The 57,671-nt window shown below is 44.4% G+C and carries 53 protein-coding genes (2 of these 53 running past the window's edge); 15 read left to right on the top strand and 38 right to left on the bottom strand.

The genetic code is table 11. The features are described from left to right. Window positions 1-117 carry the 3' end of a NupC/NupG family nucleoside CNT transporter gene (locus tag J0K78_RS11605; RefSeq protein ID WP_206947139.1) on the top strand. Its footprint begins 1,074 nt before the window's first position, so only the last 117 of its 1,191 coding nucleotides appear in the window; its start codon lies off the left edge, out of view; it ends in the stop codon at window positions 115-117. A 151-nt stretch (window positions 118-268) separates the two neighbouring features. On the opposite strand, the gene J0K78_RS11600 is transcribed toward J0K78_RS11605, so the two are convergent. From J0K78_RS11600 to J0K78_RS11590, 3 genes are all read right to left on the bottom strand, one after another. Then, the gene (locus J0K78_RS11600; protein ID WP_206947259.1) at window positions 269-1,042 is read right to left on the bottom strand and encodes a SurA N-terminal domain-containing protein; all 774 of its coding nucleotides are present in this window, start codon (window positions 1,040-1,042) and stop codon (window positions 269-271) included. A gap of 193 nt (window positions 1,043-1,235) precedes the next feature. Further along, a complete protein-coding gene (locus tag J0K78_RS11595) occupies window positions 1,236-1,706 on the bottom strand; it encodes an NUDIX hydrolase (protein WP_206947137.1) in 471 nt (156 codons plus the stop codon). Beyond that, window positions 1,703-2,749 (bottom strand): MerR family transcriptional regulator, encoded by a 1,047-nt coding sequence (locus tag J0K78_RS11590; protein ID WP_206947135.1) that lies wholly within the window; start codon window positions 2,747-2,749, stop codon window positions 1,703-1,705. Before J0K78_RS11590 ends, J0K78_RS11595 begins: the two co-directional genes overlap by 4 nt. A gap of 257 nt (window positions 2,750-3,006) precedes the next feature. Here J0K78_RS11590 and J0K78_RS11585 point away from each other — a divergent pair, with 257 nt between their 5' ends. Next, entirely contained in the window at window positions 3,007-3,264 is a 258-nt protein-coding gene (locus J0K78_RS11585; RefSeq protein WP_160914068.1) for a hypothetical protein, read from the top strand. Window positions 3,265-3,403: 139 nt separating this feature from the next. Here the strand turns inward: J0K78_RS11585 and J0K78_RS11580 are convergent, their stop codons facing one another. After that, entirely contained in the window at window positions 3,404-5,599 is a 2,196-nt protein-coding gene (locus tag J0K78_RS11580; RefSeq protein ID WP_206947132.1) for a Z1 domain-containing protein, read from the bottom strand. An 88-nt stretch (window positions 5,600-5,687) separates the two neighbouring features. Beyond that, complete coding sequence (locus J0K78_RS11575) at window positions 5,688-6,125, bottom strand: YkvA family protein (RefSeq protein WP_206947131.1); 438 nt, start codon at window positions 6,123-6,125, stop codon at window positions 5,688-5,690. A gap of 269 nt (window positions 6,126-6,394) precedes the next feature. Here J0K78_RS11575 and J0K78_RS11570 point away from each other — a divergent pair, with 269 nt between their 5' ends. Continuing rightward, window positions 6,395-7,654 (top strand): ATP-grasp domain-containing protein, encoded by a 1,260-nt coding sequence (locus tag J0K78_RS11570; RefSeq protein ID WP_160914062.1) that lies wholly within the window; start codon window positions 6,395-6,397, stop codon window positions 7,652-7,654. 30 nt (window positions 7,655-7,684) lie between these two features. Next, window positions 7,685-9,646: a hypothetical protein gene (locus J0K78_RS11565; protein ID WP_206947129.1), complete on the top strand. Its 1,962-nt coding sequence runs from the start codon at window positions 7,685-7,687 to the stop codon at window positions 9,644-9,646. Between the two features lie 315 nt (window positions 9,647-9,961). On the opposite strand, the gene J0K78_RS11560 is transcribed toward J0K78_RS11565, so the two are convergent. From J0K78_RS11560 to J0K78_RS11550, 3 genes are all read right to left on the bottom strand, one after another. Then, on the bottom strand, window positions 9,962-10,159 hold the full coding sequence (locus J0K78_RS11560) for a cold-shock protein (protein ID WP_089651440.1): 198 nt from the start codon (window positions 10,157-10,159) through the stop codon (window positions 9,962-9,964). A gap of 173 nt (window positions 10,160-10,332) precedes the next feature. Continuing rightward, window positions 10,333-10,653: a hypothetical protein gene (locus J0K78_RS11555; protein ID WP_206947127.1), complete on the bottom strand. Its 321-nt coding sequence runs from the start codon at window positions 10,651-10,653 to the stop codon at window positions 10,333-10,335. 51 nt (window positions 10,654-10,704) lie between these two features. Then, window positions 10,705-11,916, bottom strand: a complete 1,212-nt coding sequence (locus tag J0K78_RS11550; protein ID WP_206947125.1) for a GNAT family N-acetyltransferase — start codon at window positions 11,914-11,916, stop codon at window positions 10,705-10,707. A gap of 149 nt (window positions 11,917-12,065) precedes the next feature. Here J0K78_RS11550 and J0K78_RS11545 point away from each other — a divergent pair, with 149 nt between their 5' ends. Beyond that, on the top strand, window positions 12,066-13,013 hold the full coding sequence (locus J0K78_RS11545; protein ID WP_206947123.1) for a GGDEF domain-containing protein: 948 nt from the start codon (window positions 12,066-12,068) through the stop codon (window positions 13,011-13,013). 31 nt (window positions 13,014-13,044) lie between these two features. On the opposite strand, the gene J0K78_RS11540 is transcribed toward J0K78_RS11545, so the two are convergent. The 9 genes from J0K78_RS11540 to J0K78_RS11500 form a co-directional block, all read right to left on the bottom strand. Then, complete coding sequence (locus tag J0K78_RS11540; protein WP_370551113.1) at window positions 13,045-13,908, bottom strand: pirin family protein; 864 nt, start codon at window positions 13,906-13,908, stop codon at window positions 13,045-13,047. A 49-nt stretch (window positions 13,909-13,957) separates the two neighbouring features. Then, window positions 13,958-14,386, bottom strand: a complete 429-nt coding sequence (locus tag J0K78_RS11535) for a MarR family winged helix-turn-helix transcriptional regulator (protein ID WP_089651445.1) — start codon at window positions 14,384-14,386, stop codon at window positions 13,958-13,960. Window positions 14,387-14,604: 218 nt separating this feature from the next. Next, on the bottom strand, window positions 14,605-16,050 hold the full coding sequence (locus tag J0K78_RS11530) for a protein adenylyltransferase SelO (RefSeq protein ID WP_242517838.1): 1,446 nt from the start codon (window positions 16,048-16,050) through the stop codon (window positions 14,605-14,607). Between the two features lie 181 nt (window positions 16,051-16,231). Continuing rightward, the gene (locus J0K78_RS11525; RefSeq protein ID WP_206947119.1) at window positions 16,232-17,080 is read right to left on the bottom strand and encodes an amidohydrolase family protein; all 849 of its coding nucleotides are present in this window, start codon (window positions 17,078-17,080) and stop codon (window positions 16,232-16,234) included. Window position 17,081: 1 nt separating this feature from the next. Continuing rightward, the gene (locus J0K78_RS11520) at window positions 17,082-20,156 is read right to left on the bottom strand and encodes a GNAT family N-acetyltransferase (RefSeq protein ID WP_206947118.1); all 3,075 of its coding nucleotides are present in this window, start codon (window positions 20,154-20,156) and stop codon (window positions 17,082-17,084) included. Window positions 20,157-20,377: 221 nt separating this feature from the next. Then, window positions 20,378-21,115 carry an amino acid ABC transporter ATP-binding protein gene (locus tag J0K78_RS11515; RefSeq protein WP_206947116.1) on the bottom strand — a complete coding sequence of 246 codons (738 nt, stop codon included), beginning with the start codon at window positions 21,113-21,115 and terminating at the stop codon, window positions 20,378-20,380. 12 nt (window positions 21,116-21,127) lie between these two features. After that, window positions 21,128-21,826: an amino acid ABC transporter permease gene (locus J0K78_RS11510; protein WP_206947114.1), complete on the bottom strand. Its 699-nt coding sequence runs from the start codon at window positions 21,824-21,826 to the stop codon at window positions 21,128-21,130. Then, window positions 21,813-22,640: an amino acid ABC transporter substrate-binding protein gene (locus J0K78_RS11505; RefSeq protein WP_206947112.1), complete on the bottom strand. Its 828-nt coding sequence runs from the start codon at window positions 22,638-22,640 to the stop codon at window positions 21,813-21,815. The genes J0K78_RS11510 and J0K78_RS11505 overlap by 14 nt, the downstream gene beginning before the upstream one ends. 138 nt (window positions 22,641-22,778) lie before the next feature. After that, a complete protein-coding gene (locus J0K78_RS11500; protein WP_206947110.1) occupies window positions 22,779-23,765 on the bottom strand; it encodes a DUF3231 family protein in 987 nt (328 codons plus the stop codon). Window positions 23,766-23,934: 169 nt separating this feature from the next. On the opposite strand from J0K78_RS11500, the gene J0K78_RS11495 reads away from it, so the two are divergent. Beyond that, window positions 23,935-24,108 (top strand): hypothetical protein, encoded by a 174-nt coding sequence (locus tag J0K78_RS11495; RefSeq protein WP_206947108.1) that lies wholly within the window; start codon window positions 23,935-23,937, stop codon window positions 24,106-24,108. A gap of 66 nt (window positions 24,109-24,174) precedes the next feature. Here J0K78_RS11495 and J0K78_RS11490 read toward each other — a convergent pair whose 3' ends face one another. The 5 genes from J0K78_RS11490 to J0K78_RS11470 form a co-directional block, all read right to left on the bottom strand. Further along, complete coding sequence (locus J0K78_RS11490) at window positions 24,175-24,318, bottom strand: hypothetical protein (RefSeq protein ID WP_206947106.1); 144 nt, start codon at window positions 24,316-24,318, stop codon at window positions 24,175-24,177. 44 nt (window positions 24,319-24,362) lie between these two features. Beyond that, on the bottom strand, window positions 24,363-24,827 hold the full coding sequence (locus tag J0K78_RS11485; RefSeq protein ID WP_206947104.1) for a divergent PAP2 family protein: 465 nt from the start codon (window positions 24,825-24,827) through the stop codon (window positions 24,363-24,365). A 169-nt stretch (window positions 24,828-24,996) separates the two neighbouring features. Beyond that, window positions 24,997-25,425 carry a cell wall hydrolase gene (locus tag J0K78_RS11480; protein ID WP_206947102.1) on the bottom strand — a complete coding sequence of 143 codons (429 nt, stop codon included), beginning with the start codon at window positions 25,423-25,425 and terminating at the stop codon, window positions 24,997-24,999. Between the two features lie 71 nt (window positions 25,426-25,496). Then, the gene (locus J0K78_RS11475; protein WP_206947100.1) at window positions 25,497-26,192 is read right to left on the bottom strand and encodes a phosphatase PAP2 family protein; all 696 of its coding nucleotides are present in this window, start codon (window positions 26,190-26,192) and stop codon (window positions 25,497-25,499) included. 270 nt (window positions 26,193-26,462) lie between these two features. Further along, window positions 26,463-27,518, bottom strand: coding sequence for a M14 family metallopeptidase (locus J0K78_RS11470; RefSeq protein ID WP_206947098.1), 1,056 nt, complete (start codon window positions 27,516-27,518; stop codon window positions 26,463-26,465). 415 nt (window positions 27,519-27,933) lie between these two features. On the opposite strand from J0K78_RS11470, the gene J0K78_RS11465 reads away from it, so the two are divergent. Both J0K78_RS11465 and J0K78_RS11460 read left to right on the top strand, forming a co-directional pair. Further along, window positions 27,934-28,992, top strand: coding sequence for an SDR family oxidoreductase (locus J0K78_RS11465; RefSeq protein WP_206947096.1), 1,059 nt, complete (start codon window positions 27,934-27,936; stop codon window positions 28,990-28,992). 122 nt (window positions 28,993-29,114) lie between these two features. Beyond that, window positions 29,115-30,899, top strand: a complete 1,785-nt coding sequence (locus tag J0K78_RS11460) for a S9 family peptidase (protein ID WP_206947094.1) — start codon at window positions 29,115-29,117, stop codon at window positions 30,897-30,899. Between the two features lie 155 nt (window positions 30,900-31,054). Here the strand turns inward: J0K78_RS11460 and J0K78_RS11455 are convergent, their stop codons facing one another. The 4 genes from J0K78_RS11455 to J0K78_RS11440 form a co-directional block, all read right to left on the bottom strand. Then, a complete protein-coding gene (locus tag J0K78_RS11455) occupies window positions 31,055-31,567 on the bottom strand; it encodes a DUF2199 domain-containing protein (RefSeq protein WP_206947092.1) in 513 nt (170 codons plus the stop codon). A gap of 119 nt (window positions 31,568-31,686) precedes the next feature. Then, window positions 31,687-32,631: a homocysteine S-methyltransferase gene (mmuM, locus tag J0K78_RS11450; RefSeq protein ID WP_206947091.1), complete on the bottom strand. Its 945-nt coding sequence runs from the start codon at window positions 32,629-32,631 to the stop codon at window positions 31,687-31,689. 329 nt (window positions 32,632-32,960) lie between these two features. Beyond that, complete coding sequence (locus tag J0K78_RS11445) at window positions 32,961-33,533, bottom strand: class D sortase (protein WP_206947089.1); 573 nt, start codon at window positions 33,531-33,533, stop codon at window positions 32,961-32,963. A gap of 188 nt (window positions 33,534-33,721) precedes the next feature. Next, window positions 33,722-35,911, bottom strand: a complete 2,190-nt coding sequence (locus tag J0K78_RS11440) for an ATP-dependent helicase (RefSeq protein ID WP_206947086.1) — start codon at window positions 35,909-35,911, stop codon at window positions 33,722-33,724. Window positions 35,912-36,107: 196 nt separating this feature from the next. Between J0K78_RS11440 and J0K78_RS11435 the strand changes: the two genes are divergently transcribed. Continuing rightward, a complete protein-coding gene (locus J0K78_RS11435; RefSeq protein ID WP_202412464.1) occupies window positions 36,108-36,281 on the top strand; it encodes a hypothetical protein in 174 nt (57 codons plus the stop codon). Between the two features lie 61 nt (window positions 36,282-36,342). Here the strand turns inward: J0K78_RS11435 and J0K78_RS11430 are convergent, their stop codons facing one another. Beyond that, the gene (locus J0K78_RS11430; RefSeq protein ID WP_370551116.1) at window positions 36,343-36,819 is read right to left on the bottom strand and encodes a ferritin; all 477 of its coding nucleotides are present in this window, start codon (window positions 36,817-36,819) and stop codon (window positions 36,343-36,345) included. A 179-nt stretch (window positions 36,820-36,998) separates the two neighbouring features. On the opposite strand from J0K78_RS11430, the gene J0K78_RS11425 reads away from it, so the two are divergent. Beyond that, window positions 36,999-38,165 (top strand): DUF4317 domain-containing protein, encoded by a 1,167-nt coding sequence (locus J0K78_RS11425; protein WP_206947082.1) that lies wholly within the window; start codon window positions 36,999-37,001, stop codon window positions 38,163-38,165. A 210-nt stretch (window positions 38,166-38,375) separates the two neighbouring features. On the opposite strand, the gene J0K78_RS11420 is transcribed toward J0K78_RS11425, so the two are convergent. After that, complete coding sequence (locus tag J0K78_RS11420; protein ID WP_206947080.1) at window positions 38,376-38,975, bottom strand: class I SAM-dependent methyltransferase; 600 nt, start codon at window positions 38,973-38,975, stop codon at window positions 38,376-38,378. Between the two features lie 164 nt (window positions 38,976-39,139). Here J0K78_RS11420 and J0K78_RS11415 point away from each other — a divergent pair, with 164 nt between their 5' ends. Next, window positions 39,140-40,324, top strand: coding sequence for a cation:proton antiporter (locus J0K78_RS11415; protein WP_206947078.1), 1,185 nt, complete (start codon window positions 39,140-39,142; stop codon window positions 40,322-40,324). A gap of 56 nt (window positions 40,325-40,380) precedes the next feature. On the opposite strand, the gene J0K78_RS11410 is transcribed toward J0K78_RS11415, so the two are convergent. The 6 genes from J0K78_RS11410 to J0K78_RS11385 form a co-directional block, all read right to left on the bottom strand. Beyond that, window positions 40,381-40,707 carry a four-helix bundle copper-binding protein gene (locus J0K78_RS11410; protein ID WP_206947076.1) on the bottom strand — a complete coding sequence of 109 codons (327 nt, stop codon included), beginning with the start codon at window positions 40,705-40,707 and terminating at the stop codon, window positions 40,381-40,383. A 72-nt stretch (window positions 40,708-40,779) separates the two neighbouring features. Beyond that, window positions 40,780-41,451, bottom strand: coding sequence for a response regulator transcription factor (locus tag J0K78_RS11405; protein ID WP_206947074.1), 672 nt, complete (start codon window positions 41,449-41,451; stop codon window positions 40,780-40,782). After that, window positions 41,426-42,823 (bottom strand): sensor histidine kinase, encoded by a 1,398-nt coding sequence (locus J0K78_RS11400; RefSeq protein ID WP_206947072.1) that lies wholly within the window; start codon window positions 42,821-42,823, stop codon window positions 41,426-41,428. Before J0K78_RS11400 ends, J0K78_RS11405 begins: the two co-directional genes overlap by 26 nt. 82 nt (window positions 42,824-42,905) lie before the next feature. Further along, entirely contained in the window at window positions 42,906-44,975 is a 2,070-nt protein-coding gene (locus tag J0K78_RS11395; protein WP_206947070.1) for a heavy metal translocating P-type ATPase, read from the bottom strand. A 24-nt stretch (window positions 44,976-44,999) separates the two neighbouring features. Beyond that, the gene (locus J0K78_RS11390) at window positions 45,000-46,493 is read right to left on the bottom strand and encodes a multicopper oxidase family protein (protein ID WP_206947068.1); all 1,494 of its coding nucleotides are present in this window, start codon (window positions 46,491-46,493) and stop codon (window positions 45,000-45,002) included. A gap of 17 nt (window positions 46,494-46,510) precedes the next feature. Beyond that, complete coding sequence (locus tag J0K78_RS11385; protein ID WP_206947066.1) at window positions 46,511-46,771, bottom strand: SHOCT domain-containing protein; 261 nt, start codon at window positions 46,769-46,771, stop codon at window positions 46,511-46,513. 245 nt (window positions 46,772-47,016) lie between these two features. Here J0K78_RS11385 and J0K78_RS11380 point away from each other — a divergent pair, with 245 nt between their 5' ends. After that, the gene (locus J0K78_RS11380; protein ID WP_206947064.1) at window positions 47,017-47,652 is read left to right on the top strand and encodes a YdhK family protein; all 636 of its coding nucleotides are present in this window, start codon (window positions 47,017-47,019) and stop codon (window positions 47,650-47,652) included. Window positions 47,653-47,751: 99 nt separating this feature from the next. Here J0K78_RS11380 and J0K78_RS11375 read toward each other — a convergent pair whose 3' ends face one another. Beyond that, complete coding sequence (locus J0K78_RS11375; RefSeq protein ID WP_206947062.1) at window positions 47,752-49,125, bottom strand: hypothetical protein; 1,374 nt, start codon at window positions 49,123-49,125, stop codon at window positions 47,752-47,754. A gap of 367 nt (window positions 49,126-49,492) precedes the next feature. On the opposite strand from J0K78_RS11375, the gene katG reads away from it, so the two are divergent. Both katG and J0K78_RS11365 read left to right on the top strand, forming a co-directional pair. Continuing rightward, window positions 49,493-51,727 carry a catalase/peroxidase HPI gene (gene katG / locus J0K78_RS11370; RefSeq protein ID WP_206947060.1) on the top strand — a complete coding sequence of 745 codons (2,235 nt, stop codon included), beginning with the start codon at window positions 49,493-49,495 and terminating at the stop codon, window positions 51,725-51,727. A gap of 171 nt (window positions 51,728-51,898) precedes the next feature. Then, the gene (locus J0K78_RS11365) at window positions 51,899-52,198 is read left to right on the top strand and encodes a hypothetical protein (RefSeq protein WP_206947058.1); all 300 of its coding nucleotides are present in this window, start codon (window positions 51,899-51,901) and stop codon (window positions 52,196-52,198) included. A gap of 728 nt (window positions 52,199-52,926) precedes the next feature. Here J0K78_RS11365 and J0K78_RS11360 read toward each other — a convergent pair. After that, a complete protein-coding gene (locus J0K78_RS11360) occupies window positions 52,927-53,355 on the bottom strand; it encodes a hypothetical protein (protein ID WP_206947056.1) in 429 nt (142 codons plus the stop codon). Window positions 53,356-53,660: 305 nt separating this feature from the next. On the opposite strand from J0K78_RS11360, the gene J0K78_RS11355 reads away from it, so the two are divergent. Then, window positions 53,661-54,386: a polyphosphate kinase 2 family protein gene (locus J0K78_RS11355; RefSeq protein ID WP_206947054.1), complete on the top strand. Its 726-nt coding sequence runs from the start codon at window positions 53,661-53,663 to the stop codon at window positions 54,384-54,386. 1,361 nt (window positions 54,387-55,747) lie between these two features. Here J0K78_RS11355 and J0K78_RS11350 read toward each other — a convergent pair. Further along, entirely contained in the window at window positions 55,748-56,035 is a 288-nt protein-coding gene (locus J0K78_RS11350; RefSeq protein WP_206947052.1) for a YkvS family protein, read from the bottom strand. Between the two features lie 407 nt (window positions 56,036-56,442). Beyond that, window positions 56,443-57,671: the 3' portion of a 23S rRNA (uracil(1939)-C(5))-methyltransferase RlmD gene (gene rlmD, locus J0K78_RS11345; protein ID WP_206947050.1), read on the bottom strand. It continues 154 nt past the right edge of the window; the window shows 1,229 of its 1,383 coding nt (coding positions 155-1,383); the start codon falls outside the window, past its right edge; it ends in the stop codon at window positions 56,443-56,445.

The raw sequence follows: 57,671 nt of genomic DNA, 5'->3' as shown, positions 1-57,671 counted from the left end.
CTAGGTTCTCTGGCACCTAATAAACAATCCCAAGTAGCTAAACTCGGCCTAAAAGCCATTATCGGAGGAACACTCGCAAGCTTCATCACCGCCATCTTTGTATCCATGTTTATTTAGAGAGCACAAGTGAGAATATGTAATAATATGTAAGACCTGGTCACCCATGAAATGGATGACCAGGTCTTACAATTTCATCCAATATCACCATTACACTATTGAATACATCAAAAAAACCAGACCTCGCGAGGTCTGGTTTTTTTGCTTATTATTAAAGGTTAACTGTAACTTCTGCTTCTTCGCGAAGGTTATCGACAAGTTTTTGAGTGGCTTGTCCTTCTTTTTGACGAGTCAACTGCTGCTCGATTGTTGGTTTTGCTTCTTCAAAAGATGGTACTTCTTGTTCTGTATCCATGCTCTCTTGTTGTTCTTTCATTTTGTCATAAGCTTCTTTGATTTCTTCCTCTGAAGGTTTTACATCTCCAACTTCCTCAGCAATCAGCTTATCGATTTTAACTTGGGTCTGAACTTGTGACCTTACTTCTTTCTCGCTCATTCCCCGCTCTTCTAGCGCAGCAAGAAATTCATCAGCGGAACCCACTTGCTGTTGCTTAGCCAATTCCTCAAGTGTCTGGTTTACTTCTTTTTCAGACGCTGAAAATTCACGGTTGTCCGCTTCCTGCATCAACAGTTCTTGTCCTACAAGGCTTTCGGCTACCTGCTTCTTCAATTGATCTTGATCAAGTTCCTGCCCTGTCATTTGAGACTGCATCGCTGCTTGTTGGAACTGTCCTTTATAAGTCGTTTCAAATTCTTCTTTTTTAATTTCTGTACCATTTACACTAGCGACTACTTCCGGAACACCTTCAAGATCCGGCTCAGGTGCTTCAGGTTGTTCACCAGATTCTGCTTGTTCGGTTTTCTCTTCTTTTTCTTTCTCTTTTTCCTTATCATCAGAAGCGCCTTCATCGTTACCGCAGGCGGCAAGTAAAGAAACGAACGCTACAAATAGTAAACTCAATAACCACTTTTTATTCAATGTCATTACTCCTTTATTCATCGTTGTGATAGCCATTGTAACACGGAACTACTTTCTGTAAACACACCCATATCGCCGTTCCCCACTACCCGGCTGCACTCAACCACTTCAAAACCCTGTCATGCCAAGGCTTTTTCAAGGAATATTTTGTCTTTCTTACAAATGTGGAAAATTTGTGGAAAGAATGAAAGGGAATTCATCAGCGGATTACCGGGACACTTCCCCCTTCCATCCAATCCCGTATAAAGGGGGCCTGATGAGGGTTTAAAAGATTTTCCTGGATTTCTTCAGCATAGAAAAATTCTTGCCTCTTACTTTCGGAGTTGTGCGATAGCGTTCCATTATAGCATGTACTTCTAAAAACAATTTGCACACTAAATACTTTGTCACCATTCTCATAAGTAGCAAAACCATTTTCACCGGAATAGATGCCGTACAATTCCAACTCTCTTAGATCGAAGCCCGTTTCTTCCTTCACTTCCCTTTTGACTGTCGCCTCGAAAGTCTCCCCGATCTCAAGCAGTCCACCTGGAATCCCCCACAATCCATGATCCGAACGTTTTTGCAGCAGAATACGACCATGGACATCTTCAATGATTGCCCCACAGCCAACAGTCAGCAATGTTTCTTGACCGATCATTTGGCGCATCGTCTGAATATAGTCATTCATTCATTTACTCCCCTTTCCATCTTTTGAGCATAGAGCAAGTGGAGAATGGGATTGAACTGATGGACCTTCACATCATATCCATGCTCTTCCCACCACCTCATCAAACGTGAACGATCAGCATAGTACTCATCTTCAATCGCCTCTATCGCTTCCTCGTTCCCTTCTTCCTGATAACTTTCCAGGATGCTTTTTCTGTCTGATTCATCTTTGAACATTAAATCGGCAATCACTACCCGCCCGTAGTCACTCAGGACCCGGTCAATCTCTTCAAGCGCAAGCTCCTTGTCCTCATCCGGTAAATGATGAAGTGCATAGCTCGAAACGACGAAGTCCACCTCTTGATCTTTCAATGGAAGTGAAAGGAAGTGACCGAGACGTGTCTCCACCCCGGGATGTTTCTCTCCACAAACCTTCAGCATCTCTTTTGACTGATCCACGGCAGCCATAGAAATCCCCTGTTTCAGAAACCGCCGCGTCAAGTTACCAGTTCCTGCCCCAATATCTGCCCCTCTTTCTTCGTGTGATGCATCCATCCATGTATGTACCTTTTCCAGAGCCTCTTCATAATCCTGGTGAACATTGAAGCGGTACCCAGTGGTTTTAATGTTGTTATCGTAATCTTTCGCTTGATCATCAAAATCCCAACGATCGCGCCAGTTGGTCCGCTTCTCTTTCAATCCCTTTAACTCACGTGCCCTATCCATCATCTGTTCCTCCTCTCCTGCCTTCCCACTCACCTCAATCATACGATCTATCGTTACCATCATGTCTCTGATTTGGAGCATTTCTTCATTAAGCAGTGAACGCTGGGTATGTAGGTAATCCGTAAAATCATCATTCTGTTCCAAGGCTTTCTTAATTTCCTTCGTATATAAGCCAATCTCCCTCAAAGCAAGGATGGTACGCAAATCCCCGACCTCTTCTTCTGTGTAGATCCGGTATCCATTGGCCGCTTTTTGTGGAAAAATCAATTCTTTTTCTTCGTAAAAACGAATCGTCCTTGGTGTCGTCTCCAATAATTTCGCTACTTCCGTAATCTTCATGTAGGAATCCCCCTTTTCAAACCCCACTATAAAGGGTAACGTTACGTAAAGGTAAAGTGTATTTTCAAAAAACATCCTTAAAAAAATGACACTTACTCAAAAACGACTAATAATCTAGTACCCATGCTCATAAGCTTTTAAGGTTTAGGGAGAGAGTGTCATAATTTTCGGATAGTAGTTGAAAATCACTGTGAGCTTTTATAGTATAATGGTAACAAACAGTTTCATAGCTTTGATTTCCTTAGAGGAGTGAGCAAATGTTAAAAGAATCTGACTTTCCAACAGAAGAATTAAGAGACCAATGGATCAAGGTACGGAATAAGAAACTGGAGGAAATGGCCCAGTTCATCCAAAGATACTTCCATCTCACAAAAGTCAGAGAAAACCCGGGCAGTTATGAAGTTCAGGGGTATTTCTATCAACCTGGATTTGGTGAGGTCCGCATGGCGTTCGAATTCAGTTACGAGAACGTCGCCAAGTTCACGGATTTATTTGATGAACCTATTGAAAAATAAGAAATATAAAAAAGACCCTTTCACTGGGTCTTTTTTTCCACACTAAAATCAGAAAGTCAACCAAAACACTATTGTGGAAGACTCCGTTCAATATGTAAAAAAGCCTGTACCTTTTATCTCTCGGGTACAGGCTTTCTTACTAGTCCTGGATGGTCTTATTCGCATACACAGTTGGAGCTGTCTCGGCCTGGGCAATGAGGACAGGCCACCAGAATGGTGTCCCGCGCCAACCATGTTCTTTTTTTCCTTCCTGACGAAGCATGAGGAAAGCCGGGTGTTGTTGAGCGACCTTCCTTGCCACTGTGAGTTCCCCTGTCCCTTTCCCCGGTGTATCAGGGGAGTTTTCGAACTTCCCATCCTGTTTGAAACGGCGAATGTGCCTATTCTTTCTTGTAAGCAGCCAGACGAAAGCCTCATCCTGCGCCTCAGAACCCAAGTAATCGAGGATTCCTTCATATTCTTCTAGATGAAAATCATGACCGTTTTCCATTTCCAGAGTCTCATGAACCAGACGAAGGATCTCCTTCGCCCTCGTTACCGGTATAAGATACGCCTCATCTTTAGTGGCACGAGCATTCTTTTTAGCGTTTTCAACCAGCTGATCGATCTTGCGTACCGTTTTTTCGATATGCGTTTTATATCCCGTTTGGAAACCGACAGGCAGTATACGCTTGTGTGGTTTAATCATCGTAAGGCTGGATAATAAAATTTTATTAGGATTGCATGGCATGATCGTGTCTTTGAGATCTCTTTGAATGAAAACAACACCTTTATGATGGCCGCCGCGTTCGAAAGCGTTCCTCAGTTCCCTGTCGAACTCGTGGATTCGTTTCATGACTGTGTAGATCTTTTGTGTTGTGTAAAAACGGGTAACAGCAAGGTCTGCGGCTGGTCTTGCTCCATACATTCGAGAGTGCTGCAAGACCGTATCCTGTTGAAAAGATTTCGGGTTTCTTCCATAGAAAAAGCCGATGAGGTTGTGAATCGTCACTCCACGGTCAAGGATTTGCCCGCCGATGAAAATATTCATGGGAGCTCTAAGCTTCAACTCTCCTTTATGATCGAGCAGTTCGGTCACATCTTTTTCCGAGTTGACCACACTGCTTACGAGATATTCTTCATCCAAAGAATGACGGACTTCTTCGTACACATCGTCAAAAGTAGGAGCCGGAGTCTTTTTCAATGTATTCACTGAACGGATAAGGTCGTCATAAGACTCACGAACAAGCCTTTGAAACTCTTCCGATTCCGACCGGGCACCCTCGATAAGCAACGTTTCAAAACCCTGGATCAGTTCGGCCTGCCAGGCATGTGCATTTTTCCCACGCTCAGTGTGGATGATAAAAGAATACTTTTGTTGTCTTCGGCCTTTCATCCGTTGCTGAAAACGACGGATGCTCGTGCCCACAATGAAGTTCACAACCGCCCTCCGAATGTTTGCAATATTTTTCTGACTCAGCAAACGATCCATCTTCACACGACGGCCATCCATCTTTTTCATGACCTCCAACTCTTTTTCCTCGACTTCATGGTAAAGGAAGGAAGCAAGGTGACCGTCCTTCTCACTTTTGTCAAAATAAACATTCCCACCGATATAGCGGTCATGTACAGGCACAAGTTCTGTGAACGCCGGGCGGATCGGTTCGAACACCTTCCCTTCATGGACTTTCATTTCTTCCGGCTGCAAATAAAGGGAATAAGGAGTCGCAGTGACTTGTAAAAACGCTGGGCGGTTCAGCGCTTTTCTAAGCTTATTGATTTTTAATGCAATCACGCGCATTTGTTTGATATTCTGCTCCCGCTTGTATTCGTAAGCGACACTTGCGAAGTCAGCTTCGTCATCGATGAAAAGCACGCGCTTATTCTGCAGGGATGGATATTTTTCCATCACCGCCTGCTGCAGCCGATCCAGATTATGAGTTTCCTTTTTGACGATAAGAGCCAGCTTTTGTGATAATTCATATTTTCGTAGATTATCAGGCATGTTCATAATATCAAAAACCTGCAGGGCATCGTGTTCGATTGCCCCTTCGAACTCTTCGTGCAGACGGGCATACGTCTGTTTGACAAGCGCATTCGTCCCTTTCGTCAAAAGGATAACGAGATCAAAACCATGATCATACGCGAGTCCCATCAAACCGATGAACGTACGTGTTTTCCCGGATTGGATTTTCCCAAGAAGCATGCCGGGTCGGTGCTCGGTCGTGTTTGTACCTTGAAGTTTCGCCATCGTCCGCAGCATACACTCCCGGACAGGCTGTTTATATTGATTCTTTTTATTTAAATACTTGAAAAAGTCTCCATTCGTTTTCAAGTGTTGGAATGTCGCTGTCATTGTATCTTCTCCCTTTTACAAAACACGCTTATTATACATGATTGTGGAACATGAAAAAAGCAAGGAAACCTGGAAATGGTCTCCTTGCCTACTCTTTTTTCTGTACGGGGGCTTCCAAATCATCAACGTCCACTTGACCGTTAAAGATTTTCAAGAGTCTTGTTTTCGCCTGTTCCCTCACCTGATCATCTATATGGGAAATTACTTGATAGACAGCATAGATGATGACGGCACTATCATCCGTAAAACCAACGACCGGGATGAAGTCCGGAATGACATCAAGGGGTAAGATCAAATAACCTAATGCGCCTGCGATCGTCAGCTTGGCTTTCTTTGGTGTATCAGGGCTTTTGAAGGCATAATACAGAAGCAGGCTGTAATAGACGATTTTAGTCCCGATTCGACTGCTGTACGTACGAAGCTTTTCACCATATTCTTTCTCAGAGAAATAGGCTCGTCCCCGCTCCACCGCTTTACGTGGATCAAGATTTTTCAAACGATCCTGATAGGTTTTTTGTTTTGTCATAGGCACCTTCCTTTTTTTCAGTACTATACTTTTTACGTAAATCCCTTCATCTAAACTTCTTGATCGATGATTCGCTTTATTTCCTGGGAAATCGACTTCCCCCGTAGAAATTTTTATGACCTCTTTTGTTGTAATCATTGTAGAAGGAACACTAGTTTTGTCGAATGCGCGAATAAAGCTTACAGTTTTTGGCCTATTCTGATACTTTAAGAGTAACAGTGTCAAAGTTTCCTATACTTATATTTTCACTGACAAAGGAGAGGTTCGTAATGGATTTAGATCAACTTGAATTGAATGCGACTGTAGATGAGACGGTTCAAACAAAACCGTATTACACGGCTTTAGTCGGCTGGAGTGTGCAGGCCATCGAGGCTGCAGCTCGCATGAATCGTCCATTCGTCGTTGTCGGACCTGCAGAATTTGAGACGTATGCAGAAAAGCACGACATTCCGTTTGTAGGATGGGACTTTAACAAGCTCAATGAAAGCTCTGATCATTTGTATAAGCAATTGAAGGACATGGGTGTAGAGCTTGCAGTTCCTTTATATGAAGAATGTGTGGAATGGGCGGGCGCACTCAATGCTCGTTTCCGTGAAGACCCTCGTGTATTCAACCGTTCCCTATTGCTTCGTGACAAAGGAATGATGAAGCGGAAAGCACAAATTTCCGGCATCAAGGTCGGCGTCTTTGAAGAGGCCCGCGACAAAGATGACGTCCAGCGTTTCTTGAAGCGTGTCAACGAAGCTTTGTTGAAACTGGAAGGAGATCACCTCGATCCGATCCACGTCAAACCATTGGACAAAGCGGGTTCTGTCGGTCACCTGGCAATCTATAATAATGAGGATATTGAACGAATTCAGGATGTTGACTTCCCACTATTGATGGAAAGTCACCTGGATGGACAGGAATTCTCCTGCGAAGCCTTCATTCATAAAGGCAAGGTTCGTTTTCTCAATATTACGGAGTATGTGAAGCTTGGCTATTCCAACTTCGTTCCGGCTTCCCCGAGCTTAGAGGAAAAGCGCCCACTCATTGAACGAGCTGTCCAACAGCTGGTGGACGCTTTTGAAATCGAATACGGTGTCATTCATCCCGAGTACTTTATTACCCAGGACGGAACGCTTCACTTTGGAGAAGTAGCGGCCCGTGTACCAGGAGGTCATATTTTCGAGTTGATTGAGCGCGCTTATGGATTCAGTGCCTATGAAGCTCAAATCCTTTGCAGTGATCCGAATACAACAGAAGAGGAAATCCGTGAATTTTTCCCAGATCCTTACGATTACCAAAATTACGCCGGTTGCCTAATGGTTCACCCGAATGTGGATTATGTTGAAGACTTGAAGATTCCTGAAGAACTTGAAGACCATCCGTACTTTGAGAAGCACGATATGTTCACCCCTCCTCAAGGAAAAGTAGCTGAACGTGTCGGTTTCGGAAACCACTATGGAACGATCTTTTTCTATGGCCGTGACAGTGAAGAAATGACCGATTTGCTGAAGTCATACGAGCAATACAACTTTTACGTATAATCGCATGCGATAGAGAAAGGAGAGGTTTTTATGCCTCAAACGACGAGTGCCCTTGTCGAACGTTTCATCTATGCTTTAGATCAATTAGATAAAGCTCCATCCTTTGCCAAATCCAAGTACCAGACAGATGTCTATCAGGAAGCGAACCGACTGATTGAAGCAGAGGATGGCTTTGATAATTTATATCAGCATGCCGGCCGATTGGAAGAAGCGGGTGTATTTCAGGATGGACCTTGGGAAGCAGCGGAGAAGCTACAGCCCCCTCTTGTCGCAGGTTCCCTGAAAGCGAAAGGCCTGCCTATGATCATTGAAGTTCTAAGTGAAATGCGCATGCTCGCTTTAGCTAAAGGAAAAGCGACCAATTCGAATGTTCCGCCTGAAATGGCTGAAGAATTTTTGAATGAAGTGATGGTCCTGAATCTGAACCTCTTGTTCCCGGATGCCAGTGAAAGTTCCCGGATTGAAAAGCATGAGAATGATGAAAAAGCGGGTAAGTTATTCCAATTTCTATCTACTCACCTTTCGTCAACCGCTCTGATCCAAACCCTTATCAATGAAATTAAACGACTCACAGCGCAACGTCCTATTATGGTGAAGCGCATCGTATCCATGATTAAAATGGCTAAAGAAATGCTCGACCACGATTCAGATGAACATGGGAAGGCTGAACTGAAACAATTCATTGCAGCCATCGAAGGTCCTTCTAAACTGAGTGCACAGTTCAACGACGTCCATGCATACCGTTCTCAGTTAAAAACACTCACGCGTACCGACCTTATTTCCGAAAGCGTCGCACTCGCTCAATCCATGCGTGAAACAGGACTTGTAGCTCCGCATCACGCAACCTTGATCCGCTTTTTGAGCAAAAGAAACCCTGCCCTTCTCGCCTATGCTCTGAACCTAAACAGTAAAGGCAGTGCGAACCTTGAAGAGCACCGGGAACTCGTCATCCAGTTGATCCGGGCTTCCATTTTCCCTGGAACCCGCCAGGCGATTTATGGTCTTTCAATGTTACTTGAGCGTGGGGTATTGTCACACTCCCCTGTTGCACCGGGCCTAAGGCGATTGGTAGAACTTGATATCCGCCCGGATGTCCGAAATGCTCTATATTCAACGACGAATACGGGCGAAGGTGTCACTGCGAACAGTATACTTGTCGCGGGGACGATCCAAGTGCTCGGTCAACCGCTCGGCGTTGGTCAAGGGTTCAACCCGACCTGTCAGGCCGCCCGTGGAATTAGCTTATGGGCACAGCACGCACCGGGATTCCTGCTTGAAATCATTCCGCGTGCGGCACGTGACGGCGACCTTGACTTTACGTTTGAAGGAACACCGATTCATTCCAAAGAGCTAACAGGTGGACTTGCTCCGGATCTTGATAAAGAGCTCGATCCTGTATCCCTTGTCCTCGTCCCACACTTGGACAAGATCTATAGTGAAATGATGACGCGTGTCGCTTTGCGAGGAGAAGACGGTCACCGCTGGGTTAACCCGGCGTTTTATGGAAACTGGGTCCAGAAAGGTTTCAGTTCCGTGTTCGATCCGATTACCGGATACGTATTGGATTACCCAGGATTCGTTAAACTTTTCTACGCTACCCATCATACAGAATACAATGATGATTATGAATTGATTTATCCAAACCCTGTCGGCATTTTCATTACCAACGTGCACGGCAAACTGCTCGGTCTCCACGCTGTATCGATTACAAGAATAACGAAAGACCCGAGTGGCGAAGAAAGAATCTACTTTTATAACCCGAACAATGACGGTTCCCAGAACTGGGGGCAGAACATTGAACCAAGCGTCAGCGGGAATGGCGAAATGGAAGGCGAAAGCTCTCTTCCTTTCCACCAATTCGTTTCCCGGTTATACGCCTTCCACTATAACCCTTACGAACAAGGGGATGCATATGCAGTGGAAAATTCCATTGTTGATGGAATCCGCCAGCTTGCTCAGGAGAGCTGGGGAAATGATTATACGTGGGTGTAAATTGTCAAAAGCCAGACTCTTTATGGGAGTCTGGCTTTTTTGTTGGAGCTATAGAGCTGTAGGTTTTATTAGCAGGTTTGCGCAATATATAAGTAGCTTTTCACCATTTTATTAGCGACTCCCAACCAGATATTATCAACTTCTAATTCTATCAGTGACTTTTGGCCGTTTATCGGTAGGTTTTCGCCATTTATCAGTTGGTTTGGCGTATTTATCGGTGGGTTTTGCGCTTTTATCAGTGACTTTCACAAATACATCAGTATTTTGCAAAAAAAAAAAAGACTTCCGAACGAGTCGGAAGTCTTTTTTACTTACTTATTTTTGAACGTTAGCCGCTTGTGGGCCACGGTCGCCTTCAACGATTTCGAAAGAAACTTGTTCGTTCTCTTCTAGAGTTTTGAAACCTTCGCCTTGAATAGCAGAGAAGTGTACGAATACGTCGTCTTGACCTTCTACTTCAATAAATCCGAAACCTTTTTCTGCGTTGAACCATTTAACTGTACCTTGTAACATGTTGTTACCTCCTGCGTGGATGAAAGATCCACATTGTATTACTATAATTGCTCTGCCTATTCATTCAAGACGAAAGTCACTTTCAAGTTCCTTTAGCTTTCATTCCTAACCGAACAAGAATAATTAACTTTATTATATACCCATATCCACCATGCGTCAACCTTCTGGCAACACTATTTTTCATCCAATAGCGGAACGGTTTCCTTACCATAATACGCGCTCAGCAGCTGTTCAAGCTTCACTCCGGGGTATTTCGCCTGTAATTTCCCTTCAAAATTCTTTAAAGAAAGTTTCCTTTGTAAGTCCAAAGCGTACACACTCACATCCATAAAGTCAGCGAGTGCGACAAGCTCTTCATAGGAAAGTGGAGTCGTATAAATGGTCCCTGCTGTCTCCCCTATCCTTTCATAACGCACCCGAAAAGCCTCGAGCACGTTTGCAAAAGGACCACTTTCAAAGTGCTTTACAGCTGCGTATACCTTTTTCTGTCTCATCGTTCCCTCTCCCTACACCTGAATTCCCATGTTATATAGGTATGGTTTCAGTTAGAAAAATGTCCAGCTTTTCGGCTGATACGGATGGTGAAACAGGTTCACAGCTCGTCCATCCCTGACAGCCGCTCCACACCTCAACAAACTCGAAAGCGACACGCAGCCCATCATTAAGGAAGAAAAATGCGCGATATCTATTTCAATGATCACCTCAGCCTCTTCATCGGTGGCTTCCGGTTTTCCATTCGTAAACTGCCAGACCGACTCGTATGTTTCATTCAGGAAAGAGTCGCTCACTTTCCATCCAATCTTGACCGTATCCATTCCAAAGGTGACCTCTCCCAATTTCTCAAGGAAAGCAGGGATGTCCAGGATGCGATACATCAACCCCCGGCCTTCTTCACTGACTTTATGGTAGATGGAAAAGATGAGCTGTTCATCTACATGGACAGGATCATTCAGTGAATAAGAAAATTCCTGATCAAACGTCGGGAAATAGATGGAGCGCACTTGATCTTTTTGATTATGTAGATATTGAATAAGTGTCCGATAGGCTTTTGTCGACGTGTAGAAAAAGTTTTTGACATGAACATCGTTTTGCAAAAAGTGATCGCCTTCCCTGAATTCAAGCGTCACATATCCCGTAAGCCTCCCCTGTTCTCTTACGCCAAAAGTGTGAAGCTCTTCTTTCTCGAGGAAAGCGAATCCATACTGAGGAATGGCTGTTGCCCCGTGGTTCTCCCTTGCCCATGTGTCATAACAGGCTTTCACTTCATCCTGATGATTGGAATGCAACACTTCCACCTTCTCTCCTTCATCATAGGAAGGGAGCTGAGAAGGATGAAAATGGTAGGTGGACAACCTTGGACCGAGCCCGAATCCCATCCGCTTATAAAAAGAAGGCTTAAACGGGTACAAATGGGCGATGGTTTGCCCCTTGCCTCTAGCTTCTGTAATGAAATGTTGAATGATCCGCTTCGCATGGCCTTGTTTTTTGTAAGGAAGATCAACCGCTACGGTCCCAATTCCTGCAGCTTCTACTTGATGACCATATACATTCATGAGGTGGTCATAAGCGATGTATCCACCGACGAGCTGTTTATCTTCATAAAGACCGATCGTGTGTATGTCATTCTTCTGAGCCATTTTCCTCCGGTGCTCGGTGTACCTTTCCTGCTCTTCCCGAGTATTTAATTTCATCCCCGGGTAACAGCGTCTCGATAAGTCTGTGAATGCGTTGAAATCTTTTAATTCTTGAAAGCTCATACCTTTTCCTCCTTGATGAACATTTCTACACCTCAAGCCTAGCATTTTCCAAATATTTCATCTATTCTATTATAAAGAACATTCTATAGTATTTTTGCTTGAGTCTGAAGACCTCAGAAGTAAAATTCCCTTTCAGGCAGGTGAAGAAAATGGAAGGTCCCATCCCCTGGGCCATGTTAAAACACACGTATGCTCAAGCTTTACAAGCGACCATCCCGAAGGCTGTTGAAGATCATCTACTGGATATGAGCCACATAAGAGAATTCATGGCATATGTGGAGCATTATCCTGAGTACTCCAGTCACTTGATTCAGACCTTACGCAGATCCTGTGATGCCTTGTTTCTACCAGAAAAAGAATATGACAGGTATATAAAGAAAGATTATAAGGAAGGGGTCAGCGTGGGTGCCGCTTTCGCTGAACGCGATTTTTTTACGATTGATTTGATGCTCCAGCTGACACACAGCACCAGAATGTGCAGCATCCAAAGCGTATTGAAAGCCATCACTGCCGTGGACGCTGACGTTGATTCCTCTCCCATTATTGAACGTTTTTTTGACATTACAAATAAGAGGCAGAATTCATTTTTTCAAGGATACATAGAGGAGCAAAACAAAAAGCTAAAGCACCAAAGCATGAGAGATCCACTAACCTCGCTGTATAACCGCAGGTATTTTTATCCCTATGTAAAAGAAGAACTGGTAAGAGCGCAGAAAGAAGCCTTCCCTGTCACCCTGATCCTTGTTGATTTTAACAATTTTAAAGAGATCAATGATCGCCGAGGTCACCAGGAAGGGGATCGTGTGTTGAAAAAATTCGCCGGGTGTCTTTCCAACATCCACGAAGATTTTGACGGAGCTTTCCGGTTCGGAGGCGATGAATTTGTCCTCGTCCTGTCGGGGTACAAGGAAAATGGTGCAGAAAAATTAGCCCAGGACCTTAATCAAACGATTAAACAGATCGAAGAAGGAGCTTCTATTTCCTACGGCTTGATCCAACTCCCAACGGAAGCTTTCAGTGAGGATTTAAATTTGGATTTGTATCTTAACCTGGCTGATGAGCGAATGTATGAACATAAACAATACGCAAAAAAATAAAGACTCCTGATTAAACAGGAGTCTTCATTGCTCAAACCGCAGGAGGCCCAAACTTCCCTTTACGGAAGTCGTCATAAGCCTGCTTGATCTCTTCCATTGAATTCATGACAAACGGGCCATGTGGGACAATTTCTTCTCTGATTGGTGCACCGGAATAGACAAGCACCTTCGTCCGGCGCTTCTTAGAGATAAGCTTTAATTCACTCGTTCCTTCCCCATCTTCCTGAAAAGAAAGTGTACCGACGCCATGCTTCTTCACATTCACTTCATTTTCACCTGCTACCACATCACCAGCAAGGACATAGAGGAAAGCATTGTGGTTGTCAGGCAGTTCAAGAATGAATGCCGCACCTTCAGATAAAGTGATTTCGCTGAGCGTAATGGGAACAATGGAGTCTAGGGGTCCTTCCACTCCGGCAACATTCCCGGAAAACACTTTCACTGCTCCCCCATCAAAAGGAACGACAGGAGCTTCTTCTCCATATACATTTTGATAGATGGTTTTAGAGTTCTTCTTATCTTTCGGAAGGTTCAACCATAGCTGCAGCGTATGCGCGACATCATCTTCCACTCCATCTTCGGCGTGTCTTGCTGCCCAGCCGGCATTCATGTACTGCACGTCACCAGGTTCAAGAATATCGCGCCCGCCGGCATTGTCAATATGCTCCAACCGTCCATCAACGACATACGTGACCGTCTGGAAACCACGGTGCGGGTGATCCGGAAACGTTCCTTTTTTAAACCAATCCTCAGCCATCAGTATAAATGGATCGAAGTCGCGCCACCTGTCAGCAGGCAGAACCCAACCTTTTTGAATAGCCGGAAACCCCATCTCTTGATATTGAACGTACCAATGATCATTCACTTCTCTTTGAAAGTTTGCCATTTCAACCATCCCCTTCAATTAGTTGCTATAACTACTATATGATGAAAAAAAGGGCTCCTCACCCTTCAATGTTGTTTTGCATTTTCGTAAGGAGCCGGTCCAATTCTTGCAGTTCTTCTTTTGATATTCCTTCAGTCACCGCGTCATTGAAGGCTTCTGCGACAGGTACCACTTGTTCCTTCAACTCTCTTCCTTCTTCCGTCAAATAAAGTTCCAAGGAACGTCGATCTTCTGTACAAAAATTCCGTTTGATAAACCCTTTTTTCTCAAGATTCGAAGCCATCCGGGCAATATTCGTCTTATCTTTTTTCAAATGATGAGCCAGCTGATTCTGCGTCATCCCGTCTTTTTCCCATAGCAGCATCATAATCAAGTTCTGCTCTGGTGCAAGATTGTAAGGTTGAAGCTGTGCTTTCACGTAACTTGTCAACTTTAAATCCGTTTGGTGCAGCTTAATGCTGATATAATCTTGAAAACTTAAATTCATAGGCAGTCTCCCTAAATAGTTGCTATACATACTATTATAATCAGACCAAAGTCCTCTGTCAAAAGTTCCGACCATAGATAACCAGAACATGACTCATTTCTTTCCTTAAATGTCAGAAAAACACTTCGTCATTTGAGTTAGGGCACTTTCGTCTGGAGTAAGGACACTTTCAACTCAAATCAGGGGGTTTTTGCCTTTTCACCTACGATGTCATCCACTCAAGTCCCGCAGAATGTCCGATAAGGCTGATCGCCTGAATCAGGTAATTCGGTATAAGCTTCCTGTTCTTCCGTATAAGCATAAGGATCCTCCAAAACAGAAAGCAATTGCTTCACAACACTGAAATCTCCCTCTTCCACCGCGGCTTCAAGAGCTTCTTCCACCCGATGGTTACGCGGAATAATGGAAGGATTCGATTTTTTCATTAATACCTGAACCTCATTGTCACTGGTCTCCTGACGCTCCAAGCGCGCCTGCCACTGCTTATACCAGTTGGTAAATGCCGGCTTCCCGTACAGAGATGTTTCATTAGGGCTCCCAAGCGTCAGGGCACGGAAAGTGTTCGTATAATCCGCTTCGTTTTTCTCCATCATTTCCAATAAGTCTTCAATCAAAGGCTGGTCCTGCTCTTCCGCTGTCACCATTCCCAATTTTGCCCGCATCCCTTTAAGCCAGTAGGCGTGATAAGATTCTTCATATTTGGCGTGAGCTTCCTGCGCCATTTCAACAGCGGCCTCCTGATTTCCATGGAAAAGCGGGAGTAGGGTTTCTGCAAAACGAGCCAGGTTCCAGGCTCCAATCGGGGGTTGGTTCATATAGGCATAACGCCCCTGGCGATCTATGGAGCTGAATACGGTTTTCGGGTTGTACGTATCCATAAACGCACACGGACCGTAATCAATCGTCTCTCCGCTGATCGTCATATTATCTGTATTCATCACACCGTGAATAAAGCCGACAAGCTGCCACTGAGCAATGAGAGATGCCTGACGATCAATCACTTTTTCAAAAAAGGACAAATAAGGATTTTCAGAATGAAGAAGATCCGGAGCGTGTCGTTCGATGGCATAATCAGCAAGGGCTTTCAACTGCTCGTGGTCTTGAAGACCCGCCGCATATTGAAAAGTTCCGATACGCAAATGACTGGAAGCGGCCCGGGTCAGGACGGCACCAGGGAGCAGGTCTTCCCTCTGTACGTATTCTCCTGTCGTTGCAACTGCAAGACTCCGATTAGTCGGGATTCCTAATCCGTGCATCGCTTCACTAATGATGTATTCCCGGAGCATCGGACCAAGCGTCGCCCGTCCGTCCCCCCCGCGGGAAAACGGGGTTCGGCCTGAGCCTTTTAACTGGATATCGAAGCGCTCATCCTCAGGTGTGATTTGTTCGCCAAGCAATACAGCTCTTCCGTCACCAAGCATCGTCAAATGTCCAAACTGGTGGCCAGCGTATGCCTGGGCGATCGGTTCGGACCCTTCCGGTACTGCATTCCCTCCGAAGATGTCGGGATCCAGTTTAGTAGGTAAACCCAGCTTTTCTGCGAGCCCCTCATTATAAAGAACGAGTTCAGGATTCTCGACTTCTGAAGGTGTCGTTTTTGTGTAAAAAGCATCAGGGAGTTCCGTATAACTCTGCTGCAAATTCCATCCTTTATGTGCGTCCATAACAATCTCCTTTATCACTTTCATCGTTTCCTCTACCATATCATAAGTGTTCCCACGTTTTCTTTCTCTTAGCATGGTCCGCCACACAACCAGCCCTCTACCATGAAGACTCCACTCGAAGACCCTAAGGTTTTTTATTCGCACCAAAGAAAGCCTGCCCCTGGGGAGGGACAGACTTTTCCTACATCATTTTTTCAATTTTAGAGAAAACCCGGCAGGCATTCTGATAAAAAACATCTTCTACATGCTTTGAAGGGATAAGTGCACCGATAAAGTCTGCATAGTCCTTGATCGGAACGAGCGGCCAATCAGAACCGAAGAGCAGCTTCTCGTAATGGTCACAATAGGTCAACGCATGGCGGACATGATCGAAATGATTGTCCACTAAACGAGCATCCAGTTCTTTTTTCGTTCCAACGAGCCAGCCGGATAAATCGGCAAACATATTCCTGTTTTTATAAACGACTTCCGCTCCTGTCAGCACCCAGGGATCCCCAAGGTGAGCCATGACGAAGTTGACATCCCTTCTCGCGACGGCAACTTCATCCAGCGTCAGCGGATGAGAATACTTTAATAACCCTCGTTCCGAATACGTGTCTCCTGTATGAAAAACAACAGGAACCCCGTAGGCAGCAGCAAGATCATAGACGGGCTGATAGATATCGTCATAAGCGTAAAACGGATAGTAGCCGAGATAGATTTTGACCCCGACGGTCTCCGGCTTTTGAAGCGCCGTTTCTAATCTGTCCAGTGCGTCCTGATCCAGGCAGAAAGGATTGATCCCTGGACAGACACCTAATCCTGACGGTAAATCTTCAGCCAAATCAAGCCCCATCGGCGTCTGAACATGGCGGTCCGGAAAGCCTTCTCTTCCTTCCGTCACGCCCATTCCAATGGCAAAAGCAATATCACCTGTTTCCATCTCTTTACGTAGTCCTTCTTTTGTATAATCGACACGGGAGAGGTCCTGCCCCGTGTCTTTAAAACTTTGGATGCTGGAAAAATGGATGTGTGCATCAATGATTTTCATTTTATATTCCCTTGAAAGTAATCCGGTGGAACGGATGCTGCTTCCATGGTTCTTCATGTTCACCGATGATGAAGAAGGTTGGCTCAACCGCCGCTACCTTTTGTGAGGAAGCGGACCATTCGTGAACGGATTCCACGAGAAAAACGTCCTGGTTCATATACATTTCTGCCTGCTTCCGCGTTTGGGGGTGGACCATCATCAGGTGATCTTTTTCCCCATCCGATCCAATGACAACAGTAGGACCGGATTCAAGATCATATTCTTCTACCCCGGCATAATACGTATGGAAAACACCCTCTGTCAGTACTCTAGCAAAGCTTGAGGATAAGTGTTTATCCGGTTTAAAAAAGGCTTCCAATGCTATTTTCTCAGCAGCAAAGGTCCGAGGGGCCCCCTGTTCAATTTCTGCATAGACGGCTACGACCGGCACTTCAGGTAATGTCAGCGCATATTGTTTCAAGGTCAAACCTTTCATTTTTTCGTGCTCATGGAAAGTTGTAGTGAGACAAATTCCCGTCCAATCATTCCCATACTGGTCTTCCTTCGAAATGGCTTCTACTTTCGTTTCTTCTTTCATCATCGAAAAAGGACTCACACCGTCCAAAACATAACGCAGTCCTCCACCCCATGGATTCCACCAACTTCTCGGACCTGCTTCCGGATATTGATGATGAAGGAACTCACGTCCTTGATGACAGAGAGAATAGAAACCAGGAAAATAAGAGGCCGAGGCTGAATACGTCAAGACACCGTTATCGACCGTCCAACGATCATCTTTTTGGCTTACGTCCACCTTCTGCTCTCCCTGGACGAGCTGATAAGACTTGAACTCCGCGTTTCTTCCTTCAGAACGGAAAGTACCAGATAAAGCAGCGAAACCCGGCCGCTCATGGACGATCGGCACATCGATAGCGGTGACGCCGTCCTCCCGTTTCACTTCTTTTCTATAGGAATTGCCTTCATTTCCAACCGTCAACGTTCCATACACATGCGGAGTAAGTAAAGAACGGAACGAATGGGTCACTTCATGCCCTGCTTTTGAAACCATCCCTTCTTTCGGTACCATCTCAAACACTGGTTTCTCCGGAAGTGGATCAGCCTCACCGATGACCATTTCACGCCAGGCAGACCAGTCACCCGCAGCATTTACACCGATTTGAAGGGGGCCCATACACCTTTTTTCTCCTGAGGAAAGTTGGTCAAGCTGATATTCAAAAGCGAACCGCCAGTCGTCTTTTCTTCCCGTCGCTTCTTCGGGCCACGCAATACCGAACGTATCCCCAGCGCGATTCGTCGTGTAGAGCCACCGTTCAGAGAGATCTTTTTCGCGTAAGTATTCCGTAAAGGGAATCAAGGCTTCTGTACCAATGACAACACCGTCTTTATTCGGAAGAGCCAAGGCCTTATATTTCGGAAAGACAGGCTGCAGTAAATGAAGATTTTTATAATTATCCTCCCCGTTATTGATGAGTTCGTGATGGACCTCGACAAGTCCATCACCATAGATTTTGTAATAATTGTTCAACAACATCCCCGGGAACGCTTCCGACTCAAGAGAGGTTTTCACTACAAACGCTTCGGCCAGCTCCACATACTCGACCGTCGCCATCTTTTTCGAAAACTCTTCACTGAATGGCTGGCCAAGCTTTGGTGTCATGAGGAGCAGCGGGTCTTCTTTCGACCGGACTGATCCCACAAACACCATGTGATTTCTTTTTTCGACCTTTACAAAATAAGGCCCGTTATATCCATACCAATCTGTATCGGTGTCTCCTCCAAATTTCCCACCGTATCCCGGAAAAGCGATCGCAATCTTTGTACGGAAGGAAAAAGAATGTCCAGCGTCCGTACGTCCATCTACCTGCACTTCCTCATGTAAAAAGCCATTCTTCAACAATTCAACAGAAACCGGAATGGTCGCGCGTCCTTTGCCTTCCACCTCCACTTGAACCGATGATCCCGACCACTCAACCACTTCCTGGTGTGGCAACTTGACTGTCAACACCGCCTTGTCTGCCATACGACTTTCTACATCCAGATAAAGCGTACCTTTTTGCCGGGGCCGCCAATATTTTTGGACCGTGCAAATATCCACCTTCCCTGCCTGCAGCGGGAAAACACCCGATCTCAATGGAATACGATCGCCGTTGATTGTGATGACTGCTCCGATGACGGGATGCGTTTTCCATGCGCTCGGTTCCTGGTCCGGTACTTGAACTTGCACGTTAGATACCGCACTCCATTCGGACTCCACTTCTGTTTCTTCATTCAGGTCCTCTTTGACAAGTGCCGAAGAATCTCCTGACATAGAAACTTCCATTGGCTTTTCCGTGAAGTTCTCTACGCGATAGCTCACAGGATAGTCCGTCTTTTCCAACAGTTTAAAATCCGGGACGTCCATCTCTACCCGCCAGTCATTCGTTTCGATGAGAGTCATTCCACGTCCTGTGCGTTCGAACTGCACTCGTACAAATTCTTCTCCTGCTTCCCAACGATATTCATAGAACGTGAACCCTTTTTCCTTCGTTCCATCAGGTTTGATCTCCATCGGTCTCACACTAGTAGAGTACCAGTCGTGCTTTTTGAAAAAGGGTTTCAGGGCTTCGATTTGAAGGACTTGCGGCATGAAATTCATCAAATGAGTCGCATCATCCCGGTCCTCCCAGAAAAACCCGCACTTTTTATAAAGCGGCACCGCTTTCGTATTCCCCGGCCATGTAAAAAGATCAAGCCGCGGCCACCCATACTCGACAGTTTTATCTATGGCTTGAAGCAGTAATTTTTTACCGATCTTCAACCCTTGATACCCGGGATGGACATTCAAAAGAGGAATATAAAGAGCCCCTGTATCTTCCTTATATTCGGAAAGCCCGCAATAACCGACCACTTCATCTTCTACTACAGCAAGAAACAAATGAAGATTCGTAGACTGCGATTCTTTTTCCACGACGTCCTCTGCCGTCGTGACAACCGCATCACCACCCCAGTTATCACGGCTCTCATTCCACATTTTTGCAACAGATGATGCATACTTTTCTTCGTATTCTACAATGGTTACGCGCTCTAATGTCTTCATAGCATTTCCTCCAACGTATGTAATGGAAAATACTTGCTCACTCACAGTTTATGAGTTTATGACCAGGAAGTAAAGAATATTCAAACAAATCCAGGTATAGGAGAGACCTGGATTTTGATGATGTCGTTCTAAGGCGAACAGCGACCTAACGCTGAAAAGTAACGCCCTAACTTGCACATGAAAAACAGTAACAAAAAAAAGCCAGGCAAAAACGCCTGACTTCACTTCCGTATCCGGTTTAAGAACTGCTGGGTACGTGGTTCTTTCGTTTGTTGGAAAATTTGCTCCGGGGTTCCCTGTTCGACAACGGCCCCTTGGTCCATAAAGATGACACGGTCGGCCACTTCTTCCGCAAAGCTCATTTCATGGGTGACGACGACCATCGTCATCCCTTCTTCCGCAAGTTCTTTCATAACATCAAGAACATCACCGACAAGCTCAGGGTCGAGAGCCGAAGTTGGTTCATCGAACAAGATGACTTCCACTCCCGTCGCAAGGGCACGGGCAATGCCGACGCGCTGCTGCTGCCCCCCGGAGAGTTGATGGGGATAAGCATCCAGCTTCTCACCAAGGCCGACCTTCGTTAAGATATCCGTCGCTCGCTCGCGTGCTTTCGCTTTGGATACTTTTTGTACAGTCACTGGCCCTTCCATTACATTTTCGAGTGCGGTGAAATGAGGGAAGAGATTATGGTTTTGAAAGACCATCCCGGTTTGTTTTCTGAATTCGACGACCTGTTTTTTCTTTGAAGGCTTGGAAAAATCCATCGACTGATCTCCAATCATGATTTCTCCTTCTTCCGGTGTCTCAAGAATGTTCAAAGAACGGAGCAGCGTCGTTTTCCCAGAACCCGAGGGGCCGATGACAACAACCACTTCCCCTCGGTCGACATCCATATTGATATTCTTCAGTACATGCAAATCTCCAAAAGATTTGTTGAGGTCTTTGACGGTAATCATAGCAGCGCCCTCCTATTTTGCGACATATTGATCCAACCTGTTTTCTACACGATCCTGCACGAAGGAAAGACCGATACAAATAACCCAGTAAATGACAGCGGCTTCTGTATAGACGAGCAGGAAATGATAGTTCGTTGCCGCGATTTCCTGTGCTTTTCGGAACATTTCCGTGTACGTAATTGTCGATGCCAGCGAAGTATCCTTAATCAAGCCGATAAAGGAGTTCGATAATGGTGGAATCGACACTCTCGTCGCTTGAGGGAGTACAACACGTCGGAGAGCCTGAAAATTGGTCATTCCAATTGAATGAGCGGCTTCCCACTGCCCTTTAGGGATCGACAAAATGGCCGCACGAATGATTTCAGAATTGTAAGCTCCCATATTCAAGGAAAAACCGATGATGGCAGAATACAACGGGTTAATCGTTACGCCGACAGACGGGAGTCCGAAGAAAATGATGAACAATTGCACCAGCAAAGGTGTTCCGCGAATAATCGACACATAGGTGCGCGCAATCCACTGAAGAACTTTCATGTTGGAAAGCCTCATGAGTGCAGTAATCACAGCCAACACTAATCCAATGGCAAATGTAATCAATGTGAGCGGAATTGTATAATACAAAGCCCCTTTCACCAAAGGGAGAAAAGAGCTTACGATAATATCGATATACTTTTCCATTTCAGGGTCTGTAAAGATGTTACTTAGATACATCTTCACCAAACCACTTCTCGGAAATTTCAAGGTATGTGCCGTCGTCTTTCATTTCCTGAAGTGCATCATTGACGGCTTTTACAAGATCTTCATTGCCTTGACGGAATAGCAGACCACTTTGAGAAGCGTCATCCTGGCGGGCAGCGATTTTCACCGGTGCATCCTCACGGTTGTTCAAATAATCAAGCACTGACAGACGATCGTTGACAGTCGCTTCCACACGTTTCGTTGCAAGCAGCTGCATCGATTCGTTGAATCCTTCTACACTTGTGATTTCCGCGCCATTATCGCGGGCAATGTCTGCATAATTACTCGTCATTGACTGAGCCGCATTCACACCTTCCAAATCCTCGAAGCTCTGAATGGATTCATTATCTTTATGTGTGACAATGACCGCTGAAGACTGGATGTAAGGATCAGAAAAGGAATACTCTTCCTGGCGTTCTTCCGTAATTCCGACCTGGTTAGCAACCATATCGAAACGTTCCGCATTGAGACCCGCGAACATGGAATCCCATTTCGTTTCGTTGAATACAGGTTTGACTCCAAGACGATCCGCTACTTCACGCGCAATCTCTACATCAAAACCCGTCAGTTTATCATTTTCATCGTGGAAGGTGTATGGACGATACGTACCTTCTGTACCAATCACCAATTCTCCACTTTCCTGAATTTGTTCAAGTAAAGTCTGCTCAGAATTGTCGGACTCATTTCCTTCACTCGAAGAAGCCTGATCGCCTTCCTCACTGCTTCCGCAAGCGACGAGAACCATCGCTAGAAAACCTATGGATAAAAACAAAACGAACTTTTTCATATAAGAATCCTCCCTTAAAACCAAGTAATTTGATATGTTTTAATGACTTTTACGATGTTAAACGATAAAGGGGAGGATGTCAATATGGAAATCTTGACATAGAAAAACCTGACGAAAGAGCGTCAGGTTTCTTTTCTTTCAATGCTTAATGGTTTGTGGCGGTTCTTCCATCCAGCCATGCTCAATCATGAGTTTCGCACCTTTATGGGCATATTCGAAAATATCTTTCATAAAGATGGTCAACTTCGCAGGCAGGTCATTCCGTAAACTGAACGCAGTTCCTAAAGAATTGCCTCCCAGTGAAAAACTGCAGAATAAACTCACACAATACATCATGATCTTATCGGAAAACGGCGGTACTTTGGAAGTGGTGATATTACCACCCGCAGTTGTAGGGAACTGAATGTCGTTTTGCAATAACACTTCACTCAATTCTTTGATTACGCCTTTCGCTAATTCTCCACCTCTATAAAAATAATCGCTGGCATCTTTATGGGTGGCACATTGAGCAAACCCAAATATCATGTGCATCCCCGTTACGTTTGATTCAATAGAATGGTGGATATGAGCGATTTCGACCGTGTTCAGTGCCCGCTTCCCTTTTTTCGGATTGATCATCCCTAAATAATTCGTCCCTTTCGCATGCTCCACCTGCTTCTGAACAGAAACATAAGGAGACTTAGGTAAATAACCTTTGGTCAGTAAAAATTGCGTACAATCGTCATAACACTTTTGAGTGATCTGGGTCAGCTCCTGATACAGTAACGTGACATCCGGACGATAAGACATGGTTAAATTCAATGTGTGCATGCCCATGCTTATCTCTTTCACCAAACGCAAAAACATAATATCAAAACCGTTATCATAAAGCTTCGGTACCCCTTTATTTACATCGTCATGTGTAAATCCGATGGGAACTGGAATGTCTTCTGCTCGAAACATCGATTCAATTTTCCCAACATAGGGCTGAATGGTTGATCTCAAATTCGTCATGATTTGTTTGGCTTCAGGGTCATCCGCTTGTTCTATGAAATACTCAAGCATTGTAAGAATCATCGTTTTTTGTTGATAAGTCATCCATAAAGTTCCGATTTCGGATGAGGATAAACGAGGACTTTCTGGCATTTTGAACTCCTCCAATTTGGATTGCATTCAGTCATTCACTGCAATATCCGTGCTTTTTTCTTAGTCTTTTCAAACTGATCGTATTCATTCACGAATAAGGACGAAAAGTAGGACATAGGGAATGAAATCTTGGAGAAATTAATAAGGAACGACCAGGAGGAGGATGACGATGAGTAAAAATAGTGAAAGCAGAAAAAAGAACAATCCGAAAGGCAGAGATTGCGGATCTTCTAACCAGAAACTGCAGGCAGCTCTCGAGGGACACAACAAAGAAAAGGATCACTTATCCGCTGCCTATATGAACAACAATACGGCAGCGGTAGATGTGAATGAAAAACAATAGCACCAATGGCAACACTTCCTTACGAGGAAAAGGCCTGTCCCTTTATCGGACAGGCCTTTGTTATCATCATTTTTGATTTTGTTTACGAGCGAGCATCTCTTTTACTTGATTGTAGGAAAGCCCGGATTGTTCATTCCGGCGTTTCACTTCACTCACATTCGTTCCCGATTTTGCAAACACATCTTTCCCAGGATTGTTCGATTGGTTCATTCGAATTCACCTCCTGGATTTACTGTTCGCCCGATTGGATCCCTTTATCCTTCGAGTTTTGCAGAAAAATATCCAAGAGCAGCTCCTAGAACTGCTCCGCCCAGCACTTCAATGGGCTGATGGCCGAGAAGCTCCTTCAGTTCCTTATCCCGCTCTACGAAATCAGAACTCGGAAAATCAACAGAAATCGCGGCAAAATTATCTTCAAGATCGTTGACCAGTTGAGCAATTTCACCGGTATGACGCCTGATTCCTTGAGCATCATACATAACGATTACACCGAAAATCGTAGCGAGAGCTGTTTCCGTATGACGTGAGCCTTTGTTGGCAGCGATATATGTGGCAAGGGCCGAGACACCAGCAGAGTGGGAACTCGGTTGGCCCCCTGTCGTCGCGATCTGCTTCAAATCCCATTCTCCGGTCACCGTTTTATGAGTGACAATCTTTAGTGCTTGAGCAATTCCTATTGCCGATAAGGCTGTAATAATCCCTCGGTTCATCTTCTCCATTCTTGACCCTCCAGTTCATGAACATCTATATATGTTCATACCCTCTGTGTTTCGTTTTATTCAGTCGGATGCAAGAATCTCGAAGCTTTTTCTTCCCTTATCAGAAATTTCAAATGGCTTCATCTATAAAAATAAAGCTGACAGGCGGGACTTCCACCTGTCAGCTTTATTAAAATGTATTATAAATCACATCGCATTCGCCGGCTACAGGCTCATAAAAACAATGGGATTTGTATCTTCCGACCTGACTCTGACCATACCACGTCGGCGGGCAGTCTCCGTCCGGCCTGAAGTACCACAAACTGTACTTCGCCGGCCAGGATCGATACCCTTTCACGTTTTTGCGCGCCAAACGTCTTTCACTTTCCCGCGCTCTCTGGTAGTACATACCATGCTGAAGGGCTTCAAATGCTTTCGGTTGATTGATCACCTCCGGCAGTGTACTTACCCCTTTGAAATCCGAACAATTCACTCTTGCCCGATTCACAGTCACAGCCCCTACATGCAGCATGCCCTGCTTTCCTTCTCCGACAGCTTCCGCTCGCAGCAATCGTGCCAACATGTCGATATGTTTACTTGGAGCTTTAATAACAGCCATGATGTCACCCCCCTTTTTGCTCACTCTTTTATATTTATTCAAAAAAAGAGCACACATGAAAAAAGAAGGGATTATGACAATCGTTGTCTCCTCCGTTGATGCCATAGTGTCACTTCAAGAGCAGTGAGGCACAGAAGCAGCCAGGCGATTCCAAATAAGTAACCGGCAACAACGTCTGTAAAGAAATGAACCCCTAAATAAACCCGGCTGACCCCGATAAAGAGAGCAATAAGAGCCAAAACTGTATTGATTGTCCATTTCCATTTCTGTTCAAGTTGACTGATTACGAAAAGATAGATAATAAAACCATAAAAAACGAGGGCCCCAGACGCATGTCCACTCGGAAAACTGGATGTAGCCCCGTGATAATCTCCTTTAAACGCTGGTCTGTCGCGACTGGAGAATGATTTCAAACCTGCCGTGAGACCACTGACTCCTCCCATGGCCAGAATGAAATAGACACCTACCCAGCGACTGAAGGGTGAGAAGAACAACAAATAGACAGCAAGAATAAGGGAAACAATTACCATGAAGATAACCGATCCTGCCTTAGAAATTCCTTTTGCCAATGCTTCTGCTCCCCCAAAGGAAGCCGCCTGCGCCAGATCGAACGCCTGCTGGTCAATAGCGAATTTTTCCTCCTGTAAGATACTGTTGGTCAAATCAATAAAGAAATAAATGCTCACCCCAAGTGAAATAAATCCGATCAGAATAAGTAATACAGAGGTGATGGATAAATCCGATAATTTCGTTCCAGAAAATAGCATACCTTCTCCACCTTCTTTTTTCTTTCGTGAGAAACCATTCCCTTACCTGCTGAAAATAAACGGCTCATCGCAGAATTTCTCTGGTTTTCTCCGTATTTTAAAGATTTAGGAGAGGGGAAGTATTTTAGTAAGGCGCTCTGTATAGTCAGTGAACTCGGAACATCCGTTGGGAGACTGAGGTGCGCGCTGGATCAACGGAACGCGCGCTGGACCACCGAAACGCTGGTGGAAATAAAAAAGGAACTTCCATTTAAGGAAGTTCCTTTTTTATTATTCACCATTGTAGTTGCTTTCCGGCAGTGTATCCCAAAAAGAAGGATCTGCAGATTCAAGCGATCCATCCGCCAAAGCATTCAGTGTAGCTTTCATAGCTGTGACCGCTTGTTGGATCAAGTATCCATTACTCTTCTGTCCAAGGACATAATCTTCACGGTAATGATCGGCCATGCCTCGCATTTCGAATAGCAGGGTAGAGATGCCGTATTCGACAGCCAGGCCATTACGGCTGATCGTTTGCGCCGTTCCTCCTGGATATTTGGAAAGAAGGCCATAACCTTTGGACTCTACGGCGTTATAGACGACCGCTCCCAATTTTTTCGACTGTTCACGGACTTCTGGATCCACTTCTGAATTGGTCGGATACAAAATAGAACCAGATACAAGTTCACCCGTATCCCCAAGCGTCGTTTGTGTTCCCTGATGGTGTAAATCGATCATATAGTCAGGGCTGTATTTTTGCAGCACTTCCTCATGCAGTGCCTTCGTTTCAGGTTGCTCGCGGTCGACGTGATCACGGTTCAAGTCTACCCCGTTCGCATTGTAGCGCGTATGTGTGCCTGATACGTAATCATCCAAAGAGAAGTTAACATCCCCTTCCGCTCCATCCACATTCAATCGTGGAGCAATGAGAATATTTACATTTTCAAGGATGTTTTCTACGCTCTTACCATTAGAAGTCAAATACTTGATAACTTGCAAAGCGCCTTCTGTAGTCAAAGTTTCATTCCCATGCTGCTGCGTAAGGAAAAGGACAGTTGGCTTGTCTTCGTCCATCGTGCCGAATTTCGCTAAATACAAATCTCTTCCTTTTACGGACTGGCCATAGACTTCAAGCTCAAGCGCTTCTGAACGCTGATCCAGCTTATGTAAGAAATCAGCCATTTCTTCATAAGAGTGCAACCGTTCATTTTTAATGGTTTCATTTCCGTTATAATTCGGTCCATTTGGTCCGTTTTCTCCTGCCAGGACCGTGCCGCTTCCTGGAATTAACCCGCCTGTTGTCAAAAGCGCTCCTGTGACTGCTACTGTTAAAAGTTTCTTTTTCATCAAATACCTCCCAATTAATAGCTTAATTACCAAATACTTCATCTTTTCCGCAAAAACCTGCTCAAACAGACAAAATGAACAAAAGTGACTAACCGTTTTTATGAATAAGTCCTACATGTATACATTCCGAACTAGGACCTCCCACCTCTTTCTAATAATAAGAAAATCAAATCTGTCCACCGACCTTAATCTATAGGGTAAAAATCAGAGACGACCCTAGCATATTCAGCAGGGTTATTTTCCCAGTGTTTTCTCTTACTTTTTTCACAACATTCCGTTTGCTATATGTTATCCTTGTATCCACTACAAATGATAGCGAAAACTAGCCATGGATATAGATTTGGAAATCTTTCATTCTATTATGAGCGACACAACTGTTAGATAGACTCATGAATGAAACATCGGAGGAGCTAACATGAACATTTTAATCACAGGAGCTACAGGCTTTTTGGGAAAACAACTGACATTGAAACTACTGAAAGAAGGCCATGATGTCTATGCCTTAGTAAGGAATAAACGGAAAGCGGAAAACCTTAGGCAGGAAGTTCCGGTGGACACCAGAGAAAACCTCCACATCATCGAAGGCGATCTATCTCTTAAAGATGCGGGAGTCAGTGAAGAACAACTTTCTCTTTTGAACGATAAGATTGACACGGTTTACCATAGTGCCGCTTTCCTTTCTTTTGATGAAGAAGAACGCGATAAAACTTTCAAAGTCAATCTGGACGGGACAAAAAACGTGCTTCATCTGGCTGAAGACATTCATGCTAAAAATTTCTACTATGTAAGCACAGCCTATACACTCGGAATGAAGCGCCATGCCACGGAACAGTTACACGAAAAAGACCAGGCATTTGTGAACGCTTATGAAGAAAGCAAATGTCATGCCGAACACCTCGTGCTTAGCTATGATCACGCATTAAATATTAAAATCTTCCGACCTTCGATTATTATCGGAGATTCGCAAACCGGAGAAGCGGACACAAGTTTTGCCTTGTATGGAGTCATTCGCGGCCTGGAAATCCTCAAGAAACGGACAGAACGGAAAAAAGAACTCCAAAACCAAACATTTAAGTTTTTGTGCAATGGAGAGACGAGTCAAAACTTCGTACCCGTCGACTATGTAGTGGATGTACTCCACGCAGCCCTGATCACGGATCACCCAAAGGACATCTATCACATTACCAATCCTCATCCACCGACGAATCGGTTGTTATTTGAAATGGTGAAGGAGAAACTTGACTTTCACAATATCGAGATGGTCCCATCCGATTACGATGGTGAATTAACGAAAGAAGAACAAGGGTTTAATGCTCCGATGCAGGTATTCCATCCTTATTGGAATAAAAACATTGATTTTGATGATACAAACACCCGGGAACTCCTTCATAAGAATGGGATGGACCATTTGAATATGGACAAGGCGATGATTGAACGGATCCTTTATGGAAACAGGACGCCGGTCAAGCCCTAAAACCAAGAATGACCGAAGAAGCGATTGCTTTTCTTCGGTCATTTTTTTAAGAAAAAAGGGATATTCAGGAAAAGATCGAATGGTATAAAAGGTACATTACAAAAGACCAGGAGGAATCAATCATGTTAGACTTCCCACAACCCGATGTGGAACAATTTTTTCAAACCTATGGGATAGAGACGTTTGCCGTGAGCCCGGATGAGTCCCAGCTTGTATTCAGCACCAACTTGAATGGTAAATACAACCTATGGGCCATGGACCTGCCGAATACGTTCCCCTATCCACTTACATTCCATAATCAAAGCTGTGAGCACATCACCTACGATCCTAAAGGTGAATTCGTGTTGGCTGTTATAGATGAAGATGGTGATGAAAATGGCCAGATTTATGCCGTCCCGACTCAGGGAGGAACGCTTCTACCTGTGAGAAAAAAAGAAGGCGCGCGCCACATCCACCCTTCTTTATCAAAAGACGGAAAGAAGTTGTACTATACGTCCACAAAAGATGATGCAACGTACATGAAAGGCTATCGTTACAACTTGGAAACCAAAGAAGAGGAAGTGATTGTCCACGGGGAAGAGGCCATGACGATTCTCGGCGACACAAGCCCGGAGGAGGAAAGCTTTCTTTATATGAAAGCTTTTGCGAATACATACCAATTGGTTTACGTAAAAAACAAAAACGAGGACGTACTTCTGACTCCCTCTCCGGATCCTCAGCACACGGTGTCCGATGCGATTTTCATATCAGAACATGAAGTATATTTACTTACCAATTATGAGAGTGACTTTTCCTATCTCGCGCGCTTTGACCTTGAAACGAAAACTTTTGAAAAAGTCGTCCAAGTAAAGGCAGAAGAATTCAAACGGATGAAGTATGATCAAACAACGAATTCGTTGTATATCATCAGCGAGAAAGGCGTTCGCGATCATCTCTATCAATATAAGCTGCAAGATGCCCAACTGAAAGAGCTTGACTCCCCAGTCAACGTCATCGATCAATTGGTGATTGCCGAGTCCGGCCGTGTGTACCTTCGCGGAGATTCCGCGACTGTACCTGCAAATCTGTACAAACAGACGGATAAAGGATGGGAACCGTTAACTAAGTACGGGGTTCCTGGGGTGAAAGAAGACCATTTAATCGCTCCTGCCCATGTTAAGTACAAATCTTTTGATGGGTTGGAAATTGAAGCCTTGCTGTACCGTCCGAAGCCGGAAAAGGATAACGGTCATATGATTCTTTGGCCGCATGGAGGTCCACAATTCGCAGAGCGCGACTCCTTCCGTTCGCTATTCCAGTTCCTCGTCCATGAAGGCTACAGCCTTTTCGCCCCGAACTTCCGGGGTTCGACGGGTTATGGACAGACATTCACAAAAATGGTTGAGGGTGACTGGGGAAATGCACCAAGACTTGATAATATTGCAGGGATCGAATGGCTGATCGATCAGGGGTACGCAAGGAAAGATAACATTCTGTTGATGGGCGGCAGTTACGGCGGTTACATGTCGCTCTTACTTCATGGCAGGCATCCAGAATACTTTAAAGCGGTCGTGGATATCTTCGGTCCCTGCAATCTGTTCAGCTTCATCGACTCTGTCCCCGAGCACTGGAAGCCGGTTATGGCCCAGTTTATCGGTGACCCTGAAAAGGATAAAGAAAAGCTAGAAGAAGATTCTCCGATCAACTACCTTGATGCGATGACAAAGCCGATGCTCGTCATCCAGGGCGCAAAGGACCCCCGCGTAGTCAAAGCGGAATCCGATCAAGTGGTTGAGGCATTGAAAGAGAAAGGAAGAGACGTGGAATACATCGTACTTGAGGATGAAGGACATGGGTTTTCCAAGAAGGAAAACGAAATCCTCGTGTATAGGAAAGTCCTCGACTTCCTTAAAATGTACACGCAATAAAAAGGAATATGAAGGACGGAATTTATCGATAACGCCTTCTCTTTTTTTGGAGGGAAAGTTATCTAAGATAAGGTAGGTGAATATGAACAGCATTTCAATTAACCTATTAAATCGCAGTAGAAAGAGCATTGAATTGACTTCAATGCTCTTTTTCATTAATCATCATTGTTATCACAAAGTTGTTCAGCTATTCCTTGAACACGTTCAAGGGTTATTCCATCTCTAAATTCCACTGCTAAAGGATGATCAGTCAGTTCTAGTTCAATAGAAGGTCGAATGCTGTCTGGTCTGAAATGGACCATTGTTTTTAAGTTTACTGTATCAGGATAACAAGGTAAGTCAGTAGACAACCAGCCAAACATTGGTTCCAATGTTTCTTGTATATCCCAGTGCTCTATTAGCTCATCAAAATTAGCTTCACTTAACGAAACCCATACTCCCCATATCAGGTGTTCATGAGTCTCGATCATAGGGATTTCAATGCAACCATGAATAAAGAAATGTCCATTATCCATAACACAAACATCATCATCCAGTTCAAACCTATCCTCTCGTTCTTCAGGTTCAGCATCATAGTAATAGACAGGAGCTGGGTTTCCATAGCTAGTAGGAAGTTCTTCGTGATATATTCCGCAGCACCTGCAAGTGTAACCCCCAATTTTAGTCATTCGGTTCCTCCAATGGTTTTAAGTTTATATAATTCAATTATATCATTCATCGAGAAGGTTTTATCAGATATTCCCAACCTTTGTGCAGGTGTTGATTTGTAAAGAACGTTCCTTTGGGGTCACCCTTTCATTTTCCACTTCTCCGCCAACCTACGAATATGGTCAGGAGTCGTCCGGCAGCATCCACCGATGATCGATGCCCCTTTATCAATCCAACGCTCGGATGCGTCATCAAAGCACACCGCGGAACCCTTTCCATGCCACGTATTGGAATCCGGATCATACGTTTCGCCGGAGTTCGGATATATAAGTACGGGCTTGTCTGTATGTTTTTTCAGGAGAGCCACTGCATCTGCAGCTATCTCCATTGGTGCACAGTTCACTCCAACTGCAGCGATTTGCCTGTGATCATCCAGCTCTTTCACACACGTTTGAAGATCCGTACCGTCACTGATTTCACCTCCATCTCTTAAAGTAAAAGACACCCAGGCAAATGACTCAGGAAATTCTTTTAATAAGGAAGCCAACACTCTCGCCTCTTGAAAAGAAGGGATCGTTTCCATTGCTAAAAGATCTGCACCTGCTTCAACCACTGCTTTCATTCTTGGACGGTGGAAATCAATCAACTGTTGATCGGTTACCCCGTAATTTCCGGTGTATTCCGACCCGTCTGCAAGATAGGCTCCATAAGGTCCGATTGAAGCGGCCACTAACGGCTTCGCTTTGTTCACAGCATCTATTTCTTCCCAATATTCGTCTCTTGCGCTCCTGGCAAGCTCCACCGTTTTTTTAATCAACGATATCGATTGCTCTTCGGAAAAGCCCCGCTCGGAAAAACCAGGAAGCGTTGCCTGATAACTGGCAGTGATCGCACAATCCGCTCCCGCTTTGAAATATTCTTTATGTACGGCCTCGATAGCTTCTGGCTTTTCCAGTAGAACTTTCGCTGACCACAAAGGATCATCCAGGTCACATCCATGTGCTTCAAGTTCTGTGGCTAATGCCCCATCCAGGACCATAATGGAATCCTGCTTTAGGATTTGTTTGATTGGATCGATATTCATCCGTGATTCCCCCTTCTCCATTATATTTTTTTGCTTTTAGGACCTTTCGACAGTGCAGCATTGCATTCCTGCAAGAGCAATAGACTACCTTCTTTTTAAAAGAGAGGACAGCTTCATTGTCATGAGTAGGGCTTGACTATTACCGGAGTTCTCCCCCCGTGATTTTAACAAAGAGTATGACCAGGATAGCGTTAAAAACTTCGAGTGCTTTCCAAGCTTATATTTAGTCTGAAAAACAGCCCCCCCTATAATTTCTCCCCCGCCCCTTCACATAATGAAAAAGTAAACAAAACGCCCCCTCCTTTTATGATAAAAGGAGGGGGCAGTATTTATTGTATTTCCTGCTGTTTCACTAAATCCGCTTGTACGATAAAACGCTCAGGAGCAGAACGGGTAAGGTCGAACGGATAACAGGTGGTGAACGTTAGAGTTGGAGATGATGTGGGAACAAGGAATGATGTATCCTCCGAGTCCGCCACCCATATTTTATTAATTTGGTATTCATATTCGATGTTGTTCTCAGTGAGATAGATAAAATCCCCTTCTACTAGACCATTTAGACCGGCAAACGTCGTCTCACTGTGACCAGCAAGAGCCGTGTGCCCACCTTCAGAAGGGAGTGATGCAAACGATGTATCAAACATCCCGATTCCTTTCTTTAAGGTGTCTCGATCAGAATCGTAATCCACAGGATACTTTTTTCCAAGTTTAGGAACTGTCAGCTCTCCGCTCCCTTCATACGTTTCAGCATACACATAGTCCATTGGATAGGACTGTTCAGAAACCATAGAATTTCCGGGCGCCTCCGTAACGACCTGACTTTGCAACCACCATGGGTAACCGTTCCACAAAACCAACAAGAGTCCCATTGTTATGAAGATGACGCTAAGTTTTCGGATCATCAGACTTCATCTCCTTTGCGATCAAGTAAAATACCCTTCTAGGATCTATGTTAAATACTTTTTATTAAGTAAACGATAAGAAGAGATGAAAGGGGTGTAAAAGAATGTAAATGCCTTACTGAATGGAATAAAAAAGGTGCCAGGACCCTAAAGACCCGGCACCTTTTTTATTTACATTCTATTTCTTTTCATCCCTTACTCAATAATCCGTTGTCCAAACAAACTTCTAACAACAGTTCCTTGTAACCTGCTTCTTCGAATTGGATGCCGATCTGATCACTACCGAATTCCTTAATCATACCAGGGCCGAACTTGTGGTGAATAATAGGTTTGCCAATCTCTACATCATCCATTCGAAGCAGATTTTCGTCTGATAAATCAGAAGCCTGCCGCTTTCTTTTTTTCAGCGTCTTCTTCTCCCCTTCCGGCTGAAGGATCCTTCTCACGTTCATCAGGAAAATCGACTCCGTTACGCGTTCACTACCTTTGTAGTTGTACGTCAGTAACTCAAGGTTTGTTCGTGCGCGCGTCATGCCGACATAGAAAAGGCGGACGGCTTCTTCCATCGGTCCAGCCTCCTTATTGCGGTACGTTTCCATATCATCCTTCGATGGAATGACGCCATTGACGAGGTCGATCATGTACACTTTGTCATATTCAAGACCTTTAGCACTGTGGAACGTCGTCAGCGTCAGGGTGCTTTGGTTTTTATTGTACTTTGAAGTTTGAAGGAGTTTCTCCAACTCCTTCAAGCGGTCAGCAAATCCTTTCAGTGACCCTAACCCCTCAGCGATCTTTTCCAGAGTGTTCAAGATATTCATCAAGTGGTCAGCATTGAATCCAAACTTCTCGGACATCTTCTGCAGGGCATGATCGTAACCGAGCTTTTCCCTGATCGTGCGGATCGCCTGGGCGGGCTCCATTTCGTTGATTTCTTTAAAAAGCCTTTTCGCCTTCTTCATGTTCTTTGATTGATAGTCAGGAATGTCCATCTCCAAAAGCCGATCAAAAACCGACACCTGGCTGTTTTTCTTTTTCAAAAAGAAGATCTGTTTTTTCGAAATGTAAGCATTAAACTTCGTGTGAATACGCTCGAGAATATCGACACGGCGGTCATTATAGGAAAAACGCATGAAGTTCAGGATATCTTCTACGACCCAGTGTTTAAAAAACTTCGGATCGATGTCTTTCATGTAAAAATTGATGCCGGCTTTATCGAGCTGATCAGCGATCGGTACAGCCGAAGCGTTGTTGCGGTAAAGGACAGCCACCTCTTCACCCGGGTCTCTCTTTTTCAGCTGCTCCGTGAGATATTTCACCTGCTTTTCATAATTGCTCAAGTTTTTGACCTCGATGGGAGTGTGCGCCTCATTTTCCGTGAACATTTCTTTCGCATACCGCTTCTTATTGCGTTTAATGAACTGATTGGATACCCTCACAATGTCCTCGGATGAACGATAATTCTGGGACATCGTCAGGACGGTCCCGTTCGGATACGTCTCTTCAAAATCTAAAAGTTTGTCGACATCTGAACCTCGCCACATGAAGATCGACTGGTCATCATCCGCTACGACACAAAGGTTGTTCTGCGGTTTTGCCAGCAATTCAACGATTTCATGCTGGACCAACGAGTTATCCTGACTTTCATCCGTCAACATGTACTCAAACTGCTGCTGATATTTGGATAGGATTTCAGCATCGTCCAATAAAATTTGATGACAATACGTAAGCATGTCATCAAAATCCAGCAGCAACTTGAACGGATCTTTCTTTTTGAACGCTTCATACGACTGATAGATGACAGATGCATGTTTCACCTGACAAGAGACACGTTCAAGCTCTTTCCCTTCCATCATCCGGTTCTTCACAAAACTGATATACCTCATCAGCTCGTCCATCTCATCATCCGTCATCTGCACACCATTTGTATCTTCATACAACTTCTTCAAAATAAACTTCTTATGAAGCGGAACTTCCGGGCCGTCCCAGCCTTTTTTCAATTCTTCATCACTGATGTTTCCTTCAATCAGCTGGAAATCCTGACCATTCTTTCGTAACGACTCGCGGACCACTTTGTATGCGAAACTGTGGATGGTTGAAAAGTGAACTTTTTCTTTTGTCAGACCTGAAAAGAAACGATCGAAACGTTCCGACATATCCCGGGCTGACGCTTTACTGAATGTGACCGCCATGATCCGGTCCGGGTCTACTTTTTTCTCAAGAATCAAATAACCGATTTTCATATTCAGTGTCGTCGTTTTCCCTGACCCGGGCGAAGCAAGCAAAAGCAGCGGCCCGTCCGTGTGCACCACCGCCTGTTGCTGCACCTCATTCAAAAGGACACCCGTCTCCTGTTTCATCCGCTCAAAAAAATCCATATCTCTCCTCCTCCTTCCGATCAACGTATAACGAAAAAATAGATGGAAGAAGGCACACGCGCTTCTTCCATCTATTTTTACAACTTCACTTATTATACATTGGATTTGCGATCGTTTCTAGATGAATTTCTTCCCTCATTGTACATGAGAAATTACATTCCGATTCATAATAAAAAAGAGAGGGAGGTGAACGATCATGGCGAAAAGAACGAAGAAACATGATGCAGAACAAAAGAACAAAAAGGGATTTGACCCTAAACAAGCCGATACTGAGTTTTCTCAGGAATTCGGAAGCGCAGCAGCTAACGAAGCTCACAAACAAGAAGCTAAAAAAGCACGCAAATCTAAAAAAGCAAAACAAGACAACTAATAAAAAAAGGATTCCCTTATGTGGGAATCCTTTTTATTCTGAAGGCAGGATACCTTCCATTCTAGACCGCCTGCCTTTGGCCTAACTCCTGATCCAGTAATAAAATGGCTGAAGGATTATCCTGTGCCAGTTTCAAGCGGTCCACAATCGTTTGGCTCTGAGCTTCTTCATCTATCTGCTCCCTTAAGAAATCCTGGATGATGACAGCTGCTTGAGGGTCGGTCTGGTTCGCATAATTGAAAGCCTGCCGATAAGAATTAGTGACAAACTGCTCATGTTCCAACACCTTTTGAAACGTTTCGAGTGGTGAACCATATTCTGTCGGCTGGGCAGGGATTTGAGACAATTGAACCGTCCCATCTTTATCTACGACATAATCAATCAACTTCAACATATGTGTCCGTTCTTCCTCTGATTGAAGACGCAGCCAATTGGCCATTCCTGTATAATTCTTCTTCCCCATATAGGCAGACATCGCTAAGTATAAGGTCGTTGATACGTGTTCAATTTCAATCAGCCGATTGAATAATTGCTCCATTTCCTTATTCAAGCTTCCACCTCCCTTTGTATATTGTTCACCCTAAAAATGTATGACCAGGAGGGCAAAGATATACGGAGAAGAGCGGCTTCACTTCCTTATTTTTCTTATCCTCTTCCTTCTACCTGTGTTAAAATAAGAGAACTATAGATAGAGCGAAAATTAGGAGTGAACGATGGATGGACAAAAAAGACATCGCCGGTATCCGCAGGCAGCTTAAAGTGGACAATGACCTACTGAAGATCAAGAATATCTTCAACGTCTATATTATGAAAGAAACGACGGAAATTTTTCATCACCAAAGCCAGCCATTTGAAATGCTTGATAAAGACCAGCAGGAACTTTATATGAACAATTTCAAAAAACTTCTCACCGGCCAGCTCGACGAAAAGTTGTTCGAACTGAAGTTTCAGCGCGAAGCCGAAGAAAACAGCCAGCTGATATTACATAAAGGTTTATTAAGTAATCATGTAGACGACTGGAAGGAACAAATGCTCCAGATGACAGAAAAAATCATCCGCGACAACCCTTATGAGAAGGATGTCGTCATTTCTTTCATCCGCGCCGAATATATGAAACCGACGAGGGGCCGCAGTGAAGAATCAGAGGAAAGCAGCCGCGACGCTGTGTATTCAAACCCATTCATCCTCTGCAGCATCAATAAAACCGAAGACCCGAAAAAAGAAATCCAGTTCGACTATATTGAAAAAGAGTTCAAATATAAAATTGAAGTTGATCCTGTCATCGACTTGAAGAATCCGATGACCGGCTTCCTTTTCCCAGGCATTACAGACGGCGCTTCCGACGTGAACCATATCCTCTACTCAGCCGGAAAACCCAATGAACCCGATTATCGGTTTATTGAAGACGTGTTGAACGGAGAAGAAATCATGACGGCGAAAGAAGATAAAGCCATTTTCGAAGAAGTCATCCGCGACGTCGTCGGCGACCAGCTGAGCCCTTCCACCCTTGCTAATGTGTATGGGGAGATCAACCGCACCGTCGAAGAAAACGAAGACGATACCCCTCCGAAGCTCGACTACCGGGATGTCGAACGCGTCTTGAAATCGAGTGGTGAACAGGTCGATTCGGAAAAAGTAAAACATGCCTTCGCCCAGATTACCGATAATGAAGGGTATGAGCTGAAAGCAAGCAGTATCGTACCGAAATACAACTCCAAGTCGATTAAAATCAATACGAAGATCGCCAATATTTCAATCAGCCCCCAGGACCTGCAGTTTGTAAGACAGGTCAATTACAAAGGGAAACGCTGCATTATGATTGAAGTGGAAGAAGATGCAGAGGTGGATGGATTTAAAATGCTGCCGGAGGCTTTCGGGGAATAAGTGTGATAAGACTCAAAAGGAAGTCCCTGATCCCCATACCATGTGGAGGACAGGGACTTTGTAGAGTTTTGGTTGATATTTTTCATTATTAATTGATATTTTGGAAATTTAATTGATACATTCGATATTAAATTGATATTTCACCACTTTAATTGATATCCGTAATCAATCTGCTTTCATTTACCCCTATATTTTTATACGGGCCTTTCCTTATACTCGAATGAATGCTTGTATGACATGTCCGACACCTGTATGCCGTTCTCCTTCGGTCCGGTCCGCTTCTCCGTAATAGAAGTGAAGGCACTTGTAATCCCTGATCCAATCCAGCACCTCTTCAGGTTTATAAAGCATTTGTTTATCTTTTGGACCTCCGGTTTCATAAGCGATTTGATTCTCGGAATAGACTTCAAAGAGAACATATCCTCCAGGCTTCACGGACTTGATCATCTGATCAATAAGAAAACGCTGATGATCTTTCGGAACATGACCGAAGACCATAACCGCTGCATCAAATTGTCCAGGTTCCATATCTTTTTTCGTCAAATCCGCTTGAACCGCATCTATATGAACACCCTCTTCTTCTGCCAGCCGTTCAGCTTTTGCCAGCCCTTCTTCCGATTGATCGAAGACCGTTACGTGATGTCCCTGCTTTGCCAGGTGAACAGCATTTCTACCTTCACCTTCTGCGAAACAAGCGATTTTTTCGGCTTCTTTTAACTGTTCAGTCTTTTCAACTACGAACGTATTCGCCTGCTTCCCGTACACATAAGTATCTTTTGAAAAGCTCTTATTCCAAAATTCTTCAGACACTCAAAATACCCCCTTCTGTATATGATGACTATGATAAGCATAGCACGGGTTCACTTTCTTATGCGAAAAACCAGCTCTATATCGTATAGCTGCGTAGAAAAACGTTTCATTATTTACCCCAAAGGATAATGGCAAACCATACATAGAAATAAAGGAGGGCGACCATGTCCATTACACAAGGAATTCTCCTATTGTTTATCGGTTTTTTCATATTTACACTCGATAAAAAGCAGGAAAACCTGCCTGTACCGACGGTTCTCGTCTTTATCGGCATCGTTTTATCTTTCATCCCTTACTTTTCTTCCATCGAAGTGACCGAGCATATGATATATCATGTGTTTCTGCCCGCTCTATTATTTGTGTCCGCCTATCGTTTCCCGGCAGATCAATTTAAAAAGCATATGGGTTTGATCCTTTTTCTAGCTACCGCCGGTCTTCTGTTGACGCTCGGGTTCTTAGGGGGTCTTGTCTATGCGATCAGCGGACCTTTTCTTTCGCTCTCGTTCATCGGTGCTTTACTGCTAGCTTCTATTTTAACGCCAACAGACCCCGTTTCCGTTGTATCGATCCTGAAGAACTCTACGGGCAATGAGAAAATTGCCGATGTGGTGGAGGGTGAATCCCTTCTGAATGACGGAACCAGCATCGTCATGTTTTCTGTACTTCTGGGCATCTATACGAGCGCTGAGGATTTCACTCTCCTCTCCTTCGCAAGCGAGTTCTTACTCGTTTCTTTAGGGGGAGCCGGTCTTGGGATTGCGTTCGGCTGGTTGATGAGTAAAGGGATTCATTATACGCCTAACAAAGAATACCAGGTGATGCTGAGCATCGTTCTTGCTTATGGCATCTTCAACCTGGCAGAAGTCATCGGTGTTTCGGGTGTTCTCGCAACCGTTTCGGCCGGTCTTATGCTTTCTTTCGAATACGGCCGCACGATCAAAGAAGAACACTTCAAGGATACATTGGACGGTTTCTGGGGGATTGTAGAGATTTCCGGTCTCTCTCTATTGTTTTTGCTGATCGGAATTAAAGCCGCCCCTTATTTGAGCACACCTGTCTGGGGGTTCGCTTTTGTCGTCTTTATCCTATCCATGCTCGTACGCTTCCTCATTATCGCCGGCAGCACAACCCTCTTCCCCCATTGGAGGAAGGAAATATCCTGGCGTGAATCAACGGTCATTTCGTGGTCGGGACTTAAAGGAACGATGTCTGTGTTTCTCATTTTAAGTTTTCAAGTGCAGCAGACAGGTGACCATGAAATGTTTCTATCGTTAGCCTTTGCCACTGTCCTGATTTCTCTTGTCATCCAAAGCCTTGGAGTCTATCCACTTTCAAAGAAATTGCTGTAGAAACATTCTTTGAAAAAATAAAAACAGATCAGCTGAAGAGCTGATCTGTTTTTTGGTTATGCAATTTTTCTACAAGCATCCGCACACTCCTGGCAGGCTTTCGCGCACGCTTGGCAATGGTCATGATCATGCTTGGCGCATTCTTTCCCGCAATCATCACAAATCTTCGCACAGACGGATGCAAGTTCCGCCACATAAGGAGTACCTCTTGTAATCGCTGCTTCTAAGTATCCACAAATATCTGCACACTCACGATCCAGACGAATACACTCAGCCATCATTTTCACATCTTCTTCTTTAAGGCAGGCATCATAACAGTGGTTGCATGCCTCCATACAATCATGTAGAACCTTAAGCGTTTCTTGATACTGCTGGTGAGCCATAAATAATTCCTCCTTAAGATTTTGATCTTACATAGTTATAATACCCAGTACCGGTATTAGTAAACGTGTTTTTTACTTTTTTATCCATTTATATCCGACACCCCATACCGTCTTCAAGTGCTCATTGATCGGGAAGCCTGAACGCCGGATCTTCTCACGGATGTGACGGACATGAGAGTCAATCGTTCTTCCTCCTGTGTCTGATTGAATGCCCCAGACGAGATCAAGCAGATCATTTCTATCATAAACATGATTCGGATGTTTGAGCAGAAGCCCTAAGAGTTGGAACTCTTTCGGGGTCAGAGGGATCGGTTCGCTCCCATAGTGCAGCTCATATGTATCACTATTCCACACCAATCCATTCATTTCGATAGAAGCCTGTGGGTCTTCCCTCCTTAATAATGCTTCGATTCGTGCAATCAGGATCTCTTCATCGAAAGGCTTGGTTATGTAGTCATCCGCACCTGTCTTCAAACCTCGGATGACATCTTCCTTCTGATCTTTTGCGGTCAGCATAATGATGGGAACCTCACTGAATGTACGTATGCGCCGGCAGGTTTCCATTCCATCCATATCCTTCATCATAATATCCAGAAGAACCAGGTCGTAAGAATAGGTGCGGAGTTCTTCCAAACCATCTGCTCCACTTCTAACTTTGCGAACCTCATATCCGTGAGGGACCAAATACAATTCTAATAAATCCAACATTCGCTTTTCATCATCGACTAAGAGAATTTTTTTCATCGTTATCTTCCTTCGGCCAAGTGATTGAGATGGTCAACCCTTCATCATTGAAAGCTTTCACGACTCCCCCGTGCATTTCAATGATTTCCCTTACAATGGAAAGTCCCAGTCCCGTTCCTCCGATTTCTCTGGATCTCGCTTTATCTACACGATATAAACGTTCGAATAAGTAAGGCAGAGAGCTTTCGGGGACCCCGGGCCCGTCATCAGATATGCTGATGATCACGTGCTGTTTTTCTGTTACAGCTGTAATCGTTATCTTTGTTTCCTCTCCTCCATAACGGAGAGCATTTTCCACGATGTTAAAAAAGACCTGTTTGAACCGCATAGTGTCCGCATAAATCCTCGTATTGGATGGAACATCTACGAACAATTGGGCGTTCTTTTCCTCTAAGGCAGGCTTTAAATGTTCCTTTACCTCTGTGAGAATCTTCGACACGTCAACGAGTTGAGCTTCAATAACAAACGAATTTTCATCCATTTTTGCAAGTTGAAAAAGCTGCTGAACCATGTCGGTCAAGTGAGTGGCTTCTTCTTTGATGATATTCAAGTATTTATCTTTATCTTCGAAGGATGTCTCCTTTTTTGACGCCACATCGGCATAGCCTTTGACATAGGTGAGCGGGGTCCTCAGTTCATGAGCAATCGCAGATAAAAAATCGTGACGCTCTTTTTTTATCCATTCAAGATCCTCAGATAATCGGTTGATCGACGAGGCGAGAACCCCCAGCTCATCATTCGGATGTTCATCAAGATACTCTTCCACTTTGCCGGTGCTTAAGTTCTCTGTGACTTCTTTCATCCGAATAAGAGGACGTGTAATAAATTTGGACAAAGCCACAACAATCAGGACTGTAACCAGGATAAGGACGACCATAACAAGAACAAACTGACGGGTGAGGTGACCAATGATGCTGCGGATCACTTCTGAAGGAGAAAACATGAACACATTTCCAATCTGTTCATTCTCCACGATAATCGGGGAGACCGTAGCCACATAAGGCTCCGTTCTCCATTCATCCTCAATGATCCTCTCCTTTTCTTCTGCTTTTCCGTCGATCGCTTCATAGAATACATCCGGGTAGGCTTCTTCATTAAACGATTCCGATAAGATGTTTCCATCCCCGTCGGTAATGATCACCTCTGTGACAGCCTCCGATTCCATCAAGGCTACGTGAGCGAGAGTGGATTCATCAAAGTTATTCTCCAACACATCTCGATGACCGGCGCCGCGCGTCAATAACTCCTCCATTACTTCATTGATTCGATGGGAAGAAACGGTTGTATATAATACGGCAAAAAGCAAAAGCTCGATTAAAATCATAGAAATCAAAAAGAGTAATCCTAATTTGATTGATATTTTATGCTTCATATAACCTCTCATTTTCAGGGAAATACCTAGTTCACTTCAATTCTACCCTCTATTTGTGCAGAAACTGTGCAGGAAATGGAAATCAGGATGCTTTGAGAAGTTTTGCGTTAATCGCTACAATTACTGTGCTCAAACTCATGAGGACCGCTCCGACAGCAGGACTTAATACGATGCCGACAGGAGCAAGAACACCTGCTGCCAGTGGAATCGAAAAGATATTATACCCCGCTGCCCACCATAAGTTCTGAACCATTTTCTTATACGTGTTTTTCGATAATGTTACGATTGATACGATATCTCTTGGATTGCTCTTCACGAGTACAATATCCGCTGTTTCCACAGCAACATCGGTTCCGCTTCCAATCGCAATCCCTACATCGGCAGTCGCGAGAGCAGGTGCATCATTGATTCCGTCCCCGGTCATTGCCACTTTTCTGCCTTCTGCCTGTACTTTTTTCACTTGCTCCGCTTTGTGATCCGGCATAACTTCTGCATACACTTCATCTATGCCGATTTGTTCAGCCACCCAGTCAGCTACTCGTTGGTGATCCCCTGTAAGCATGATCGAGCGGATTCCTCTTTCTTTCAATTCAGATACCGCTTCCTTCGCAGAATCCCTGACCATATCTGCTAAAGCAATCATCCCGATATAGGTGTCATCAAGGAGGACAAAGACAACGGTTTTCCCTTCTTCTGATAAGCGGCTGAACGTGTCCTGATCATAGTTGTATTCGTGCTCTGCCATATAGCCGGGGCTCATGACTTTCACTTCTTTTCCATCCACGGTTCCTCTCAAGCCTTTTCCAGTAACCGAATCAAAGTCTTCCACTTTTCCAAGAGAAATCTCCCGGTCTTCTGCTTCCTTCAGAATCCCTTGAGCCAATGGATGTTCAGAATTCTGCTCTGCACTTGCTGCCCAGTAAAGAAGGTCTGTTTCCTCGTCTTTTTCCGGCATAAGGTCGGTCACCCCGAACTCCCCTTTTGTCAGCGTCCCTGTTTTATCAAAAATAACGGCATCCACGTTACGTGCATTTTCAAACTGTGTGCGGTTCCTTATGAGGAGCCCTTGTTTCGCAGAAAGAGAAGTGGATACCGCAACAACTAATGGTGCCGCTAACCCTAAGGCATGAGGACAAGTGATGACCATCACCGTGACCATACGTTCTAACGCGACATCCAATGAAAAGCCTAAAGCGAGCCACACCACAAACGTTGTGATCCCTGCGCCCAGAGCCAGGTAAAACAACCATTTAGCCGCCCGGTTTGCGAAATCCTGAGCTTTGGATTTTGAGTTCTGTGCTTCTTCTACAAGAGTAATTACCTGAGATAAATAGGTGTCGTCTCCTAACTTTTCTACTTCCAGCGTGAGACTTCCTTCTTTATTAATAGAACCACCGATGACTTCTTCTCCGGTTTCTTTCTCTACCGGGACCGATTCACCCGTAAGCATGGATTCATCGATCGCAGATTTCCCATCAATAATTTTCCCATCAACCGGAATTTTTTCTCCCGGCTTCACGAGGACTCGATCATTCTCCTTCAATTCACTCACTGGAACATCTTCGACTTGATCATCTTCTGTCAGGCGGTGAGCCTCACTCGGCATCAGCTTCACCAATTCCTGTAAGGCATTGGAAGCCCCCATTACGGACTTCATCTCTATCCAGTGACCCAGGAGCATAATATCGATCAAAGTCGCAAGCTCCCAGAAGAAGTTCCTTCCTGACCATCCGAATACCACGAGGGAACTATAGGCATAGGCCACGAATATGGCAAGCCCGATCAGAGTCATCATTCCAGGGTTTTTATTTTTCAGTTCATCGATAGCCCCCGTCAAGAACGGCCATCCTCCGTAGAAAAATACGAATGTAGCTAAAGCGAATAACACGTATTGATCAAACGGAAACGTGAAGCTGAATCCCAAAAGCTCCTGGATCATAGGAGAAAGGACGAGGATAGGGATGGTTACGAGTAAGGATATATAAAACCTTCGTTTGAAATCATCAATCATCGCCCCGTGGTCATGACCTTCGTGAGAATGATCATGGCCTTCATGAGAATGATCATGGCCTTCATGAGAATGATCATGGCCTTCATGAGACTCTTCATGATGGTGCTCTTTATGTTTTTCATGAGAATGTTCTTCACTCATCGTTAAAACCTCCATTTCTGTGAATTAAGGCTGATTCGTCTGATTCAGTTCGAAAGGTGAAAAAACACTTTCGTAATCGACAATGGTTACCATGCCACGATCCGCATGATTATTATCATGACAATGGAACAACCATTCCCCTTTATTGTCCGCTTCGAAGTAAATCGTATACGATTCTCCAGGTTTCACATTAATCAAATCCTTCACGACAGCTCCTCCGCCTTCTGCTTCCACTTGAAAACGGTGGCCATGCAAATGCATGGGATGATTCAACCGCCCTTCATTGGTGATGTCCACTTTTACAATGTCTCCTTTTTCCACTTGAATCGGTGGTGTATCAGGGAAAACACCGTCATTAATCTGCCAGACCATCCCTTCTCCCATGTTCATCCCCATACTAAGGTTCATATCATACGACACGTCCACATCCGGTACGTTATCAAAAAGCAGATCCTTACTGGCATGGGAAGTACCCTTGCTTACCGCCTTACCTTCAGCCTCTACTTGTAAATTCTCCGCTTTAGAATCCGAAGAGAGAACGGGAATCTGCATATCTTGAGAGTGTTCAATCACTGGCATTTCCCCAATCATTTCATCAGCTTCTCCCTTCGTATATAAGACATCGATCCTTTCACCAGGGGCAATCTCCAAAACGTTGTCTTCCCCGGAGCTTTGTACCGGTTCCGCATCAACAGCAATCATTTCCATCGATCCTTCAGGAAAAACGAGACGGTGCAGCTGGTACCCGGCATTCACAAATCGAAGCCTCGCCGTTTCTCCTTCTTCCATTCTCAAAGGTTCGATGGCTTCCCCAGCTTGGCCGTTCACTGTGAAAGTATCGTACATTTGTTTTGTATCGGCTTCTCCATCTCCCTGCATGGAACCCATCATCATGCCACCCATATTCGTCCAATTCTCACGGTCCTGGTTGACCGCCCACTCATCTAAAATGAAAACTTCATCCTGTTCGCGTTTGTCTTCTTTTTCTTCAACGACAAGTGGCCCATATAATCCCTTGTCTACTTGGAGAGAACTATGTTGGTGTGAATGATACCAATACGTCCCAGGGTCTTCTGCTATGAATTCATATGTGAAGGATTCCCCTGGTTCAACAGCATCCTGGGTCACTCCTGGCACCCCATCCATCCGATTCGGGAGAATAACCCCGTGCCAATGAATAGTGACAGGAACATCTAGTTCATTGTGCAGTTCCACCTGGACTAAATCGCCCTGTTCAACACGTAAGGGCTCTCCAGGAACCTTTCCATTATAGGTCCAGGCCTGGACGGACTCTCCCTTTTGTATTTCCCACTCGGTTTCTTCAGCCGTTAGTTCAAATTGTTTGGTTGGCCGGCTTCCGGCTTCTATCGGTTGAATATCCAAAATACTTGTTCCTTCTTCACTGGTATTTAAATTTCCTGAGCTCTTCTGTTGCATGAATGGAGATTGGAAAAATACCCAAACTCCTATAGCAACGATCACAACAATCATAAATGAACCGAAATACTTCCTGTTCATGTTTTGCACCTCCAACATCAATCATCCAATTTCTTTTTCAAGCGGTCGTATTCTTCTTCTGTGATTTCGCCGCTTGCCAAACGTTTCTTTAATACCTCTTTAGACCTTGGCTCCCTATGTTCTCGATCATTGGAATTGCGCTCATCTGCATTTGGTTTCATCATCCATCTGACAATGAAAAAAATTGCGATAATCAGAATCAAAAGAATCAATCCAAATCCGAAAAAGCCCCCGAAGAAGCTGTTCCCCATTCCACTACCGTCCATCATTCCACCCATTGTCATTCCTCCTTTTTCACAATACCTATACCCTGTACTGTATACATTTAAGCTAACAGGATCTATTTGTCTATCCCCATCAATTGTGCAGAATTTATGGATTTTTTATAGACTTTTTCTTCATCCTCTTTTCATTGCTCTATATCCTTAGATTCATTTATTTTATTTAAGACATTTGTCATTTCTCTACAGAAGAAAAATTTGGTATATTGTTTTCCATCATAAAGAAAAGGGAGAAATGCGTAATGAAAAATGGTTATGTCATCACAATTTTGTTCAGTCTGCTTCTGGTTATAAGCGCGTGTGGGAATAGTGAAAATCAGGAAGTTGAAAAGAATACTGAAGAAACACCACCGACAGAAGAAACAAGTCAGGATGAAATGAGCGGAGAGGATATGGGAGGCGATCATTCTAAGGAAGAAGGACATGGTCACAGCATGTCCAGTGATGGAGAAATTCCAGAAGGATTGCAACCGGCTGAAAGCCCTGCCTATAACGAAGGTGACCAGGTGATTATTGAAGCAGAACACGCGGAGGGTCATGACTCAGTGATGAAGGGTGCAGAGGCCACCGTGACAGGAGCTTTTAATTCTACCGCTTATGCCGTATCGTTCACCCCGACCACGGGTGGAGATCCGGTGACGAATCACAAATGGGTCATACATGAAGAGCTTGAAAATGCGGAAAATGCTCCTCTCTCAGAAGGAACAGAAGTGACGCTTGCGGCTGATCATATGGAAGGAATGGATGGTGTAAAGGCGACCATCGACACAGCTGAACAAACCACTGTTTACATGGTTGACTTTACAACCGTTGACGGTGATCGGGCTGTGACTGACCACAAATGGGTGACCGAAGACGAATTGCGTTCACCTGAATAATAGTCATACAAAAACGGGGCGGTAGAAGATCATCTTCTACCGCCCCGTGCTTATCCAAATATGGTGACCATTGCTCTAGAAACTCCCCTTTAAAAAACACTAGTAGACGAGTAGTGTAAGAAGCGAGATTCCTATTCCTAAGAAGCCGAGCAAAATACTATATGGCAGGTTCCTCAGCACGATTTGATAAGGATTCATCCGTAAAGCTACTGAAGTGATGGTAACGATCAGGCCATAAGGGGCTGAAGGTACCGTAGCAATCGCACAGGCAGACAGAAGAATGGTCAGGGTCACCTCAGGGAACGTTCCAATCAACAGTTCACTGACACCACCAAAGATCCCCATCGTCGCAAGCGGATGAACGCCCAGCAACGTCATCACAAGGAAAGCAGCCTGGATGAAAAGCATGATGAGAAGCGGACTTCCCTCAAGCGCAATCAGAGGATCCTGTAAATACTTCAAGTATGGCGAAGCATTCAACGTCTCTGTTAAAAAGGATAGCGACAACAGAAGAACGATGAAGTTGCTTAAATGGTTCGTCTTCCATTTCCATGTCGGCCAGCCGACTTGCAGGAAACTCCGTCTCCGCTTCACAAGCACCGCCCATGTAAAAGCGAAGGGGAAGATCGATACGGTGACAGCAAAAAGAAAGTCCAGCTGAATGACGTTTCCTAAAAATACGACCACGGATAAAAACAGGACGAGCGCGACAATGAACTGGACGAGTTTCTTCCTGCTTTTCCCTGTCCCTTTTTCTAGTGAAAGGGGTGCTTCCATCCCGTATTTGCGAAACATCATTTTCCCCATGAAAGAGTCCATCGAAATACCAAGAACCGCAATCAGCAGCATCCACGGCAGCACTTCTAAATAATTCGCCCCTGTAATGAAAATCGAAGTCGCAAGCAGGATTTCGAGCGGGCTCCATAACAAAGCAAGCGAATACCCACGCAGTGTCGCCATTAAAATGAAGCTGTTCTTCACCTTCGTTTTCACATCTTTCAACTGTTCCTTCAACAAGTCCTGGGAAATGGTGGCGGAAGACAAGTTCAGGAAAGCGGCAAGAGAAACCATGGTGACTTCACTCCGGACATATAAAGAACCAAGTCCCTTGGCGTTACTTCCTAATAAGGATTGCAGGAGTTTGTTATACCTTCCCGCTTTTACAACACTATTCATCCATGGAAGCATGGATAATAGGAAGAGCAGTCCAATGTTCCCTGCAAAGAACGAGGGAATCTCCTGAAAGGTCGTCTCACTCGAGAAGAAGAAAAACGCACCTGCGACTAACAACACCATTCCTAAGATTTTGAACACACGATCCGATCGAGGAAAACTGATCGTCAGCATGACGATTCCAAGAATCCCTATGATGGTGTATAAAGTCGAATTGTTCCAAAACACGTGAACGACATTCAAGGCGAACACGAATGAGTAAAATATGTACAAGTAGTTGGATATGTGACGCACAATCATTCCCCTATCTCATCGACTGGATTTCTATGTTTGTTTGGGTGCATCGATTACTAGAATCAATGCTTTCATGCTATACACAATGGGAATATTTTTCAATGAATTTGTATTTGAAAAGCAGAGACTTTTTCTTATGCGTTTATCCATGCAGGTTTCTCTTTCCCATCCACTATAAGGCCCATCTCCGCCCCTCTCCCCATTCGTAACTTTATCAATCTATTAAAATATGATTCACTTTTGTCTTCTATTAATGAAATAAAATTTTTCCAGTAAATCAGAGGGTTCTGCCTTTCAAAAAATGACTCTTTTTATTATAATTATAATCTAAGACCGATTATAATTTTTTCACAAATATAGGAGGGTATCATTCATGGACAAAAATGAAATGCATGACAGCCAAGCTGGTAAGTGTCCCGTAACCCACGAAAAAACGAAAGAAGAAAGCGCCGTAACGACAACGAAAGTCGGCACAACGAACAAAGACTGGTGGCCCAACCAGCTGAATCTGCATATTTTACGTCAGCATGATAAAAAGTCGAACCCGATGGGAGAAGACTTCGATTATGAAGAGGAATTCAACAAACTCGATTATTACGCCCTGAAGCAGGACCTGCACGAGCTGATGACAGACAGCCAGGACTGGTGGCCGGCAGACTATGGCCATTATGGCCCCCTTTTCATTCGTATGTCCTGGCACGCAGCCGGTACGTATCGTACAGGAGATGGACGCGGTGGTGGTGCCACAGGAAACCAACGTTTTGCTCCTTTAAACAGCTGGCCGGATAATGCGAACCTCGATAAAGCCCGCCGCCTGCTGTGGCCGATCAAACAGAAATATGGCAATAAAATTTCATGGGCAGACCTGCTCGTACTTACTGGAAACGTCGCGCTTGAATCCATGGGCTTGAAGACCTTTGGCTTTGGCGCAGGACGCGAGGACATCTGGCATCCAGAAGAAGATGTCTACTGGGGAAATGAAAAAGAGTGGCTCGGTGACAATCGTTACTCCGGCGACCGCGAACTTGAAAGCCCACTCGCTGCTGTGCAGATGGGACTCATCTATGTAAACCCGGAAGGTCCAAACGGCAACCCGGACCCACTTGCAAGTGCACGCGATATCCGCGAAACGTTCGCTCGGATGGGAATGAATGACGAAGAGACTGTAGCTCTTGTTGCAGGTGGTCACACCTTCGGTAAAGCTCACGGTGCCGGCGACCCTGATCAAGTCGGTGCTTCACCAGAAGCGGCTGACATCGAGGATCAAGGCTTAGGCTGGATGAGCTCTCATGGAAGCGGGAAAGGCCGCGACACGATCACAAGTGGTGTCGATGGTGCATGGACAGCGAACCCGACTGTTTGGGACAACGGCTACTATGATCTATTGTTCGGTTACGAGTGGGAATTGACGAAGAGTGCAGCCGGTGCGAACCAGTGGGCTCCAGTCAACCCTAAAAAAGAGGACATGGCTCCAGATGCGGAGGATTCATCTGTCAAAGTCCCTACATTTATGACAACCGCCGATATGGCCCTGCGTATGGACCCGGATTACGAAAAGATCTCCCGTCGTTTCCATCAAAACCCTGATGAATTTGCCGATGCCTTTGCTCGTGCATGGTTCAAGCTGCTTCACCGTGACATGGGACCAAAAACTAGATACCTCGGACCAGAAGTGCCGGATGAGGACTTGATCTGGCAGGATCCAATCCCTACGGTTGAATATGAATTGACGGACGCTGAAGTAGCAGAGTTGAAAGAAAAAATTCTCGACTCCAGCCTTTCTGTCAGTGAACTTGTGAAAACAGCCTGGGCTGCAGCAAGCACCTATCGTGGATCGGACATGCGTGGTGGCGCGAATGGTGCCCGTATCCGACTCGCTCCACAAAAAGATTGGGAAGTGAACGAACCAAAGCAGCTTTCCAAGGTGCTTGCCGTCTATGAGGGCATTCAAAAACAGTTCGACAATGAAGTCAGCCTGGCTGATTTAATCGTCCTTGGCGGAAGCGCAGCTGTAGAGAAAGCTGCCAAAGATGCAGGCGTCGAAGTCACCATTCCATTTGTCTCCGGCCGCGGCGATGCCACCCAGGAGCAAACTGATGAAGAAAGCTTCGAAGTCCTCGAGCCGATGGCTGATGGATTCCGTAACTATGAGAAGAAAAGATACACGTTGAGCCCAGAAGAATTGCTCGTTGACAAAGCACAGCTTCTTGGTCTTTCTGCACCAGAAATGACTGTACTGGTCGGCGGTATGCGCGTACTTGGTGCCAACTACAAAGACACAGACTACGGCGTATTCACAGACAAAGTCGGCACACTGACAAACGACTTTTTCGTGAACCTTCTTGATATGAACATCGAGTGGAAGCCGAGTGATTACAATGAATACGAAGGCCGCAATCGTCAAACAGGCGATCTTGTCAGAAAAGCGACACGCGTCGACCTCGTCTTCGGATCCAACTCTGTCCTGCGTTCGCTTGGTGAAGTGTATGCACAGGAAGATAACAAAGAGAAGTTTGTCCACGACTTTGTGGCTGCCTGGGTGAAAGTAATGAACGCAGATCGTTTTGATTTGAAGAAAAAGAAAGATTTAGCTTACCATAACGCGTAAGTAAAAAGCAGGAGGCCTCCCGCCTCCTGCTTTTTTCGTTATACGCTTCTTAGAAAAAGAAACATGGATGGAGGCAAAAGACCATGCTTTCATAAATATCTGATATCATGGGAGGAAGAAACTGTTGCAAGTATAAAAAACCGTCCCCCGCTTACGAAGGAGGCATGCCATGTGGATCGGAACAATGAAGAAGAAGTGATTCGTAATTATCAAAAAGGCGAAAAAATGATGATTCTGCTTTTTGCCCAGTGGTGCATCAACCATGACCTGGATCCTGTAACCATCTATGAAGAGGCCTATCCCTATCAGGATAAAAATAAAGAACTGGTCGATGCCCTGGAGCTGACCGTACCGAAGCAGGAGTCCGATCACATCGACCCTGAGACTCTGCTTGAAGTGTTGTCCCTCTATGGAAATGACGACCTCGCTTTTGTTGTATCTGAGTTAATCAGCCGTAAAGATTTGAAGTGAGCGTTGGCTCCCAGGGAAAAGAAATAAGAAGGATCGGTGGTGGTTCCATGAAGGTCTCCGCCACCAAAATATTGAAATAAAAAAGCCCTGGCACTATAGGAGTGCCAGGGCGAAAATAAACAACTTAGGTGACCCAACCATGTAAGAATCATCCTTGATTCTACACATTTTTGAAATTCAGACTAACTCGAAGGACAATTCTTCTGAGAATCCGTTTCCTTATCCGGTTAAGTCGAATTTACCTTCCGTCCACTTTTCGTGATTCGAAAAGGAAAGGTGAAACACCAGCTAAGAGAATTCTCTTTGTTTCCTTACTCAACGCTCAATCTAATTTCATTGGGGGGATTGCCTTACACTGACCTCTCCACGACCTGCCATCCGCAGGCCTGCTCTTTTACCTGCCCCTTCTTCCCGGACTTTTACCATCCTTAAAAAATGGATGAACGTCCTTCCGTGACGGGGACTTTCGTTCGTTTGGAAACGAACTCGCGATGGTTGAGCCACCTAAGTTGTTTAAGTTTGTTTGTTATCTTCTTTACACTCTTATTATACCACCATATACGGGTTTTAACGCTGGGGGTTGTGTCCGTTTTGTAAACGTTTACGTTGGTGTTTAATCAACAGTGGGGTTCCTCTTTATACACGATCTCTCACACGTAAAGCAATCCATTTTGTAAACTAATCTTTTAAATCTACTTCTAGATAATTAAAGATCAGCGGTTACACATTCACCGTTTGACGGGGTGATTAGGTTTGTTGATATCAATGACCCCATTATCTACTGGATCAGATTGATTCCCACTGACTACAAGGTGATATTCCCAATTCCCCCATACTGGATTTCCCTCCCCTGTGTAACGGGGGTCCGTTTCATGAACAATTAAGTAAAAATACTTTTCCCCGGTTTCCATATTCTTGATGTGATTGATCATCCAGCCACTATCCATATAAGGGTCTCCTGCAAAATCACCACGATATTGAACTTTGTAATGATAATCACCATTCACTTCTGTGTACATCCCAGTGACATCACCCACCGGAATACTGCCATCATCTGTCTGATGACCAGGAACGACACTACTCTTTGCCGATACCCCTGATGCCATTAAACTCATAGCAAAAACTATCCCCAACCCAGCTGTTATTAATTTTTTCATAATTGAGTTTCCTCCTTATATCCTTACTCTTTAATCAATTCCTACTTGTTCTAAGTATGTCTGCTTCGTGATGAACAGAAGATTAGTTTACAAATGGATATATAAATAGTAGCACAAGTAAACAGAATATTTTGTATTTTATTGTCGAGTTTTAATAAATAGTTAGGAATAAGGTCCTTCATTCCAACGAGGTCAAAAGAAAATCCCTCTCATTTTCAGGGTCATATTCAAAAGGATTCAGGCAATTCCTGATGAATATGTAGAGAAAGGGTTTTAAAACCAAATACATCAAAGGAGAGAACGGTATGCTGGAATCTGTAGATCTATCCTTGAACATAGACAAAAAGGAATATAAAGAGGAAATGAAACAGTCACAGTTGAAGTTACTCCAGTTGCAGCGATCCATCTACGATAACCAGTTAGGCGTTATTGTTGTTTTTGAAGGCTGGGATGCTTCAGGAAAAGGAGGTGCGATCAAAAGGCTGACCAGCGGGCTCGACCCGCGCGGTTTTGAGGTCCATGCCATTGGCGCTCCTTCCACGAACGAAAAGAGACACCATTACCTCAAACGCTTCTGGAACAAGGTTCCACCGTACGGGAAAATAGCGATCTTTGATCGTTCCTGGTATGGCCGCGTTCTTGTGGAAAGAGTCGAGAAGTTCGCTTCTGTATCCGAATGGAATCGATCCTACAACGAAATCGTTCAATTTGAACATCTCCTTGCTCAAGATCGATATGTCGTCATCAAAGTATGGCTGCACATTTCTAAAGAAGAACAACTGAAACGATTCCAAGAAAGAGAACAAGACCCTCTAAAAAAATGGAAAATCACGGATGAGGACTGGAGAAACCGCGCAAAGTGGGAGATGTATGAAGAAGCTGTAGAGGATATGTTTCAGCACACGTCTCCTCTAGAAAGTAAGTGGCACATCGTAGCAGGAGAAAATAAACATTATGCCAGAGTGAAAATCAATCACATCATTATCCAGGAGATTGAGAATAAATTAACACAGCTCCCCCCTCCTTTCTAACAGTGGCTACCCTTAGGGAAACCGTCGTTGGTACATAAAAAGCCCTGGCACTTCAATAAGTGCCAGGGCGAAAGTAAACAACTTAGGTGACCCAACCATGTAAGAATCATCCATGACTCTACATATTTTTCTAGATTCCAGACTTTCTCGAAGGACAATTCTACGGAGAATTCGTTTCCTTTTCCGGTTAAGTCTATTTTTTATTCTTCTTCCTTACTTCAACAGAAGACTAAGGAAATGCTCTTTGTTTCCTTACTCAACCTTCAATCTAAATCAACTTTCCAAGCTTTAGCCACTACCCACTATCTTTAGATAGCTGTATCACTTGCCTCAATCAAGACTGTTATTTCACCCCATACATCGGATGAACCTTCTTTCATCGGCTGTGTGATCTTCGTTCGATTGGAAACGAACTCGTGATGGTTGAGCCACCTAAGTTGTTTATTTATTTTTGTTATCTTCTTTACACTCTTATTATATCACCATTTCCAGATTTCAACGGGGGTAGTTGTGTCAATTTTGTAAACGTTTACATTAGATGTGTTATGAATAGATCCCGTCAACTTCCTTGCACAGAAAGAAGCCCCGACACTTAAGAAAGTGCCGAGGCGAAGTAAACAACTTAGGTGACCCAACCATGTAAGAATCATCCTTATTCCTACACATTTTTTGGATTCAGACTTTCACAAAGGAAAATTCTTCAGAGAATCCGTTTCCTTCTCCTGTTAAGTCCATTTTTTCTTCCTCTTCTTCTTCCTTTATTTCAAAAGAAGAGAGAAAGCACCAGCTAAGGGAATGCTCTTTGTTTCCTTACTCCTCCCTCGATTTAACTTCAGAAGGGAATCATCGTACCAAGACTTCCCCGCCACCTACACTCTGTAGGCAGCTTTATCACCTGCCCCTTTCAAGACGGGATGTTCACCCTGATTGTACAGATGAACCTTCTTTCATCGGCTGTGATTTTCGTTCGTTTGGAAACGAACTCGCGATGGTTGAGCCACCTAAGTTGTTTATTTGTTTTTGCTATCTTCTTTACACTCTTATTATATCACTATTTACCGATTGTACCGAAGTTAGTTGTGTCAACATTGTAAACGTTTACTATTAGTATTAACTCTTGCGCTTAGTTAACTCCTCAAAAAACCTACTTGGCATGAATGGTTATGGCAGATAAAAAATGTGAAGTGATGTTTACGTTATTCAAAGGTGATGCCTGACAACCGCTATGGCAATGATTTAACACAGTGGGATCCTTCCCGAATTTGTGATGTTTGTTTCCGATCCGCTCATCCTTTCCCACACTAAGAAAAGAGCATCACCCTTGATAAAGGTGATGCTCTTATATATTACTATTGTTGAACTTACACGTCGCGACGTTTTTTAATGCTGTAGTTTGTATGAGCAACAACGGTTTTTTCAAAATCTAAATTACGCTCGTGAAAATCATCCATAATAGTCATGTCGCAAACGACGGAGTTTTGTAAATTAGCAGAAGTTACGACAGCTTCAAACTGTTGGCCGTCTTTTTGGAAAGTTATAATATCGCCTACGGTTGCTTTATCCTCTTCTTTTACTTTCTGTTCTTCTTCCGATTCTTTCTTTTTAAACGCAGCATCAACTAAACCTTTGCTTATATTTTCATCAGCCATGAGAAATTCCCCTTCCTAGTGAGTGAATGTAATGTAGTTTTTGTAGTTTCGCTTTCGTTGGTGTCAAGATTCTGGCCAAGGGTTTCCTTATCTATACCCTTAATCAAGTGCCCTCATTCACCTTAGAGTATTACTCTATCACGATTATTTTTTATAAGAATGGGAAAACACTTCCTATATAAAGTTACCCTGCACTTCAAAAAATATAACATGTAAAAAACAGGCCGGTTGTTGTGTGGTTACCTCCCCAAACACAACAACCGGTCCTATAGGCTTAAGAATTTACTTTCACTTCATTCATCCTTCTCCACTACTCTCTCTACTCTACTGTCACAGTTCTTTGGTAAAGACAACCACAGTTTGTTCGCTTCCACTTCAAAAAACCCCTTAAGAAATACTACTGAGATTTACTTTTCTTTCTTCTCCAGCCAAGTCACACACTCCACATGACTAGTCTGCGGGAACATATCGACAGGCTGAACTTCCTTTGTCTCATACCCACCGTCTTCAAGAATACGCAAGTCACGCGCAAGCGTCGAAGGATTACAGGAAACATAAACAATACGCTCCGGTTCCATATCCAGCATCGCCTTCAACAGCTCTTCGTCACAACCCTTACGCGGAGGATCGACAACGATAACATCCGGACGCAGTCCCTGGTTGCGCCACCACGGCATGAGCTCTTCCGCTTGTCCCACATAGAATTCTGCGTTCTCCATCTTGTTCAGACGCGCATTTTTCTTTGCATCAGTAACAGCTTCAGGAACGATTTCTACGCCGTACACTTTCTTCGCTTTTTGAGCGAGGAACAAGGAAATGGTTCCAATACCGCAGTAAGCGTCAATGACGGTCTCCCCACCTCTTAAATCGGCATAGTCTAGCGCCTGGTCATAAAGTTTCTTCGTCTGGGTCGGGTTGACCTGGTAGAACGACTTCGGTGAGATCATGAATCGGATATCTCCGATCGTGTCATAAATGTACTCATCGCCCCAGATGATATTCGTTTCTTTTCCAAGGATGACGTTTGTTTTCGCACTGTTGACGTTATGAACAATCGACTTCACGTTTGGAAAAGCATCGCGGATCTCATCGATCATTTTGTCCTTGTGCGGAAGCTTTTTCGTCTTTGTGACGAGAACGATCATGATGTCCTTTGTATTCTGACCGGTACGGACCATGATGTGTCTCAGCACGCCGCGATGGCTCTGTTCATCATAGGCATCGATTCCGTGTTTGGATGCGATGCGGCGGACGGTTTCGACCATGCGATCGTTCATTTCGTCCTGGATCAGGCATGTGTCCATGTCGATGATATTGTGGCTTCGTTTCTGGTAGAAGCCTGTCATCAGTTCACCGTCTTCCTTTTGACCGACAGGAATCTGGACTTTGTTGCGGTAACGCCACGGGTCCTCCATGCCAACCGTCGGGTGGACAGGGACATGTTCGAGGTGACCGATTTTCTTCATGTTATCCTTTACTTGCTTCTGTTTCATATCGAGCTGCATTTGATAGCTCATGTGCTGAAGCTGACAGCCGCCACACTGATAAAACACATCACATGGGGGCTCGACGCGATCTTCACTTGCTTCTGTCACTTTCACCAGCTTGCCAAAGCCGAAGTTCTTTTTCACTTTGA

It is taken from the genome of Halobacillus sp. GSS1 (assembly GCF_017307035.1).
In the GTDB taxonomy this organism is placed as follows: domain Bacteria; phylum Bacillota; class Bacilli; order Bacillales; family Halobacillaceae; genus Halobacillus; species Halobacillus litoralis.
The sequence above is the reverse complement of the archived record's forward strand: the minus strand, read 5'-3'. Positions and strand labels throughout refer to the sequence as shown.

Bases quoted from the DNA above. Each gene is read 5' to 3' on its own strand.
- J0K78_RS11600 (WP_206947259.1), bottom strand. From the start codon at position 1,042: ATGACATTGAATAAAAAGTGGTTATTGAGTTTACTATTTGTAGCGTTC.
- J0K78_RS11595 (WP_206947137.1), bottom strand. From the start codon at position 1,706: ATGAATGACTATATTCAGACGATGCGCCAAATGATCGGTCAAGAAACA.
- J0K78_RS11590 (WP_206947135.1), bottom strand. From the start codon at position 2,749: ATGAAGATTACGGAAGTAGCGAAATTATTGGAGACGACACCAAGGACG.
- J0K78_RS11585 (WP_160914068.1), top strand. From the start codon at position 3,007: ATGTTAAAAGAATCTGACTTTCCAACAGAAGAATTAAGAGACCAATGG.
- J0K78_RS11580 (WP_206947132.1), bottom strand. From the start codon at position 5,599: ATGACAGCGACATTCCAACACTTGAAAACGAATGGAGACTTTTTCAAG.
- J0K78_RS11575 (WP_206947131.1), bottom strand. From the start codon at position 6,125: ATGACAAAACAAAAAACCTATCAGGATCGTTTGAAAAATCTTGATCCA.
- J0K78_RS11570 (WP_160914062.1), top strand. From the start codon at position 6,395: ATGGATTTAGATCAACTTGAATTGAATGCGACTGTAGATGAGACGGTT.
- J0K78_RS11565 (WP_206947129.1), top strand. From the start codon at position 7,685: ATGCCTCAAACGACGAGTGCCCTTGTCGAACGTTTCATCTATGCTTTA.
- J0K78_RS11560 (WP_089651440.1), bottom strand. From the start codon at position 10,159: ATGTTACAAGGTACAGTTAAATGGTTCAACGCAGAAAAAGGTTTCGGA.
- J0K78_RS11555 (WP_206947127.1), bottom strand. From the start codon at position 10,653: ATGAGACAGAAAAAGGTATACGCAGCTGTAAAGCACTTTGAAAGTGGT.
- J0K78_RS11550 (WP_206947125.1), bottom strand. From the start codon at position 11,916: ATGAGCTTTCAAGAATTAAAAGATTTCAACGCATTCACAGACTTATCG.
- J0K78_RS11545 (WP_206947123.1), top strand. From the start codon at position 12,066: ATGGAAGGTCCCATCCCCTGGGCCATGTTAAAACACACGTATGCTCAA.
- J0K78_RS11540 (WP_370551113.1), bottom strand. From the start codon at position 13,908: ATGGTTGAAATGGCAAACTTTCAAAGAGAAGTGAATGATCATTGGTAC.
- J0K78_RS11535 (WP_089651445.1), bottom strand. From the start codon at position 14,386: ATGAATTTAAGTTTTCAAGATTATATCAGCATTAAGCTGCACCAAACG.
- J0K78_RS11530 (WP_242517838.1), bottom strand. From the start codon at position 16,050: ATGGACGCACATAAAGGATGGAATTTGCAGCAGAGTTATACGGAACTC.
- J0K78_RS11525 (WP_206947119.1), bottom strand. From the start codon at position 17,080: ATGAAAATCATTGATGCACACATCCATTTTTCCAGCATCCAAAGTTTT.
- J0K78_RS11520 (WP_206947118.1), bottom strand. From the start codon at position 20,156: ATGAAGACATTAGAGCGCGTAACCATTGTAGAATACGAAGAAAAGTAT.
- J0K78_RS11515 (WP_206947116.1), bottom strand. From the start codon at position 21,115: ATGATTACCGTCAAAGACCTCAACAAATCTTTTGGAGATTTGCATGTA.
- J0K78_RS11510 (WP_206947114.1), bottom strand. From the start codon at position 21,826: ATGTATCTAAGTAACATCTTTACAGACCCTGAAATGGAAAAGTATATC.
- J0K78_RS11505 (WP_206947112.1), bottom strand. From the start codon at position 22,640: ATGAAAAAGTTCGTTTTGTTTTTATCCATAGGTTTTCTAGCGATGGTT.
- J0K78_RS11500 (WP_206947110.1), bottom strand. From the start codon at position 23,765: ATGCCAGAAAGTCCTCGTTTATCCTCATCCGAAATCGGAACTTTATGG.
- J0K78_RS11495 (WP_206947108.1), top strand. From the start codon at position 23,935: ATGAGTAAAAATAGTGAAAGCAGAAAAAAGAACAATCCGAAAGGCAGA.
- J0K78_RS11490 (WP_206947106.1), bottom strand. From the start codon at position 24,318: ATGAACCAATCGAACAATCCTGGGAAAGATGTGTTTGCAAAATCGGGA.
- J0K78_RS11485 (WP_206947104.1), bottom strand. From the start codon at position 24,827: ATGGAGAAGATGAACCGAGGGATTATTACAGCCTTATCGGCAATAGGA.
- J0K78_RS11480 (WP_206947102.1), bottom strand. From the start codon at position 25,425: ATGGCTGTTATTAAAGCTCCAAGTAAACATATCGACATGTTGGCACGA.
- J0K78_RS11475 (WP_206947100.1), bottom strand. From the start codon at position 26,192: ATGCTATTTTCTGGAACGAAATTATCGGATTTATCCATCACCTCTGTA.
- J0K78_RS11470 (WP_206947098.1), bottom strand. From the start codon at position 27,518: ATGAAAAAGAAACTTTTAACAGTAGCAGTCACAGGAGCGCTTTTGACA.
- J0K78_RS11465 (WP_206947096.1), top strand. From the start codon at position 27,934: ATGAACATTTTAATCACAGGAGCTACAGGCTTTTTGGGAAAACAACTG.
- J0K78_RS11460 (WP_206947094.1), top strand. From the start codon at position 29,115: ATGTTAGACTTCCCACAACCCGATGTGGAACAATTTTTTCAAACCTAT.
- J0K78_RS11455 (WP_206947092.1), bottom strand. From the start codon at position 31,567: ATGACTAAAATTGGGGGTTACACTTGCAGGTGCTGCGGAATATATCAC.
- mmuM (WP_206947091.1), bottom strand. From the start codon at position 32,631: ATGAATATCGATCCAATCAAACAAATCCTAAAGCAGGATTCCATTATG.
- J0K78_RS11445 (WP_206947089.1), bottom strand. From the start codon at position 33,533: ATGATCCGAAAACTTAGCGTCATCTTCATAACAATGGGACTCTTGTTG.
- J0K78_RS11440 (WP_206947086.1), bottom strand. From the start codon at position 35,911: ATGGATTTTTTTGAGCGGATGAAACAGGAGACGGGTGTCCTTTTGAAT.
- J0K78_RS11435 (WP_202412464.1), top strand. From the start codon at position 36,108: ATGGCGAAAAGAACGAAGAAACATGATGCAGAACAAAAGAACAAAAAG.
- J0K78_RS11430 (WP_370551116.1), bottom strand. From the start codon at position 36,819: ATGGAGCAATTATTCAATCGGCTGATTGAAATTGAACACGTATCAACG.
- J0K78_RS11425 (WP_206947082.1), top strand. From the start codon at position 36,999: ATGGACAAAAAAGACATCGCCGGTATCCGCAGGCAGCTTAAAGTGGAC.
- J0K78_RS11415 (WP_206947078.1), top strand. From the start codon at position 39,140: ATGTCCATTACACAAGGAATTCTCCTATTGTTTATCGGTTTTTTCATA.
- J0K78_RS11410 (WP_206947076.1), bottom strand. From the start codon at position 40,707: ATGGCTCACCAGCAGTATCAAGAAACGCTTAAGGTTCTACATGATTGT.
- J0K78_RS11405 (WP_206947074.1), bottom strand. From the start codon at position 41,451: ATGAAAAAAATTCTCTTAGTCGATGATGAAAAGCGAATGTTGGATTTA.
- J0K78_RS11400 (WP_206947072.1), bottom strand. From the start codon at position 42,823: ATGAAGCATAAAATATCAATCAAATTAGGATTACTCTTTTTGATTTCT.
- J0K78_RS11395 (WP_206947070.1), bottom strand. From the start codon at position 44,975: ATGAGTGAAGAACATTCTCATGAAAAACATAAAGAGCACCATCATGAA.
- J0K78_RS11390 (WP_206947068.1), bottom strand. From the start codon at position 46,493: ATGAACAGGAAGTATTTCGGTTCATTTATGATTGTTGTGATCGTTGCT.
- J0K78_RS11385 (WP_206947066.1), bottom strand. From the start codon at position 46,771: ATGGGTGGAATGATGGACGGTAGTGGAATGGGGAACAGCTTCTTCGGG.
- J0K78_RS11380 (WP_206947064.1), top strand. From the start codon at position 47,017: ATGAAAAATGGTTATGTCATCACAATTTTGTTCAGTCTGCTTCTGGTT.
- J0K78_RS11375 (WP_206947062.1), bottom strand. From the start codon at position 49,125: ATGATTGTGCGTCACATATCCAACTACTTGTACATATTTTACTCATTC.
- katG (WP_206947060.1), top strand. From the start codon at position 49,493: ATGGACAAAAATGAAATGCATGACAGCCAAGCTGGTAAGTGTCCCGTA.
- J0K78_RS11360 (WP_206947056.1), bottom strand. From the start codon at position 53,355: ATGAAAAAATTAATAACAGCTGGGTTGGGGATAGTTTTTGCTATGAGT.
- J0K78_RS11355 (WP_206947054.1), top strand. From the start codon at position 53,661: ATGCTGGAATCTGTAGATCTATCCTTGAACATAGACAAAAAGGAATAT.
- J0K78_RS11350 (WP_206947052.1), bottom strand. From the start codon at position 56,035: ATGGCTGATGAAAATATAAGCAAAGGTTTAGTTGATGCTGCGTTTAAA.